Origin of the sequence: Rhizobium sp. PEPV16, assembly GCF_008919455.1 — a bacterium.
Taxonomy (GTDB): domain Bacteria; phylum Pseudomonadota; class Alphaproteobacteria; order Rhizobiales; family Rhizobiaceae; genus Rhizobium; species Rhizobium leguminosarum_Q.
Genome location: NZ_VSZV01000326.1, coordinates 1 through 51,458 on the forward strand (window position 1 = coordinate 1; position 51,458 = coordinate 51,458).

Sequence of the window (51,458 nt, forward strand, 5' to 3'; positions counted from 1 at the left end):
TGGATCGGCAACGACATCATCGTCGAGGCGGTCTCCGACCCCGAGGTCAAGGGCGTGACCTGCCACGTCACCTATTTCGACCGCAGCCTGATCGACCGGTTCAAGAACGGCAATTGGTTCGAGGATCCGTCCAACAATTCCATTGCCTGCCGGCAGACGGGGCCGATCGAGATCGGCAATGTCGACCTGTCCAAGGATGGCAGCGAGGTGTTCCGGCAAGGCATGTCGCTGATATGGAAGACGTTGGTCGTCAACCGTATCTACGACAAGACCAACGACACGCTGATCTATCTCGCCCATTCGCGCGAACTGACCGACGGTTCGGCGAAGATGTCGATCTCGACCATTCCGCTCTATGGGCAGAGCGTCGTCTGGAAGAATGGGAAGCCATGAAGGCCGGGATTCCGGGATCTCTCGCTATCGAGATTAAAGACCCCGCCCCAAACCCCTCCCCACAAGGGGGAGGGGCTTAACTTACCGCACCAGCTTTCCTAATTTTCGATGTTTCGGTAGGAGCGGGGCGGGGCCTCGGGTTAGTCCCTCCCCCTTGTGGGGAGGGGTTGGGGAGGGGTTTTACCCCAAGTCCGAAATCATGCCCGTTTTGCTCGCCACACCAAACAAAAAGGCCCGGACGAGCCGGGCCTTCGAATTCCAGATATGGAGTATACCTCAGGCGGCCTGTGTCAGCTCGTCGGCAATGACCGTGTCGAGGTTCAGGAAGCAGACCATGGTCTTTTCGAGCGCGACGATGCCGCGGCAGAAGGCGCGCTGGGCCTCCGGGATGATTTCCGGCGGCGGCTGCAGGTCTTCGCTCTTGATGGTCATCATGTCGGAAACCTGCTCGACCAGCAGGCCGACCAGCTTGCCGGCGATGTCGGTGACGATGATCGCCGAGCGCTCGGAGGGCTCGGTCATCTTCATGCCGAGGCGGCAGGCCATGTCGATAACGGGGATCACGGCACCGCGCAGGTTGATGAGACCCAAGACGTAGGGCGGGGTGTGCGGCATCGGCGTCACTGGCGCCCAGCCGCGGATTTCGCGGATGGCCATGATGTCGATGCAGAATTCCTGATCGCCCAGGTGGAACGAAACGATTTCGAGATAAGCGCCCGACTGCTTGATGGCGTTATTATTGTTCATGGTCAGAATTCTTCCCAGTTGTCCCCAGCGGGAGAGGCGATGTAGAACCGCCGTTAAATATAGATGTGACGGCTTAAGTCTTTCCTAACGATATGTATTTTCGGATTGCCAGTCGCTCTAGAGGTAAGCTTTTCAAACACATGCATTTTTGATCCGTGCAGATTCCTGGGGGAGGATTTCGTTGCCGTGGCAGTTTCTACCGGTGAGACAATTCAACACGGGTTCGAAAACATATTCTTGAATTGCGCGCCTCCGCTCGAGGCTATAATCACGCCAGCAGGGGCGGGCCGCGCGTCTCCGCCCGGATCGAGGATCATTCCAATGAAGACATTCCGCATCGCCGTCTGGGTCGGTGTCCTGATACTCGCCGGGTTTCTCGGAGCGATCACGCTCAACCTGACGAAGTCGAAGGATGTGGTGGCGGAACCTCCCTTCGGCGTGCCCTTCACCCTGGTCTCCCAGAATGGACAGCCAATCACCGAGGAGGCGCTGCGCGGCAAGCCGACGGCGCTGTTCTTCGGCTTCACCCATTGCCCGGAAGTCTGCCCGACGACGCTGTTCGAGCTGAACGGCTGGATGGAGAAGGTCGATCCGAAGGGCGATAAGCTGCAGGCCTATTTCGTGACCGTCGATCCGGAGCGCGACACGCCCGAGATCATGAACGAATACGTCTCCAATGTTTCCAAGCGCATCACCGGCATTTCAGGTGCGCCTGACAAGATCGCCGAGGTGGTCAAGGGATTCCGCGTCTACGCCAAGAAAGTGCCGGTCGACGAGAAGGATCCGAACGGCGACTATACGATGGATCACACCGCCTCGGTGTTCCTGCTCGATTCGGCCGGGCGGTTTGCCGGAACGATCGCCTATGGCGAAAACCCGGACACGGCGGTAAAGAAGCTGGAGAATCTCGTCAGCAAGGGGTGACAGCTTCAGCGTGATGGGGCGTTGGCTCGACCGGCGGCGGGCAACGGAAACGGGAAAGACCGCCTATCGTGAGTGAAATCCGCCTTTACGTGACGACGACCGAAGCCAAGGCCGAAGAGATCCTCGACCTTCTGAGCGCGGTCTTCGGTGAAGAAGACTTTGCCATCGGCACCACCGAGATCGATGAGAAGAAGGATATCTGGGAAGCCTCGATCTACATGATGGCCGAAGATGAGGCGGAGGTGCATTCCCGGGTCGAGGAGGCATTAAAAGCCTCTTTCCCCGATGCCCGGCTGGAGCGGGAAGTCATCCCCGAGATCGACTGGGTGGTGAAATCACTGGAAGGGCTGAAGCCCGTCAGGGCAGGGCGTTTCCTAGTACATGGCTCGCATGACCGCGATAAGATCCGCCCCGGCGATATTGGCATCGAGATCGATGCCGGCCAGGCTTTCGGCACCGGGCATCACGGCACGACGGCGGGCTGCCTGGAGGTGATCGATGCCGTGGTGCGCTCGCGCCCGGTCCGCAACGCGCTCGATCTCGGCACCGGCAGCGGCGTGCTGGCGATTGCGGTGCGCAAGCTCAGGAACATACCGGTGCTGGCGACCGACATCGATCCGGTCGCGACGAAGGTAGCGACCGAGAACGTGCGCCGCAACGGCATCGCCTCGGGCATCGTCGCCAGGACCGCGCCGGGCTTTCATTCGACGGCCTTTTCCGAGCATGGTCCCTTCGATCTCATCATCGCCAATATTCTCGCTCGGCCGCTGATCCGCATGGCGCCGAAGCTTGCGACGCATCTTGCGCCTGGCGGATCGGTCATTCTCTCCGGCATCCTTGCCGGGCAACGCTGGAAGGTGATCGCCGCCTATAGCGGCGCGAGGCTTCGCCATGTCAGAACCATCTGGCGCAACGGCTGGGTGACGATCCACTTCGATCGCCCCTGATGCGCGTCGCATAGAAGTTGATTCATCCGACGCGGTCAGGTCCTTGTTTTTATACAAGTCATCCCTAAATCGTTGCCCGGTTTTGGGCGGCATGCATCGGATACTAGAACGGCAAAGAAAAAGGCGGTGCCGATGGCACCGCCTTCGACCGGTCTATCCGGTCAATGCCCGCGAGCTCAAGGGGAGGAGCGCTCAAGCGGGCTCTACTGCATTCCAATAGGCCGGTCCGGGAGGGAGGAGACGGACTGGCTTTCAGGCTTAGAACGCGTAGCTGGGGACGCCCTTGTGGCGCGTGGCACGCTGGCCGGCGCCGAGCAGCTTGAGGCTGTCCTCGTTCTGCGGGCGGCGGGCGCCGATCACGTGACGCACGGTCTGGCGTTCGCCAGCCTGCACCGGGCTGCTATATGCGAAGCGCGAGAGAGAGGCGGTCATTTCAAGAATTCCTTTATTACAGGTTCATCGCGAACCGTTCGATGACGCCTATATAGCTATTCTGAAATGCGGAGGCAGAGGGTTTTGTTCATGGGAGCCATGCGGCCAATGCATAAAGCGTGCCAAATTAACTTTTGGCGTCACAGTTCTGTCAAAATGTTGAGCGGTCCCAGGGGTTTCGACTCGTATTGTCGCTTTTTCTCCCCATCGATTGAAATTTCGCTAACATGGCCGGCATCCCATTAACCGGATTCGTCTCAATCATTCGGGTTTCCAGCATGTTCCAGTCCTTCGACGTCACCTCCACGCCGCAATTCGGCAGGGATCGGGTTTCCGCACTGCGCGCCAGTTTCGATTCGCTTGGCATCGACGCCTTCCTCGTGCCGCGCGCCGACGAATTCAACGGTGAATATGTCCCCGCATGTTCGGAGCGCTTGGCATGGCTGACGGGCTTTACCGGCTCGGCCGGCATTGCGCTCATCCTACGCACGCAGGCGATCGTCTTCGTCGACGGACGTTATGTGACGCAGCTTGCCGAACAGGTCGACGGTTCGGTCTTTTCGGGTGGCGATCTCGTCAACGAGCCGCCGCATGTCTGGCTTGCCGCAAACGGAGCCAAGGGCCTGCGGCTCGGCATCGACCCATGGCTGCATGCAGGCGCCGAGGTGCGCCGTTTGGAAAGGGCGCTGTCGGAGATCGGCGGCACGCTGGTCTTCCTGCCGCACAATCCGCTCGACAGGCTTTGGGCCGACCGGCCGGCCGAGCCGCTCGGCGCGGTCAGCATCCAGAACGTCGCGCAGGCCGGCGTGCTGGCCAGAGAGAAGATCGCCACGATCGCCACGGATCTTTCGAAGAAGAACCTTGCGGCGGTGTTGATCGCCGATCCTTCTTCGGTCGCCTGGACCTTCAATATTCGCGGCGCCGATGTGCCGCACACGCCGCATCCGCTGGCGCGCGCCATCATCCATGCCGACGGCCGGGCGGAGATCTTCCTCGACAAGCGCAAGACCGGCATCGAGCCGGAGGCCTATCTCGCGCAGTTCTGCACGCAGCTGCCGCCATCGGCGCTAGAAGAAAAGCTCGCCGCCGTTTCCCGGGATGGCGGCCGCGTGCTGATCGACCCTGACATCGCCGCCTATGCGTTGGCCGAGATCATCCGCAAGGCGGGCGGCGAAGTGGTGGAGGGCGCCGATCCCGCCAAGCTGCCGCGCGCGGTGAAGAACGATGTCGAGATCAACGGCTCAGCCGCCGCGCATCTGCAGGACGGGGCGGCGATGGTGGAATTCCTTTATTGGCTGTCGCAGACGAAACCCGGCACGGTGAGCGAGATCGCTGCTGCCGAGCATCTCGAAGCGGCGCGCGCCCGCGTCGGCCAGAGCATGCAAAACCCGCTGAAGGACATTTCCTTCGATACGATTTCAGGCGCCGGCGAACATGCGGCGATCATGCATTACCGCGTGACGACCGAGACGAACCGGATGATCCAAGCCGGCGAACTCTTCCTGATCGATTCCGGCGCGCAATATATCAACGGGACGACCGACATCACCCGCACCGTTGGCATCGGCACTGTTTCGGAAGAGCATCGGCGCTTCTTCACACTGGTGTTGAAGGGGATGATCGGGATCAGCACGGCGCGTTTCCCGAAGGGCACGCGCGGCTGCGATCTCGATCCGCTGGCGCGCATCGCGCTGTGGCGGGCCGGCGCCGATTTTGCTCACGGCACAGGCCACGGTGTCGGCTCCTACCTCTCGGTGCATGAGGGGCCGCAGCGCATCTCCAGGCTTTCGACGCAGGAACTGCTACCGGGCATGATCCTTTCGAACGAGCCTGGCTATTACCGGCCCGGCAGCTTCGGCATCCGCATCGAGAACCTGATCTATGTGCGCGGCGCCGAAGAGATCGAGGGCGGCGATGCGCCGATGCTCGGATTCGAGACGCTGACCTTCTGCCCGATCGACCGCAGTCTCGTCATTCCCGAGCTTCTGACCCATGACGAGCTGCACTGGTTCAACGACTATCATCGCCGCACATGTGAGGCGCTGATGCCGCTCATCCACGATCACGATGTCAGGGCGTGGCTCGAAAACGCGACGCTGCCGCTGGAATATTGAGAAAGCGGCGTTACAGCCTTGGCCACGCGTAACACCTTGAATTTCTGCGCCGGCTTTCGGGCCGGTGCTCAGGCGCCGATCGAGTGGCGCCAGGTCATCACGACGATCCAGGCGGCGACCAGCATCCATGTATGGCTGAAGCGCAGGCCGATGAAGAGGGCGACGATCAGCGCCAGCTTCGATTCCCAGCCACCGATGAAGAAAGCGGGCGCGACCAGCGTCGTCAACACGGCGGCCGGCACGGCATTCAGCGCCGCCTCCATGCGCGGGGGAATGCTCTTCATTCGGGTGATGAGGATATAGCCGCCGATGCGGGTGGCGAAGGTGGCGGCTGCTGCGGCGAGGATGACGAGCGCCATGTGAAGATCGAATTCCATGGCTCAGACCTCGTGCACTTCGGATTGAATGGCGTCGGCTTCCAGATCCTGCGCTTGCGGCGGCAGCGGCAACAGGGCGGCGAGCACGATGCCAACGGCGGCACCGAGGCTGACATGCCAGGGCGAGCCGACATAGCGGTAGGCGAGCACGGAAGCCACTGCGCTGACGAGCGCCACGGGCAGGAAATTGTCTCGCTTGCGGAAGCCGAGGACGATGCCGAGGAAATAAGCCGGTAGCAGGATGTCGAGGCCGATGGCCTTGGGATCGCCGATGAAGCCGCCGAGCATGCCGCCGGCGATGCTGATCAGCACCCAGGGAATGTAGATGATGATGGCGAAGCCGAAATACCAGGCGAAGGTCAGTTGCCGGCCGGCCTCGGCGCGCTTGACGGCCTCGGCGAATTGCGGATCGACAAGCAGGAAAAAGGTGAAGAATTTCTGCACCGGCGTGAAATGGCCGATGTAACGCGCCAGCGCCGCCGAATAGAGCACGTGGCGGAAATTGACGGCGAGGATCGACAGCACGATCAGCCAGGCGTGAACATTATGACCGAAGAGTTCGATGCCGACCATCTGGCTGGCGCCGGCGTAGACGGTGGCACTCATGAAGGCGGCTTCGGAGAGCGACATGCCGTTTTCGATCGCAAGCGCTCCGAAGAGAGCGCCAAAGGGTGCCGATGCCAGCGCAACGGCGGAGCCGCCCCGCAAACCTTCAACAAAGTCGGCGCGATTCATGTGATCTTTCCTTTTGGAATTCAGGTTTCCCCTTATGGTCTACGGCCTGCGACGGCAATTGAATTTCATTGATTGACCAATCGATTTCGCTGAACCATCAAAGTCCCGATCGCATTCGGCAAAGAGGCAACCATGAAGAAGATCGAATTTTCGAAGGAAGAAAAGGCTGAGATCGTTTCGCGCATCCGCGCTTATTTCGATCGGGAGCTGGATCCCATCGGCGCTTTGCCGGCTGAATTCCTGCTCGACTTCTTCGTCGAGGAGATCGGCCCGTACGTCTACAATCGAGGGCTGAGAGATGCCCAAGCCGCCCTGTTGAAGCGAATGGAAGACATGGCCGAAGATATCCATCTGCTTGAGAGGGAGGAAAAAATTTTAGCGCCTTAGAATCAAACCAGAGCTTTCACTTAACACCAAATTATTTCTGCGCCGATATGGTCGTGACGCTTTCGTTCACCGGGTTGCGTGTTTTTTGGCCGTGATTGTTTCTGCTATCGATGAACCTCGCTCCGCCAAGCTCGGCAAGGCGTTGATCTTTATGGTCTGGCTTGCGCTGGCGTCTGCGCTTTGCTGGTCCGAAACAGTCTGGCGTGACGAGGTTCGTGCTTTGTCACTCGCCCTCCAGGGGGATAATTTCATCGATATGCTTCGCCAGATGCATGGCGAAGGTCATCCTGCTCTTTGGTATATTCTGCTGCGCGCCGCCTATGTCGTGGTCGGCTCACCTGTCGTCCTGAAGGTCGTCGCGCTGACGATTGCGGCGGCGGCGGCCTATCTTCTTGTTTTCAGGCTGAAATTGCCGCTTTCCATCATACTGCTTTCGCTGTTCAGCAGTTTTTCGATTTTCGACTACGCCGCGATGTCGCGAAATTACGGCATCAGCATGCTGGTGATTTTTCTTATCGTCCTGAATTGGGAGAAAGGAACACGAAACGGGCTATTGCTCGGCCTGTTGTTTGCCTTGCTGGCAAATACCAACGTCCATTCGGTCGTGCTCGTCGGCGGCTTCCTCGCCTATTGGTTTTTCGATCTGCTTCTGGCGCGACCACGGCGTCCTTTGACGGGATATCGGCCCTTTGCGACAGCTGCCGCCATTGCCGCGGTTGGAATTATTCTATGTTTCGTAACGGTCTATCCAACCTTCAATGATACGGGACAGAACGATCTCAGTGGCAAGAATTTCGTTTTGCTTGCCCTCGGTGCGCTTACCGTGCCCAGTTCTCATTTTATGGCATTCTATCCCAACCGGATCCTTGAATTGGTCTTGGCATATCCGTTGGCCTCCCATATTTTCGCAGCGTTGATGTCCGTGCTCATCTACGCCAGCCTGTTGGCGCTGGCGAACCGGCGGCCGGCGATGATCGCAGCCGGACTGGTTCTCTTAGGGCTTTCGCTGCTTTTTACGCTTGTCTATCCGGGCGGATACAGACATCAAGCGCTCTGGCTGGTTTTCATGATCGCGATCATCGCCTTGACCAGACATACTCAGCACGAGGGGGCGGGCGCTGCGGGCATCGAGGCTGCTGGCGGCATCGTAAGGTTCGGCCGCCTGTGCTTCCTGATATTGCTGGCGCTACAGGTCGTGTCCGGTATCGAAAAGGTCAATCAGGCCTTCATAGCCGAAGTACCCCTCAGCCGAAGCAAGGATTTCGGTGCGTTCATGCAATCGCGCCCTGATCTCAAGGACGCAGTCATCATGGCGGATCCCGACTATCTCGTGGAAGCCTTGCCCTATTACGTCTCCAATCGCACCTATCTCCTGCGGGAGGAGCGGTTCGGCGCCATCGTGCGATATACCCGGAACGCGCGGCTTTCGCTCAGCCTTGCCGATATCCTCCAATCAGGACGCCGATTGCAGCAGAGTGAGCGGGTGCCTGTCATCATTCTTCTCTCGCAGCGGCTCGATCGCATCACCGCTCCCGTCTCGTTGCGTGAAAGCTACGTATGGCGGCTGTCTCTGACGCCAGAGGAGATTTCGGCTTTCCAAAGCGCGACAGAGTTCGTCAAAAGCTTCGGTGCGGTTGCTGGAAGCGATGAGACCTACGACGCCTATGTCTTGAAATAAGAAGCCAGACAGCTGCCTGCCTAGCCTCCGCTCTTTCGCTCGCCCGCGCTTTCTCAGCTCTCGCGCTTCATCCGCTCCCGGCGTGCGAGTTCGGCCTGCGAGGGCTCGGCCATCGCGAAGCTGCCGGTTTCGACCTCGCCGGCGCGCTCGTAGACGCTCATGATGACGCCGGTCGTCGATACCGAGTTGGCCGTGAGCTTCAGTGCCTCCGGCCTGGCGCCCTTGCCGAACAAGCGCTTCCCGGAGCCAAGGATGAGCGGGAAGGTCAGGAGCCGGAGTTCATCGATCAGGTCGTGCGCCAGCAGGGTTTGCAGCAGGCCGCTGCTGCCCTGCGTCAGGAGGTCGGGACCGTCCTGCTGCTTCAGTCGGGCGATTTCGGCGGCGGCATCGCCGCGCAGCGCAACGGAATTTTCCCAGGTGAGCGGCTCGGCGGAAGTGGTCGCGACATATTTGGTCGCAGCATTGAAGGCTTTTCCGATGGGATCGTCTTTGCCGACGAAGGGCCAGTGCGCCGCAAAGATCTCGTAGGTCTTGCGGCCGAGCACCAGCGCGAAGGGGTCGGTAAAAATCCCGTCCATGAAACCGCCCATCGACTCGTCCCAGTAATTGACGGTCCAGCCGCCAAGGGTGAAGCCTCCGGTCGGATCCTCCTGCGGCGCGCCCGGCGCTTGCATGACGCCATCCAAGCTCACGAAGGCTGCGGTAACAAGCTTTCTCATCTCTCAACTCCCATGATTGGTGTGTTCAGAGCCAAGGACGAATGGACCTGTGCCGATCCGACATCCGCCACATTGCCTTTTGGCGCTGATCTCAATCAGCCGACCAAGACCTTGGCGCTGTCGATGATCGCGATGCCATGCGCCCGCATTTCCTCTATGGCGGCGGCGACGCCTTCGGGCGTGATGCCGCGGCTTGCATCCTCGATGAAGCGCACGCGGACACCGGGCATCATTTCCAGTGCGTCGAGCGCGGAGAACCTGACGCAATAGTCGGTCGCCAGCCCGCAGACGTCGAGGTCGGTGACGCCCTGATCCTCGAGGAAATCGGAAAGGCCGGTCGTGGCATCGCGGTCATTGTCGCGGAAGGCCGAATAACTATCGATATCAGGATCCTCGCCCTTCTGCTGGATCAGGTCGATCTCTTCGGATTTGAGCTCGGGGTGCAGTTCGGCATCGAGCGTACCCTGAATGCAGTGATCAGGCCACATCATCTGCGGCTTACCCGAAAGTTCTCCCATCTCGAAGGGGGCGGCACCGGGATGGGCGGAGGCGAAGCTGCCGTGGCCCGGCGGATGCCAGTCCTGCGAGGCGACGATCAGATCGTATTTGCCGCTGTCGATCAGTCTGTTTGCGACGGGAACAACCTTGTCGCCCTCCGGCACCGGTAGATTGCCGCCCGGACAGAAGCCGTTTTGAATGTCGACGAGCAGCAGCGCTTTCATCAAGGCCAATCCCTTCGCTTTATTGCAGTGTAAGACGCCAAGCACACCGAATGGATCAACTAGTGGATTTCCAGGCGCGGACGCGCAAGTGTTAATTCTGGCACTAGCGGTAGTAAGTCACCAAAACAGAGCGCTCTAATACGATCATTGCGAGAGTTGACGGGGCGATCGGTGTCTGAGCGCGATTAAATCCATGCCGGTGTTGACCCAAAATTGCCGTAACGCAGTGCGGACGAGCTATGGGCGGAGTGCCCGGGCTTGCGCGGCTGCGGCATTTCGTCTGCTTTCTGCGAGAGGTGACGTCAGGCCGACCTTGCTCCGGGTCATGATTTCTGCCTTTCTAACCCTTGGAAGCAAGCCGGAAGCAAAGCCATGTCAGAGCCGGATCCCGACGAAAAGATCGATGCGACGTTTCGCAACGGCTCGCTGACGGCGGCCGGGATCATCCTTGGCTTCTCGCTCAATTTCATCAGTGTCTGGGTTTCCAATCCCAATGACTGGAGCCGCATCGATATCCTGCCGATGCTGTTCCTGACCGTGGGCATCGCCATCCAGGTGAAGGTCTTTGCCGATTTGCTGGCGCGGGACTCCCTCTTCGCCGCGAAATATGATCGGTCGCGCCGGCTCTTTCTGATCGGGTTGGGAATCGTCGCCGCGGGCATGGGTGTTGCGCTTGTCAACGATATTCTCGGGCTTGGAAGGATGCGGATGCTTGGGTGAGCGCTGCTGACGCGAGGTCACACGCGCTCGACAAATCCGTCCAGCACCCGCTTCTGTCCCGCCCGGTCGAACTCGATCGTCAGCTTGTTGCCTTCGATGCCAGTGATGTTGCCGTTGCCGAATTTCAGGTGGAACACGCGATCGCCGAGGGTGAATCTCGACGGTTCCGACGAGGTCGATTTCGCCACCAGCTCGCCTTCGATGGTGCGCCCCTTCGGGCCGCTTTCGCCATAGCCGATGCGTTCGACGGCGTGGCCGGAGCGGGTGCCCCAATTGTCGCGTGTGGCGTCGGTCTTGTTGGCCTGGGCGCGTTTCCAGCCGGGAGTGGAATAGGAGTTGGCGAAGGGTTCGGCCTTGTCGAAGCGGGACTGGCCGTAGCCGCCGCGGCCATACCCGCCGTAGCTCTGCTCCATTTCGGCGACCTCGACATGGGTTTCCGGCAGTTCGTCGAGGAAACGTGAGGGCAGGGTCGATTGCCAGAGGCCATGGATGCGGCGGTTGGAGACGAACCAGATGTGGCAGCGGTGCTTGGCGCGGGTGATGCCGACATAGGCGAGGCGGCGTTCCTCCTCCAGGCCGGCGCGGCCGCTCTCATCCAGCGAGCGCTGGTGCGGGAAGAGGCCTTCCTCCCAGCCTGGCAGGAAGACGGTGTCGAATTCCAGGCCCTTGGCCGAGTGCAGCGTCATGATCGAGACGGCGTCGAGGTTCTCGTTGGTCTCGGCATCCATCACCAGGGAGACGTGTTCGAGGAAGCCGCGCATCGACTCGAAGCTTTCCATCGAGCGGATCAGTTCCTTGAGGTTTTCGAGGCGGCCGGGGGCTTCAGCGCTCTTGTCGTTCTTCCACATGTCGGTATAGCCGGACTCTTCGAGGATCTGCTCGGCAAGTTCGGTATGCGGCGTGTTTTCAAGCAGTTCCTGCCATCGGCGGAAAGATTGAATCACGTCGAAGAGGGCTTTTCGCGCCTTCGGCTTCAGCTCGTCCGTCTCGATGATGTCGACTGCTGCCGCAAGCATCGGGATATCCCGGGCACGGGCATAGTCGTGCAGCGCCCGCACCGTCGTGTCGCCGAGGCCGCGCTTCGGGGTGTTGATGATGCGTTCGAAAGCGAGGTCGTCAGAGGCTTGAGCAACCAGGCGGAAATAGGCCATGGCATCGCGGATTTCGAGGCGCTCATAGAAGCGCGGGCCGCCGATGACGCGATAGTTGAGGCCGAGGGTGACGAAGCGGTCTTCGAATTCGCGCATCTGGAAGGAGGCGCGCACGAGGATCGCCATGTCGTTCAAGAGATGCTTGCCGCGCTGGAGCTGCTCGATCTCCTCGCCGATGGCGCGGGCTTCCTCCTCCGAATCCCAGGAGGCATGGACCTGCACCTTGACGTCGTTCGGATCGGAGCGGTCGGTGAACAGCGTCTTGCCGAGGCGGCCCTCATTATGGGCGATCAGATGGGCGGCGGCCCCGAGGATATGTTCGGTCGAGCGGTAGTTGCGCTCGAGCTTGATCACCTTGGCGCCGGGGAAATCCTTTTCGAAGCGCAGGATATTGTCGACCTCCGCGCCGCGCCAGCCATAGATCGACTGATCGTCGTCGCCGACGCAGCAGACGTTCTGCGGCTCGCCCTTGGGGCGCTGGGCGAGAAGCCTGAGCCACATGTACTGGGCCGTGTTAGTATCCTGATACTCGTCGACGAGGATATAGCGGAAGCGGCCGTGATATTCCTTCAAGAGATCCGGGTTCTTGCGGAAGATCGCGATCGGATGCATCAGCAGGTCGCCGAAGTCGCAGGCGTTCAGCGTCGTCAAGCGCGCCTGATAGGCAAAATAGAGATCGCGGCCGCGGCCATTGGCAAAGGCGCGGGCGTCGCCTTCGGGGATATCGGCGGGGCCGAGGCCTTTGTTCTTCCAGGTGTCGATCATGCCGGCGAACTGCTTGGCCGGCCAGCGTTTATCGTCGAGGCCTTCGGCCTGGATGATCTGCTTGATCAGGCGGACGACGTCGTCAGTATCGAGAATGGTGAAATCGGAGCGCAGGCCGACAAGCTCGCCGTGGCGGCGCAGAAGTTTGACGCCGATCGAATGGAAGGTGCCGAGCCAGGGCATGCCTTCGACGGCGCCACCGACCAGCAACGCGATACGCTCCTTCATCTCGCGGGCCGCCTTGTTGGTGAAGGTGACGGCGAGGATCTGCGAGGGGAAGGCGCGGCCGGTATTGAGGATATGGGCGATGCGGGTCGTCAGTACACGGGTCTTGCCGGTGCCGGCGCCGGCGAGCACGAGGACCGGGCCTTCCAACGTTTCGACGGCTTCGGTCTGCTCGGGGTTCAGCCCGGCGAGATAATCCGGCCGCTTGCCGCCGTCGCGAGCCGCCATGGCGCGGGCGGCGATACCGCCACCGGCGGCGGGCGCCCTTTCGGCGGGCGTGGCAGGCGGCTGCGGCTTGCGCGCCATCTCGCCCGGCTCTTCGTCGAAGAAGGGCATATCGTCGAAACTATTGCTCATGGCGCGTAATGTAGTGATTCGGGAAGGAAAGACCAGAAAAGATGTTCTGCTTTCATTCCCGAGCCGGCGCTATTCCAAGCGGTATGTTGCGGGCGGCAATGCCGCGGCCGAGCCCGGCTGTGGTCGCCATGCGGGCGGGCGGAGCTAAAATTTCGATCGCGGCGTGTCGGAACTGGTGCCGGTGGGGCGTCCTTGGGTCATCGGACAGCAGTCCGGATCAACACCCATCAACAAGGAGGCCGTTTCATGCCGAAGGTCGTTTCAAATCTCTGGTTCGCCGAGGAAGCGCGCGAAGCCGTCGAATTCTACGTGTCTGTTATCCCGGACTCCAGGATCGGCCGCACCACCATATTGCCGGCGGAAACGCCGAGCGGGCCTCCCGGCAGCGTCGAGCTGATCGAGTTCACGCTCGCCGACCAGGCCTTCCTGGCCATGAAGGCCGGCCCGCTCGATAGTTTCAACCATTCCTTCTCGATTGCGATTCTCGTGGAAAACCAAGCCGAGATCGATCGGATATGGGAGGCATTCCTCGCCAATGGCGGCACGCCGGAGGCGTGCGGCTGGCTGAAGGACCGCTGGGGCCTTTCCTGGCAGATCGTGCCGCGCGTGCTTTCCGAGATGATCGCCGACAGCAATCGCGAGCGGGCCAAGCGCGTAACCGAAGTGATGCTCGGCATGGTCAAAATCGATGTCGCTGCGCTCCAGGATGCGTTCAACGGCTGAGAGGCCTGCGGAGACATGATAGCAATATCCGGCGCATGATCGTCATGCGCCCATTTCTCTAAGAATATCCCAAATTTTCGAGCGTCATATGGTCCGTCGCACATCGATATTCACCGATCGAAGCGGGCTCGCCGCCTGCCAATCGCTGATTTTCGAGATCGAATCACGGGCGACATTGCACACCTTTTTCATCTTTCTGTCACGTCGTGAAATGTGCTGATACCGCGATGGCGTTTTTCTCAACTATACTGACCGACAGTTTCGTACAGTAATTAAAGAACCGGTGGATGCACAATTTCGTGCATTGCTAGAAACGGCCGGTGAGCGTGGAATAACCGACGAAACTATTGATTCTCAGGAACGTCATGGCCATCTCGATGGTTATAAGGACACCTGAAGCCTGTGGCATTAACCTTGAATGGAGGGCCCATGCTGAGCGAATCCGTATTTGATGCGTTCACCCGCAGTTATGATGCGCGTCGCGAGACCGATATGTCGATCTCGGAGTATCTCGATCTTTGCAAAAAGGAACCGCTTGCCTATGCCAATGCGACCGAGCGCCTGCTCGCCGCGATAGGCGAGCCGCAGATGGTCGACACCGCCAGGGACACCCGCCTCGGCCGGATCTTCATGAACCGGACCATTCGGATCTATCCGGCCTTTGCCGGCTTCCACGGCATGGAAGAGACAATCGAACGCATCGTTTCCTTCTTCCGGCACGCGGCGCAGGGGCTCGAGGAGCGCAAGCAGATCCTCTATCTGCTCGGCCCGGTCGGCGGCGGCAAGTCATCGCTGGCGGAGCGGCTGAAGCTGCTGATGGAGGTTCATCCGATCTACGTGCTGAAGGCCGGTGACGAGGTCAGCCCCGTTTTCGAAAGTCCGCTCAACCTCTTCGACCCGGACACAATGGGATCGCTCCTGCAGGAGCAATACGGCATTCCCCTGCGGCGCCTGAGCGGACTGATGAGCCCGTGGTGCCTAAAGCGGCTCGACGACTTCGGAGGCGATATTTCCCGCTTCCGCGTCGTCAGAGTACAGCCTTCGCGGTTGCGCCAGATCGCCATCGCCAAGACCGAGCCTGGAGATGAGAACAATCAGGATATCTCGTCGCTGGTCGGCAAGGTCGACATCCGAAAGCTGGAGACCTATTCCCAGAACGATCCCGATGCCTACAGCTATTCGGGCGGCCTCAACCGCGCCAATCAGGGCGTGCTCGAATTCGTCGAAATGTTCAAGGCGCCGATCAAGATGCTGCATCCGCTGCTGACGGCGACGCAGGAGGGGAACTATATCGGCTCCGAGAATATTGGCGCCATACCCTTCTCCGGCATCGTCCTTGCGCATTCGAACGAGGCGGAATGGCAGACCTTCAAGGCCAACAAGAACAACGAAGCGTTCATCGACCGTATTTGCGTGATCAAGGTGCCCTACTGCCTGCGCGTGACGGAGGAGCAGAAGATTTACGAGAAGCTGATCGAGGGATCGGAACTCGCCGATGCGCCATGCGCCCCGGCAACGCTCGAAATGCTGGCCCGCTTCTCCGTGCTTTCACGCCTGCGCAAGCATGAGAATTCGACATACTTCTCGAAGATGCGCACCTATGACGGTGAAAGCCTGAAGGAGACGGATCCGCGGGCCCGCAGTGTCCAGGAATATCGGGACGCTGCCGGCATCGACGAGGGCATGGACGGCATATCGACCCGCTTCGCCTTCAAGGTGCTCGCCTCCACTTTCAATCACGACACCACGGATATCGGCGCCGATCCCGTTCATCTGATGTATGTGCTGGAGCAGTCGATCCGCCGCGAGCAGTTTTCCGACGATGTCGAGAAGCGATATCTGGAATTCATCAAGGCCGATCTTGCGCCGCGTTACGCAGAGTTCATTGGCAATGAGATTCAGAAGGCCTATCTTGAGTCCTATGCGGATTACGGACAGAATCTGTTCGACCGCTACGTGGACTATGCCGATGCCTGGATCGAAGACGTGGACTTCAAGGATCCCGATACCGGCCAGCTTCTCGACCGCGAGCTCCTCAACCAGGAACTGACGAAAATCGAAAAGCCGGCGGGGATCGCCAATCCGAAGGATTTCCGCAACGAAATCGTCAAGTTCTGCTTGAGATCGCGGGCAGCCAACGGCGGAAAGAATCCGTCATGGACGAGCTACGAGAAAATCCGGGAAGTCATCGAAAAGCGAATGTTCTCGCAGGTCGAAGATCTTTTGCCGGTCATTTCCTTCGGATCGAAGAAGGATTCCGAAACGGAAAAGAAGCACAGCGAATTCGTCTCGCGCATGGCCGCGCGGGGTTACACGGAGAGGCAGGTTCGGCGCCTCGTCGAATGGTACATGCGCGTCAAACAGGCAAGTTAATGTGGAGCCAATATGCACATTGTCGACCGTCGGCTAAATCCGCGCGGTAAAAGTCTGGAAAATCGGCAACGGTTTCTTCGGCGCATGAAAGGCGCCGTGCAGCAGGCGGTAAAGCGTTCTCTGCAAAACCGGAACATTCGCGATGTGCTCGACGGCGGGGAAATCAGCCTGCCGATCGATGGAATGGCCGAGCCGAACTTGAGAAAGGGCGACGGCGGCATCCGCGACCATATCCTGCCTGGAAACAGGGCCTTCGTCGAAGGCGACATTCTTCCGCGCCCGCCGGGGAGCAGGGGCGGAAAACCCAAGGATGCGGGTGAGGGCGACGGCGAGGACGGCTTCCGCTTCGTGCTGACGCGCGAGGAATTCCTCGATGTGTTCCTGGACGATCTGGAACTGCCCGACCTTGCCAAGCGGCGCCTGGCCGAAACCGAGGAGGAAACTCCGTTCCGTGCCGGTTATTCCGTGTCGGGATCGCCGTCCAACATTGCCGTCGGTCGCACGACCAGGCTCGCGATGATGCGCCGTGTCGCGCTTCACCGTCCGCGCCGCGAAGAAATCGAAGCCCTGCAGCGGCAGATCGAGGAATGCGAGGACGACGAGAGCCGGCTGGCGCTTGAGGCAAAACTCAAATCCTTGACGGAAAAAAGCCGGCGCATTCCCTACATCGATCCGCTCGACGTGCGGTATCGCCGCTTCGAAAACGAGCCGAAGCCTGTGGCGAAGGCGGTGATGTTCTGCTTGATGGACGTCTCCGGTTCCATGTCGGAACACATGAAGGATCTGGCGAAGCGGTTCTATCTGCTGCTCTACCTTTTCCTGTCGAAGCGCTACAAGAAAGTGGAGATCGTCTTCATCCGCCATACCGACAAGGCCGAGGAAGTCGACGAGGAAACCTTCTTCTATGGCCCGGCAACGGGCGGCACGCTGGTTTCCAGTGCGCTAGCGGCAATGCGGGCGATCATCGCGGCGCGTTTCGATCCGGCGGAATGGAATATCTATGGCGCCCAGGCTTCGGACGGCGACAACGCCCATTCGGACGGGAACCTGAGCGGACAGCTGCTGCGCGAGATTTTGCCGCTGTGCCAGTATTTCGCCTATATCGAAGTCGGCGAAGAAGGCGGTGACTCCTCGGTATCCCGCTCGCCGCTTTGGATGCTCTATGACGGGATCCGTTCTGAACTGCAGCCGCTTTCAATGCGCAAGGTCTGCCGGCGAAACGAAATATTCCCTGTTTTCCACGATCTCTTCCAGAAACGTGACGCACAGTCGAAGGTGACGCCATGACCATGACGATGAGGCCACCAGAGCGGCTATTGTTCGAGGGGGCCGACTGGGACTTTTCAACGCTCCAGCGCATTCACGACGCCTGCGAGGAGATCGCGCTCGGCGAACTCGGCCTCGACGTCTATCCGAACCAGATCGAAGTCATCACCTCGGAGCAGATGCTCGATGCCTATTCCTCGACCGGCATGCCGCTCTTCTACCGCCATTGGTCCTTCGGCAAACACTTTGCGCATCACGAAACCTTCTACCGCCGCGGGATGCGCGACCTCGCCTATGAGATCGTCATCAATAGCTCTCCCTGCATTTCCTACCTGATGGAGGAAAACACGGCGACGATGCAGACGCTCGTCACCGCGCATGCGGCCTTCGGCCACAACCACTTCTTCAAGAACAACTATCTCTTCAAGCTCTGGACCGATGCCGAGGGCATCCTCGATTACCTCGATTTCGCCAAGGGTTATATCACCCGCTGCGAGGAACGTTACGGCGAGGCGGCCGTCGAGCGCACGCTGGACGCAGCCCATGCGCTGATGTCGCACGGGGTGCATCGATACGCGGGCAAGACCACCATCGATCTTCGCCAGGAGGAGAAGCGGCAGCAGGAGCGCCGCGCCCACGAGGAGCAGATGTTCAACGACCTGTGGCGTACGGTTCCCGTCGGCAAGGCGCGGAAGGCGGGCGACAGCGGCCTGGAAAAGCGCCGCGCCGCCCTCGGGCTTCCTCAGGACAACATCCTATACTTTCTGGAAAAGTCGGCGCCGCGGCTGCAGCCGTGGCAGCGCGAGATCCTTCGCATCGTCCGCCATGTCGCGCAATATTTTCATCCCCAGCGGCAGACCAAGGTAATGAATGAGGGAACCGCCACCTTCGTCCACTACCAGATCATGAACCGGCTTCACGAGCGGGGGCAGATCAGCGACGGAAACTTCCTCGAATTCCTGAAGTCGCACGCCAACGTCGTGTTCCAGCCGAGCTATGACGACCGGCGGTTCTCGGGCTTCAATCCCTATGCGCTTGGCTTTGCGATGATGCAGGACATCGAGAGGATCGTCACGACGCCGACGGAAGAGGACCGCGCATGGTTTCCCGATATCGCCGGACGAGGCGATGCGATGGCGGTCCTGCGCGACATCTGGGCCAATTACCGGGACGAGAGCTTCATCAGCCAGTTTCTGAGCCCGAACCTGATCCGGCAGTTGCGACTGTTCCATCTCTACGACGATCCGGAACAGACCGAGGGTGTACTGGTTTCGGCGATTCATAATGAGCGCGGATATTTGCGCATCCGCCGCCAGCTCTCCCGCGAATATGATATCGGCTGGACCGATCCGGCAATCGATATCGTCGATGTCGACCTCGCCGGCGACCGTCGACTGTTGCTGCAGCACATCGTCATGAATGGCTGCTATCTTCAGGAAAATGACACGAAACTCGTCCTGCAGCATCTCGCCGATCTCTGGGGCTATGACGTGTTGCTTCAGGAAATCGACAGTTCTAGCACGGTGGCGAGAGAACACACGGCGAGCCCGCGCAAGATCGTTCAATAATCAGCCGTTGTGATGACGGGCGATGATGAACAATTGTCGGTGGCAACAAGCACAAAGGCTTAGTAGTTTGCCGCCGTTGCATCGCCCACTTGATCTCGACCAGTTTCGGCCTTTGTAGCGATCTTTCCCGGGGCGGATAGCGCGGAGACGAGAGACAATGAGTGAAACGCGGCGCAAGCTGACGACGATCTTCTGTGCTGACGTGCAGGACTATACGCGGCTGATGGGGGCTGATGAGGAGGGGACTCTTGCGAGCCTGAAGCGCTGCCGGGAAGCGATGGGGCGCCTGATCGAAAGCCATAGCGGCCGCGTCGTCAATACCTGGGGCGACGGGCTGATCGCCGATTTCCCGAGCGTGGTTGAGGCCGTGCGGGCGGCCGTTGACACACAGAACGAACTCGCCGGCTTCAATGCCGACCGCCCGACCGACGGTCGCATGCTCTTCCGCATCGGCATCAATCTCGGCGACGTGATCGTCGAGGGCGACGACATCTATGGTGACGGTGTCAACATCGCCGCGCGGCTGCAGGCGTCGGCTGCGGCCGGCGGCATCGTTATATCAAGTACCGTTTACGATCAGGTCCGCAACAAGGTAGCTGTTGGTTTCGAGTTTCTCGGGCCGCTGATGGTGAAGAACGTCGATGAGGGCGTGCCGAGCTACGCGGTAAAGATCGGCGATACCAGGGACGAGACGCCCTCTGCAGAACGATCCGGCTCCGCGCCGCCGCAGCCGGCGCCGGTTATGGCGGCCGCTAAGGCCGAGACAACCCCAGCACCGGGCGGACGCAGGCTGTATGGCGTGCTCGGCGTCATCGCCGCCGCCCTGATCGGTATCAATCTGCTGTCGTGGCAGGGCGTCTTCTGGGCGCGTTTTCCGGTGCTCGCGCTTGCCGTCGTCGCGGCGCTCGCCTGGAACCGCGACCAGACACGGTTCAATCGCAAGATCACCCTGCTGGCGATTCTGGCGCTCGGCCTAGCCGGCATCAACCTCTTCACCTGGACGGGGCAGTTCTGGGCGATTTGGCCGATACTGGGCATTGCGGCCGTGATGGGCCTGCGGTGGTCGATGCGCCGATAGTCATCCAACCCGCATCCTCAGGGATTTTGTACGGTATCTTGCCCGACAATTGGCGGGAACAAAGACACGGGCGAGTGTTCATTCAAGCAAAAGTGAGCGGCCGGGTTATTTCCATTCTTTGTTGATATTACAAATCGGTAATGCCGGCTGCTTATGCTTGCCGGTAAGCTGCAAACGCGCGATATTGTCGCATCAGACGGGAATCTCGATCCCGCAGCGCCTCTTTCGACCGACCCTGGTCCAACCTCGAGTCCCTCCGGAGACGTGAATGGCCTTTTGGAAGCAGTTTGTACTTTCGCTCATCGTCATTATTGCCGGCTTTGCCGCGTGGGTTTTCTTCGTGCCCGGCGCTGGCGATACGATGCGCGATGCAGGCATTCCAGACGGCATCGTTTCCAAGATCGCCCCGAAGGCCGAGGAGACGGCCGATGCCGACGCTCTGGTCCGGGCGCAAGGGCAGCAGCGTGGTGAGGGGCAGGGACAGGGGAACCGCCGCAATGGCGGCGGGCGCAACAACACCATTCTCGTCGCGACGCAGGCGGTCGTCCAGGGTATCGTCAACGACCGGCTGAACGCCATCGGCACGGGTGATGCGATCCGTTCGGTCGCGGTCACGCCGCAGGCATCGGGCACGATCCGCGAAATCCTCATCAAGTCGGGCGACAGGGTGAAGGCCGGCCAGGTGCTCGCCAAGCTCGACAGCGAGGAGCAGGTGATCGCCCGCGGCCAGGCTGATGTGGCGGTCAAGGCCGCCGTCGAGAAGTCCAATCTCTATCACAACATCAAGTCCAGCGTGTCGCGCATGGACGTGTTCGATTCGGAGATCGCCGAGCAGGGCGCGCGGCTGCAGCTGCAGGCCGCCGAGCTCAATCTCGCCCGACGCAACATCACCGCGCCGATCGACGGCATCGTCGGCATCGTGCCGGTCAATATCGGCGACAACGTCACGACGAGCATCCCGATCGTCACGCTCGACGACCGTTCGGAAATCCTAGTCGACTTTTGGGTACCTGAGAGGTTCGCCAATACGGTTGAGGTCGGCCAGCCTGTCGAGGCGATGTCGGTCGCAAGGCCCGGGCAGGTGTTCTCTGGGGTGATTGAGGCGGTCGACAATCGCATTGATGCGGCGAGCCGTACGTTGCGCCTGCGCGCCAAGATTGACAACTCATCGGACGAGCTGCGTGCGGGCATGTCCTTCAGCGTCAGCATGAAATTCCCCGGAGACAAATATCCGGCGGTCGATCCGCAGTCCGTACAGTGGGATTCGCAAGGGTCCTTCGTCTGGCAGGTTACGAACGACAAGTCGCATAAGGTGCGGGTCAGCATCGTGCAGCGTAACCCGGATTTCGTGCTCGTCAAAGCCGATCTCAAGGATGGCGACGTGATCGTCACACAGGGACTGCAGCGCGTGCGTGAGGGTGGGGCGGTGCGTGTGAGCGCCGATGTCGCCGCGACTGCGGAGGTCGCCACGCAATGAACGTGACCGAGATTCATCAGGACAGGGCGTCGGGCAAGCAGAGCTTCACTGCACTTTTCGTTCGCCGGCCGATCCTGGCGCTGGTGTTCAACACGCTGATGGTCGTTGCCGGCCTTGCCGCCTATGTCGGCGTCGAGGTGCGCGAACTGCCCGATGTCGACCGTCCCGTCGTCACCGTGCGCACCACCTTCGACGGCGCATCGCCGCAGACGATCGACCAGGAACTGACCAAGGTGATCGAGGGGGCGGTCGCGCGCGTCAGCGGCCTGAAATCGATTTCGTCGACCTCGTCCTTCGGTCAGAGCCGGGTGACGCTGGAATTCTCGGATGCGATCGATCTCTCGGTCGCCGCCAACGACGTGCGCGACGCGATCGGCCGCATTACCCAGAACCTGCCCGACGAAGCGGATGCGCCGCAGATCGTCAAGGCGGATTCGGATTCCTCGGCGATCATGCGCCTTGCCGTCACCTCCACCAATCTCAACATGGACGATCTGACCCAGCTCGTCGAAAACGAGGTGATCGATCGCCTCGCCTCCGTCGACGGGGTTGCCGACGTCGAGGAATATGGCGACCAGGAGAAGGTCTTCCGCGTCGATGTCGACCAGGGGGCTCTTGCCAGCCGCGGGCTGACCATCGGTGACCTGACGAAGGCACTCGACAATGCCGCACTCGACGTGCCGGCCGGCTCGCTGAAGAGCAATACGCAGGATATCGTGGTGCGTGCGACTGCCAACCTGCAGACCCCGGCCGATTTTTCCAACGTCATCCTGCAGGACCGCGTCAGGCTCGGCGACGTCGCGACAGTGATGCTTGGACCACGCGACGGCGAAACGGCGCTGCGCTCCAACGGCAAGCCGGGCATCGGTCTCGGCATCATCCGCCAGGCACAGTCGAATACGCTGAACATATCGACCGGCATCAAGGCGGCCGTCGACCAATTGTCGAAGACGCTGCCCGAGGGCACGACGATCGCCATCACCAGCGACGACGCCGTCTTCATCCAGGGTGCGATCCACGAAGTGGTGCTGGCGCTGGTGCTCGCCGCCGTCATCGTCACCGCCGTCATCTACCTCTTCCTGCGCGACTGGCGGGCGACACTGATCCCGGCGGTCAGCATGCCGGTGGCGCTGATCGGCACGCTGGCGGCGATCTACATGGTCGGCTTCTCGATCAACATCCTGACGCTGCTCGCGATCGTGCTGGCGACCGGCCTCGTCGTCGACGATGCGATCGTGGTGCTCGAAAATATCGTACGCCGGCGCTCCGAAGGCATGGGGCCGCGCGCTGCCGCCGTGCTCGGAACGCGCGAGGTGTTCTTCGCCGTCATCGCCACGACGGCGACGCTGGCGGCGGTGTTCATTCCGCTCTCATTCTTGCCGGGACAGGTCGGTGGCCTCTTCCGCGAATTCGGCTTCGTGCTCGCCTTCTCGGTCGGACTGTCGTCGATCGTGGCGCTGACGCTGTGTCCGATGCTCGCCTCGCGCATGCTGACCAAGCCGATGATCGAGGATCACGGCGCGCTCGGCCGCTTCGGCGGGGCGCTTGCCGATCTCTACAAATGGGCGCTGCACGGCTGTCTCAACGCGCCCTTCGTCGTCATCCTGTTCTCGGTGATCTTTGCCGGCGCGGCGCTCGTCGCTTTCTCGACGGTGAAGAGCGAGCTGACGCCAGAAGAGGACCGGTCGCTGGTGATGATGCGGCTGACGACGCCGCAGGGATCGAGCCTCGAATATACCCGCGACAAGATGCAGCTCGTCGAGGAATATCTGCAGCCGCTGGTCGACAGCGGCAACATCCGCAATATCTTCTCGATCTCCGGCCAGGGCGGTTCGCTGAACAGCGGCTTCATGGTGCTGACGCTCGCCCCCTGGGGAGAGCGTGACAGGACGCAGACGGAGATCGTCGGCGATATCAACCAGGCAGCCTCCAGGGTGCCGGCCCTGCGCGGCAATGCTATTTCCTCGAACAGCCTTCGCATCCGCGGCGCCGGCAGTGGTCTGCAGATGGCGCTGATCGGCAATGATCACGAGGCGCTGACGGCGGCGGCCGCCAAGCTGGTTCAGTCGCTCGAGGCCACCGGCCAGTATGATACGCCGCGCCTGACCAACGAGCCCAGCCAGGCGCAGGTATCGGTGGCGATCGATCGCGAGCGCGCCTCGGATCTCGGCATCGACATAACCGGGCTTTCGACGGCAATCCAATCGCTGCTCGAAGGGCGCTCGGTGGTCGACGTCTTCGTCGACGGCGAATCCTATCCCGTGCTTCTGACCTCGACGACGCGGCCGATCGACGATCCGACCGACCTCGAGAACGTGTTCCTGAAAACCGGCGACGGCAAGATCGTGCCGATGTCGGTCATCGCCACGATGAAGGAAGGTTCGGTCGCGCCGCAGCTCAACCGTGAGCAGCAGCTCGCCTCCGTCGCGATCACCGCCGGCCTCAGGAACGGCATGTCGCTCGGCGATGCCGTCAGCCAAGTGACTGATCTCGCCGAGCCGCTGCTGCCGCCAGGCTCCCGCCTGCTGCCACTGGCCGAGGCGGCGACGCTCGAAGAGAATTCGAGCGGCATGGCGCTGACCTTCGGTTTCGCCATCGTCATCATTTTCCTGGTGCTGGCCGCGCAGTTCGAAAGCGTGCTGTCCTCGCTGATCATCATGTCGACGGTGCCGCTTGGTCTTGCCTGCGCCGTCTTCGCACTTGTTATCACCGGCTCCAGCCTCAACATCTACAGCCAGATCGGCCTGGTGCTGCTCGTCGGCGTCATGGCGAAGAACGGTATCCTGATCGTCGAATTCGCCAATCAGCTGCGTGACCGGGGCGAGGATGTGCGGTCCTCTATCGAGAAGGCCTGCGCGCTGCGCCTTCGTCCCGTGATGATGACGATGATCGCCACCATCCTCGGCGGTGTACCGCTGGTGTTTGCGCATGGCGCCGGTGCGGAAGCGCGCATCGCGCTCGGCTGGGTGATCGTCGGCGGTCTCGGTTTCGCGACGCTGGTGACGCTGTTCATCACGCCGGTCGCCTATCTGCTGCTTGCCCGCTTCGCCAAGCCGCACGCCCACGAGGAAGCGCGCCTGCACGAAGAGATGTCGGTCGCCACACGGCCGCGCGCCGCACCCGACGACGAGCAGCTGCAGGCTGCCGAATAAGGTTTTTTCCGATTACGAAACGCCGCCGGTCAACCTCGTCCGGCTGCGTTTCTTATGGTGTCTGAAACCTTGCCAAATTAGCTAAATTACTTCTGAAGTTTAGTCGTTTGTTAAGCATAAACGGCAATGATTGTGACCAGTAACCGACCGGTCTTCTTCGTTTCTTGAAGGCTGCGATGCGCTGGAGTTTCAGCGACCCCGGACATGAATGTCCGTGCGGCACGGTTCATTTTTAGTTCAGTTTGCGTCTGTTGTGTTTTGGAGTTTAGTACCGTGAGTATTTATCAGCGCGTCTCCGTGGATGCGGCGCTTTATGTGCTGCGCGATATCAATCGGAATATGACGGTCACGCAAAACCACATCACGACGGGTATGCGTGTCGAAAAAGCCAGCGACAACGCCGTCTACTGGTCGATCGCCACCACCGCGCGGACCGACAACAAAGCGGTTTCGGCGATCCAGGATGCGCTTGGCATGGCCGCAGCGACGATGGGAACGGCCTATACCGGCGTTCAGAGCGTCATCGACGTCGTCTCCGAAATCAAGGCAAAGCTGGTTGCCGCAACCGAAGACGGCATCGACAAGAACAAGGTCAACGAAGAGATCAAACAGCTGCAGGAGCAACTGCGCAGCGTTTCGGAATCGGCTACCTTCAACAGCGACAACTGGGTGGTCCTCACCAACGATGCGACGCCGACGCAGCCGCGCCAGATCCCGGCCTCGTTCATCCGCAACGCCGACGGCACGATCTCGATCGGCATGCTGAGCTACCATATCGACAATACGCCCGTCGGAGCGACGACCTCCAAGGACGCGCGCTACCTGATCGACGACCGTGCCACCGGTTCCGGCGAATATGGGGTGCTGACATCGGCCTATTTCGCCACCGAACTCGGTGCTGCTCAAAATTACGTGCTGATGACGAGCAAGAACGGCACCACCACCGGGCAGGTGGTGATCTCGGTGACATCAAGCACGACACAGGGCCAGATCGGCCAGATGATCAGCGTCGTAGATGCCGCGCTGACGCAGCTGACGACGGTCGGTTCGGCCTTCGGCGCGCTGGAAAAGCGCATCAACCTGCAGAACGACTTCGCCACGAAACTGCACGACAACATCACCGCCGGCATCGGCCGGCTTGTCGATGCCGACATGGAGGAGGAGTCGAGCAGGCTGCGGGCGCTGCAGACACAGCAGCAGCTCGGCCTGCAGTCGCTGAACATCGCCAACGCCACTTACGACACCATGCGGCAGCTCTTCCAGAACTTCTAAAGGTACGATCCTCCGGCCAACCGCCCTCGTGGTTTGATACGGCCCTTCGTTCGTCACTGCAATCGATTCACTGGATCGATTGCTCCGCTCCTCACCCGCATCATGAGGGCTGATCGCTGTGCCTTGCCGCCGCGCAGGGGCGGCCGTCCGCTAAAACTGGTGATATCAGCGCATTCCCGCAACATGGCTGTGTTTCGGCGCCCGAATTTGCCCTATCAGGAGAACATCTTCATTTTCTTGCCGCAATCCTTGCCATTTGCTCGCATCAGTCGAACGGAGACCGTCCTGTCCATGATCAAAAAATTCATACTTCTCGCTATTGCCGCAAGCTATCTCAGCGCCTGCACGACCACCGATCCCTATACCGGTGAACAGAAGGTTTCCAATACGGCCGGCGGCGCGGCGCTTGGCGCGCTCGGCGGCGCTCTCGTCGGCGTGGCTGTCGGCGGCGGCGGCCACGGCAAGCGCAATGCGGCGTTGATCGGCGCAGGCGTCGGCGCTCTCGCTGGCGGCGCGATCGGCAATTACATGGACCAGCAGGAATCCGAGCTTCGCGCCCAGCTCGAAGGCACCGGCATTTCGGTGACCCGCAACGGCGACAACATCATCCTCAACATGCCCTCGAACATCACCTTCGACGTCGACCAGGACGCAGTGAAGCCGGGCTTCTATCCGACGCTGAATTCGGTGGCGATCGTACTGCGCAAGTTCAACCGCACGCTGATCGACGTCAACGGCCATACGGATTCGACCGGCAGCCTGCAGCACAATCAGGACCTGTCGCAGCGCCGCGCACTTTCGGTTGCCGATTATCTCGGCGGCCAGGGCATCGACCAGCGCCGCGTCTCCGCCGTCGGCTTCGGCCCGTCGCAGCCCGTTGCCTCCAACGCGAGCGAGGCCGGCCGCGCGCAGAACCGCCGAGTCGAGATCCAGATCGCGCCGATCACGCAGGGCTGAACCGAATTTACTGCCTTTGAAACGGCCGGGCTAAGCCCGGCCGTTTCTGTTAGTGCTGCATCGTTGCGCCCTTGGTGATCTTGTCGACGATCTTCTTTTCGGCGCGCAGCGCGATGCCGACCACCTTGGCGTCTTCGGGCGCAAATTCTGCGAAGACGGCGCGGTTCGCCGCGTCGTGGCCGGTCGCAAACATCTCCTCGATGAACAGCGAGCTGGTGATATCGCGCTCCAGCGCGCGGCGGTGGACGGCTGATATGGTCGCCTCGTCGGCGGAGAGCACGATGATCGGCTGGATCGATAGGGGATTGTAGAGATTGCCGGCGCGGTCCCTGTAGGCTTCACCGATGATCTCGGGATGCCGGCCGGCGATGCCCGTCATCAGGAAGGCGGTGACGTTCAGCTTCTGCCAGCCGGCAAGATTGTTTCGCAGGACGACGGCAATTTTGGTATCAAACATCGGACGGTCTTTCACCTATCTACGGATTTATGGAGTATCGGGCGCGTTGAACCAGGACTTACATCCGCAGGTCTTCGAAGGTCTTGAACGTTTGTGCGCCGGACCATCCGGCAACGCCATCCTGGCTGCGCCGGCCTTTCCCGGCATCGAGCGCATCGAGGCGCAGTTCTCAGGCAATGCTTTCGAGCCGCATCGGCACGACACCTATGCACTCGGCGTGACTCTGAAGGGGGTTCAGACCTTCCGCTATCGCGGCGAGCGGCGCTTCAGCCTGCCGGGGCAGGTGATCGTGCTGCACCCCGACGAAGAGCATGACGGCGGGGCGGGGACGGAGGATGGGCTGCAATACCGCATGCTTTATCTGGAACCATCGCTGCTTCTTGAATGCTTGAAGGCGGATGGCGTCGGCCTGCCTTTTGTCGATGAACCTGTTATCGGCGATCCGGCGCTAGCAGGCGTGCTGCTGGCAGCACTTAGCGAACTCGACCGCGAACTGGATGAGCTTTTCGTCGACGATTTCGTATCGCGGGTGACAGGCGGGCTGTCACGGCATGCGCGCATGCCGCGCCGGCCGCTCGGCTTCGTCGCCTGGCGGCAGGCGCGGGCGGCACGGGATTATCTCGAGGCGCATGCGACCCGGGCAGTGAATTCCGGCGAGCTTGAGGCGGTGACGGGTCTCGATCGTTTCGCGCTGGCGCGGCATTTCCGGGCGGCCTTCGCCACCAGCCCGCATCGCTACCTCCTGATGCGACGGCTGCAGCGGGCCCGGGCGATGATCGGCGGGGGCGAGGGGATTTCCGAGGTGGCGGCGGCGACCGGCTTTGCCGACCAGAGCCATCTCAACCGCCATTTCAAGAAGGCCTACGGCGTGACGCCCGGCCAATGGGCTGCACTCGCGCGCAACCCCAAGCAGGGCACTAGACGGGATTTTCCACAAGGCCGGAACGGCGGGCAATGAAGCGGGCAAGCATCGGGCCGATCATCAGGATCACCAGGAAGCGGCCGGTCTGCATCGCCATCACGAAGGGCACGTCGACATCGCTGGAGGCGGCGATGATGGCGACGGAATCGGCGCCGCCAGGGCTGGTGGCGAGATAAGCGGTCAGCGGATCGATGCCGGCGAAGACGTGAAGTGCTACCGCCATGCAACCGCAGAGTGCCATCAGCAGCACGATGCAGGCCGACACCCTCGGCAGGGCGCGCGCCACGTGCTTGAGGATCGAGCGGGTGAACCGCAGGCCGATGCTCCAGCCGACCAGCGCATAGGCGAGGGCGAGCAGCCACATCGGTAATTCAATTTTCAGGAGGCCCACGCCCTGCAGCAAGGCGCCGAGGAAGAGCGGCACGATGATCGTGCCGCCCTGGAGGCGCAGGCGCCGGACGCCATAAGCACAAAAGGCGGCAAAAGCCATCGTCGCTGCAAAGGCCGGCCAGTCGATCTCGGGAAAGAGGACGAGCGGCGGCGGCTCGGCGCCGTCGGCTGCCACCCACAGGCGCGAGACCACAGAGGCGCCGACGGCGACGAAGACAACGCGCAGATACTGCATGAAGGCGACGAGACGGGCATCGGCGCCATAGGCTTCCGACATGACGACCATGGCGGAGGCGCCGCCCGGCGAGGAACCCCAGACCGCGGTCGTCCCCGGCAGCACCTGCCAGCGCGTCAAAAGCCAGCCGAGGCCGGTGGCGATGGCGATGACCGAGAAGATGAACAGCAGAAAGAGCGGTGCGTCCTTCGCCATCGTGCCGAGAATGTCCGGGGTGACGGTGCGCGCCATCATCAGGCCGACCAGGACCTGGCCGAACTGCAGCGGCCAGAAGGGCACGCGAAGCTTTCCCTTGCCGACGGTCAACGCCAGTGCGATTGCCGCGACCATCGGTCCGATCAGCAGCGAGGCCGGCAGGGCGAAGAGTTCGAGGAAGACGACGAGAGCGGTCGAAAGTGCCAGCAGCAGCGCCCATTTCGGCAGGCCGGCATCCCGCAGCAGGCGGCTTGCGTCGCTGAATGACATAATCCCCGTGTCTTTCCTGGCCGGCGCCAAGCCCTGAGGCTGAAGATGGGAGGGGCTCCGGCATGACGAAGAAAGGCCGGCTACAAGAGCCGGCTGGCGCGGGTCCGGTATAGGCGGGCGCGAGGCGGGCGGTCAATTGCGAAATCTGGCTTCTGGGCCCTGGAATGCGAAACTGAATCATGCGACCGCTTCAAGTCGTTGTTTTTATGCATGTCAGCTTTCCAAGCCGCTGAACGGTTTCGGGCTGGGTGCTCAGAAACGTACATGGCCGACGAGAAAGTCGAGCAGTGCGCGTACGCGCGCCGGCAGCGGGCCGCCCTGGCCCATATAGACGGCGTGGAACTCCTCGATATCGCTAGGATTGGCCTCTTGGAGCACCGGCACCAAGCGGCCGGCATCGATATCGTCGCGCACGGTGAAGGCGGCGAGCCGGGCAAGGCCGGCGCCTGATAAAGCGAGGTGACGCATGGCTTCGCCGTCTCCCACCTGCAGGCCCGGGGTGATCGGGATCATCACCGTTTCGCCACCTTCGCGCAGCGGCCAGCCCTCGATGGCGCGGGCGTAGGAAAAGCCGATGCGGCAATGGTGGCGGAGATCGGCGATCGTGCGTGGTTTGCCATGACGCGAGAGATAGTCCGGCGATGCGACAATGATCTTGCCGGTGACGCCAAGCTTGCGGGCGATCAGGCTGGAATTCTTCAAGGGGCCGGCGCGGATTGCGACATCGGCGCGCTCCTCCATCAGGTCGACTATCCTGTCGGTATGGGAAATATCCAGCGTCACGGCCGGATGAAGCGCCATGAAGGCCGGCACGAGCGGCGCCAGCACATGGTTGCCGAAAGAGCCGCTGGTGTTGATGCGGATGCGGCCTGAGGCCTGTTCACCTGTCGATGCTTGACGTTCGGCCTCGGCAATATCGGCAAGGATGGTAATGCAGCGCTCATAGAAGGCACAGCCTTCCGGCGTCAATTGCAGCCTGCGGGTGGAGCGGTTGACGAGGCGGGCGCCGAGGCGTGTCTCCAGCCGGGCGACGAGTTTGCTGACAGCCGACGGCGTCATGCGCCGGGCCGCGGCGGCCGCGGAAAAGCCACCGCGCTCGACGACGCTGACGAAGACTTCCATTTCGCCGGAGCGATTGATGTCTTGACGGCTCATGATGAATTCAAGTCACAGATGATTTGCTTGTAGGCAATCTATATCATCGGGCGACCAAGGTCTATCTCATAGGAAATACAGGAGACAGATCCATGGACTACAGAAATCTCGGCGCTTCCGGCCTCAGAGTACCGGTTTTGAGCTTCGGTGCGGGCACATTCGGCGGCAGCGGCCCACTGTTCGGCGCCTGGGGCAATACCGGTGCCGAGGAAGCGCGGCGGCTCGTCGACATCTGCCTCGAAGCCGGCGTCAATCTCTTCGACACGGCCGACGTCTATTCGGCCGGCGCGTCCGAGGAGGTGCTCGGCCAGGCGATCCGTGGCCGGCGCGACGCTGTGCTGATCTCGACGAAGACGGCGCTGCCGATGGGCGAGGGGCCGCAGGACTGGGGAACGTCGCGGGCGCGGCTGATCCGCGCGACCGAGGATGCGCTGCGCCGGCTCGGGACCGACTATATCGACCTGCTGCAGCTTCACGCCTTCGATGCCTCAACGCCGGTCGAGGAGGTGCTGTCGACGCTCGACGGGCTCGTTGCGGCAGGCAAGATCCGCTATGTCGGCGTTTCCAATTTTGCCGGCTGGGAACTGATGAAGTCGCTCGCCTCCGCCAATCGCCACGGCCATCCGCGTTATGTCGCCCATCAGGTCTATTATTCGCTGGCAGGGCGCGATTACGAATGGGAGTTGATGCCGCTTGGCGCCGACCAGGGTGTGGGAGCTCTCGTCTGGAGCCCGCTTGCCTGGGGACGGCTGACCGGCAAGATCCGCCGTGGCCAGCCGCTGCCCAAGGCAAGCCGGCTGCACGAGACGGCACAATACGGCCCGCCCGTCGACGACGAGAAGCTGTTCGACATCGTTGAGGTCCTGGACGCCATCGCGGGCGAGACCGGCCGGACGGTGCCGCAGATCGCCATCAACTGGCTGCTTAACCGGCCGACAGTATCGAGCGTCATCATCGGCGCCCGCAACGAGGAGCAGCTCAGGCAGAATCTCGGCGCGGTCGGCTGGAGCCTGTCGAAGGAGCAGATCGAAAGGCTCGACGCCATCAGCGCGGTGACAGCGCCCTATCCCTATTTCCCCTATCGGCGGCAGGAGGGTTTTGCCCGGCTCAATCCACCGATCGTATGAGGCGCCGGGGACAGCGGATTTGTCTATAGCGGCCGGCCTATAACAAAGTGGAAATGAAATCTTCTGCCAATCTTAACTGGACAGCCGCTTTGACTTGCCGCATACCCAGCCTGACCTGCGGAACACGATGTGGTTTCTGCGGAATGGCAGGGAGATCAACGGGATGGCGCTGAAGGACGCGAAGGCGGGCACACGCAACGAGGCGGGAATTGCCGCGGTGCTCGGCATTCTCAAACAGAGCTTCGGCGAGCGTTTCCAGACCGGCCAGTCCTTCCGCGAACAGCATGCCCATACGACCACCTATATCCCGCCGCAACTGCCCGACGGCGTGCTTTTCGCCGAGAGCGCCGACGATGTGAAGGCGGCGGTCAGAGCCTGTGCGACCCACAAGGTGCCGGTGATCGGTTTCGGCGTCGGCACCTCGCTCGAGGGTCAGGTCAATGCCGCCAATGGCGGTATTTCGATCGATTTCAGCCGCATGAACCGGGTGATCGAGGTCAATCCCGAAGATCTCGACTGCACCGTCGAACCGGGTGTGACACGCGAGGCGCTGAACATCCACCTGCGCGATACCGGCCTGTTCTTCCCGATCGATCCCGGCGCCAACGCCTCGATCGGTGGCATGGCCTCGACGCGGGCCTCCGGCACCAATGCCGTGCGCTATGGAACGATGAAGGACAATGTCCTTGCCGTAACCGCCGTCACTGCCAATGGCGAGGAGATCCGCACGGCCCGGCGCGCCCGCAAATCTTCGGCGGGCTACGATCTGACGCGGCTCTTCGTCGGCGCCGAGGGCACACTTGGCATCCTGACCTCGGTGACGCTGCGTCTGCAGGCGATCCCTCAGAAGATTGCCGGAGGGGCCTGCGCCTTTCCGAGCATCAAGGCCGCATGCGATGCCGTCATCATGACGATCCAGATGGGCATTCCGGTGGCGCGTATCGAGTTGCTCGACACGGTACAGATGCGGGCCTGCAACGCCTATTCCAAGCTTTCCTATGCCGAAAGCCCGACGCTGTTCCTCGAATTCCACGGCACCGACGAGACGGTGCCGCTGCAATCGGCAGCCTTTGCCGAGATCGCGGCGGAATGCGGCGGCGGCGAATTCCTATGGACCGCCAATGCCGAGGAGCGGACGAAGCTCTGGAAAGCGCGCCACGACGCCTATTGGGCTGCAAGGGCGCTGGCGCCCGGGCTTGCCGCACTTTCGACCGATGTTTGTGTTCCGATATCGAGGCTTGCCGATTGTGTTTCCGAAACGCAGGCGGATATCGAGGAGCATGGGCTGCTGGGGCCGATCGTCGGCCATGCCGGCGACGGGAACTTCCATGTGCTGCTGTTGTTTGATGACAAGAGCACCGAAGGCGTCGCCGTGGCCGAGAGCTTCGTGCAGCGACTCAACCAGCGGGCGCTCGAAATGGACGGGACTTGCACCGGTGAACACGGGATCGGGCAAGGCAAGATGGCGTTTCTGGAACAGGAGCTCGGCGGCGCGGTGGATCTGATGCGACAGGTGAAACAGGCGCTCGATCCGGACGATATCTTCAATCCCGGCAAGATTTTCCACCATGGCTGAAAACGGAACATTCTCATGAAGTTGGGCCTTGCCCCCGGCATGAATAGCGCTAGAACAAGATGATGTTAGGCCGGCTCGCCCTGAAATCTGAATCCTGTTCTCAAATAAAGAGTTAGAGCATGATGTCGTCCGAAAACCGCTCACACTTTGCGGCATCATGCTCTGGTGTCGGCAACAGAATCCCGAATGGAGACGCTTTGCATTGGTAGGCCGGTTCCTCGTCTTTCTGGGGGGAGTGATCGTCGTAGTGCTGTTTGTGGCGCTGCTTGCGCCGCTGTTCATCGACTGGACGGATTTCCGCAAGAATTTCGAGGATCAGGCAAGCCGCATCATCGGCAAGAAGGTCACCGTCTACGGCACGGTGGATGCACGCCTGCTGCCGTTCCCGTCGGTGACGCTGCATGACGTGCGCGTCGGCCAGGAAGCGGACGGCACGCCGATCGTCAAGGTCGAGCAGTTCTCCATGGATGCGGAGCTTGCACCTTTCCTGTCGGGCGAAGCGCTGATCTTCGACATGCGCGTCGTCAATCCGAAGGTGCGCTTGAGATTGCTCAAGGACGGCACGCTCGACTGGATGCGCGGCAGCCGCGCGGAAATACCGGCAAGGACGGTCGTTCTCGAAAACGTGCATGTCAGCGGTGGCGAGGTCGAATTCATCGACGATCAGTCGGGTCGCTCGCGTCGCATCACCGGCCTCAACGCGGAAATGTCGGCAAAGTCGCTGGCTGGTCCGTGGCGCATCGAGGGCGACGCAGCGCTCGACGGCGAGCACGGCGGCTTCTCGATCTCGAGCAGTCAGCCGGACGAGAAGGGCGTGCTGCGCATGCGCACGAGGCTTTCGCCGGACAAACACCCTGTCAGCGTCGATCTCGATGGCGAACTGAAGCTCGTCGACAGCAAGCCGAACTATCAGGGCCAGCTTTCGGCTGCGATCGAAATCCGCAACAGCGCCAAGCCCGCCAACAAGAAAGAGCAGCCGCCGCGCGTCAAGGGCCGCTTCGAGCTCACCAATGAACGCATCCGCATTCCCGAATACCGGATGGAGATCGGCCCGACGGACGATCCCTATGTCATAACCGGCGAGGCGACGCTCGATACCGGCAATGCGCCGGAATTCCTGCTGACCGCCGTCGGGCAGCAGATCGACGTCAACCGCATCGGCAATCAGGGGTCAGCCGGCAAGACGACGCGGGATCCAGCTGTTTCGGCGCGCCAGCGGCTGAATTCGCTGATCGATATCGTCGCGCAGGTGCCGATCCCGCAGGTGCCGGGCAAGGCGAGCGTCAAGCTGCCGGCGATCGTCGCCGGCGATACGACGCTGCGCGACGTGCAACTGGAGCTCGAACCGGCCGGCACCGGCTGGATGATCGACAGCGCCACCGGCACGCTGCCGGGGCGCACGCAGGTGGAAGGCAAGGGCAAGCTCCTGCTTCAGGGCGAACCTTCGTTCAACGGCCAGATCGTGGTGGCCTCCAGCCAGCCGACGGGGCTTGCCTCCTGGCTTGCCGGCTCGGTCGATCCGGCCATCCGGCAATTGCGGCAGGCGGGCTTTTCCGCCAATGTCAGCCTGACGCATGAATTGCAGCGTTTTGAAAACCTTGAGATTGCCATCGGACCGGCGACGCTGAAGGGTCGGCTTGAGCGCCAGGCAATCTCCGGCCAGACGCCGACGCTGTCGGTAGCGCTGAACGGCGATACGCTCGATCTCGACGCGCTGCAGGCGCTGAGCGGGCTGATGACCGGCCAGGATGCCGGCGATAACGTGCTCGACCACAAGATCGCCGCCCAACTCAAGGCCGACAAGTTCACCGCCTTCGGTGTCGACGCCGAGAATGTCGAGACCACGTTTACGATCGCCGACGGCGCGCTTGCCGTCGACCGGCTGTCGATCAAGAATATCGCCGGCGCCGAGCTGACGGCAACGGGCAGGGCAGAAGGTTCGCTGCTCGATTACAAGGGTGCGGGCGAGATCACCTTCAAATCGGCCGATCCCGGCGGCTTTTTCACCATGTTGCGCGAGCACCTGCCGCATCACCCGGTGCTCGACCGGCTGGTGCGCAATGCCGGCTGGTACGGCAATACGGCATTGCGCGGCGCACTGACGCTCGGCGGCGACGAGGGCGACGCATTGACGGTGACGCTTGCCGGTGTGGCGAACGGCAGCCGCGTCAATCTCGATTACCGCATGTCCGACCTCCTGGCGCTGACCGGTAACGGCACGACGAGCCTCGAGGCGACGCTCGAAAACGCCGTGCCATCAGTCCTGTTCGGCCAGGCCGGGCTCGACCCGCTGCCGGTCGATGTCGGCGCCAATGGCCGACTGACGCTGAAGGTGAAGGCATCGGGCAACGATCCCGCCGATGCGGCGCTGACCTTTGCGACCGACCGGACCTCGTTCATGGCCAACGGCAAGGTCGACGTCCGGCCGGAGACCTTCATGAACGGCCAGATCGCGCTTTCGCTCGACAGCGCCGATATAGACCCCTATCTCATCATGAACGGCATCGCCCTGCCGCAGACCGGAACCGGGCTGCCGTTCGGCCTGCAGGTCAATGCCGCCGTCGACGGCGACAAGATCGTCTTTTCCGATCTCAAGGGGCATGCGGCCGACAACGAATTTTCCGGTGCGCTGACCTTCGACCGGAAGGCTGCGAGGACGACCGCGAGCGGCGGGCTGACACTCTCCAAGGCCGATGCCGGCTGGCTCGGCGAGGCGGTGTTCGGCCAGCTCGTCGATCCCGCCAACGGTCAGCTGACGACGGCGCCGCTGGGGCTGCCCATCTTCAAGGATCTCGACGTCAACGTGAAGCTGGCGGCCAAGGAGTTCTGGCCCGGCCTGCCGGAAACGGCGGTGTCGGACTTCACCAGCAATGTTGCCTACAAGGGCGACGAGCTGCAGCTCAACGACATGGCCGGGAACTGGGACGGCGGAAAGCTCTCCGGCAATCTGCTGTTCACCAATGCCAGCGGAACAGGTTTCCTGCAGACGAAGCTTGCGCTTGCCGATTCCGATCTTTCCGCCGTCGTCTGGCTGCGCGACGGCGCGCCGATCGCCAACGGCAAGTTCGGATTGTCGCTGTCGATGGAGGCCTCGGGCAAGACGATCGGCGAGATCGCCAGCTCGCTCAATGGTTCGGGCGAACTGAGGCTCGGCGATACCAGCATACGCGGGTTGAACCTTGCCATCTTGCCGCCGCTGCTTGCCGCGACCGATACGATGCAGGAGCAGATCAATGCCGGCAAGGTGCATCCGATCATCGAGACGCTGCTCAGCAACGGCGAGGCGAAGCTGCCGCCGCTCGGCATCCCCTTCAACATCGCCGACGGGACGCTGAGGGTGCAGAATGTCACCGTCGCCAACGATCTCGCCCGCATCACCGCCGATGCGCAGATCGCGCTGCCGGAAGAGCGGATCAGCGCGACACTGGGTGTCGGGTTCAATCCTGGCACGGAAGCGCTTTCCGGCGCCGAGCCGGCGCTTCGGCTGAATTTTTCCGGCATGCTGCCGTCGCCCGGCAAGACGATGGATGTGACCGATATCACCAGCTATCTGTCGCTGCGCGCCTTCGAACGCGAGCGCCGGCGTGTCGAGCGGCTGCAGGCAGTCGTGCTCGAAAAACAGCGGCTGCGCCGCGAGGTGGCGCTTTACCGGTTCAACGACGCCGAGCGCATCAAGGCGGCCGAGATCGAGCGGCAACGGCAGGCAGAGGAAGAGCGGCTGCGCGCGCTGGCGCAGAAAGCCGCCGCTGAGAAGGCTGCTGCCGAGGCGGAGGCCGCACGCGCAGCGGAAGCCAAGGCGAAGGCGGATGCGGAGGCGAGGGCCGCCGCCGAGGCGGAAGCAGCACGGCGCAGCGGGCAAGCGCAGCCCGGTCCGCTCAATTTCGATCAGTTGCCGGGCGTTCAGGCGCAGTGAAAGCGCATAGAATTTGATTCATGCAAGACGCTTCAGGCCTTTGTTTTCATTGATGTCTTCCAATATCGCTACGCGATTTTGAGCGACATGCATCAAGCCTGGTGGCCGGCGGCGGCCTTCAGCCAGGAAAGCACATGCAAGCGCAGCGCCGAGGACAGGTTGCTGTCCGGTGGGCGGTGGTCGTCGATTTCGGAGATCAGGGCGGCGAGCGGTATCGAACGGGCTGCGGCAATCGTCTTCAGCTCGGCCCAGAACTCGTCCTCCAGCGAGAAACTGGTGCGATGGCCGTGCAATGTCGCCGAATGCTTGCGAATCATGGAGCCTTCACATCCCGGATAGAGCACAGCGCGTCCGAGACGACGCGCTCAAGACTCTCCATCAAATTAAGGGTGGGTTGGCAGATCGCTTCAAGGAAAGTGCGCAAGTGGCTGATCGCAGAATCCATTCCGGCTTTCACGCGTTGCGTGAAACCGTCACGCGCCGTCGTCATCCGTCTCGATCCGGCCGTCGCGATGGGCTTTGTCGGCCTTGTCGTTCAGGCTGCGGGTCAGCTGTTTCTCGGCCTTGGTGCGGCCGAAGGTGACGCGGTTCTGTTCGGCCTGCGTCTCCTTTTCGGAGCGAGCCTGCTTCTTGCGGAACTGGCGCAGATTGACGATTTCGGCGCTCATGCGGTTGCCTGGACCCTCACGAAAAAGGGAGGCTTGGCCTCCCTTCAAATCACTGCTTCTTGCGGAAGGAGTCGAGCGAGACGACGGAGCCCGGTTTCTTCTCCTCGCCGTCGGCGGGTTTTGCGCCTGCGGCGTCATCGGGCTTTCCGGCCGCATCCACCGGATAGGCGGTGATTTCGCCGGACGGCAATTCCTCGCCATCGGCGAGCGGCACGTCGAATTCGAGCTCGAAGTTGACGGAGGGATCATAGAAGCCGCGGATCGCATTGAATGGAATGACCAGCTTTTCCGGAACGTCCGAGAAGGAAAGACCGATCTCGAAATGCGTCTCGGTGATCTTCATGTCCCAGAACTGGTGCTGGATGACGATGGTCATCTGCTCGGGGTATTTCGACTTCAGGTGCTGGGAGATGCGCACGCCGGTGGCGCCCGTGAGGAAGGTGATGAAGAAGTGATGATCACCGGGCAGACGGCCCGTCGCTGCGACTTCCGCCAAAACCTTGCGGATGACGCCGCGAAGTGCATCCTGTGCCAGAATGTCGTAGCGGATATGATCCTGCCCCATGCTTTTCCTGTCTTTCGTCGGTTCGGAAGTCTTTTCACAAGGTTATATGCCACGTCCGGGCGCCTTGGGAAAGACCGGAGCCGAGTCACGTTTTTAAGCAGCATACATGATTTCGGCGGCAGGGAGAAGGTGAAGGCTTCTGTTGCCAGGTGCCTTCGGACCCCGCCTAGAGGTGCGAACCACTAGGACTTTGATTGAAGTGTCACACCGCGATTAAGCAGCGAGACGAGCTTCCGCATAGTTGTCGTTTGCAACTACAATTTTAGCCCGATAACGGCGGTACAATGCCGAGCAAAAAGACGATCTTTACACCCTTGTCGATCCTGTTTCGCCCCCATCAAAAGCCGGCCTCTAAGGCCGCCGGTTTTTGGTGGAGGCGCCGGGTACCGCCCCCGGGTCCAATAGGTTTATTACACCGCTCATTTATCGCCATAGCCGACCCGAAAGCCGGCAAGGCTGATATAGTGGTTTCCTCAGCCCAAGGAAAGGGCAAACGTCATAAAAGCGTTATGCGACCCATCAGAAACATTGGGAAAATGCCCGCCGGTGATTGGTTTCCCGGTTCCGAAGGCTTAAATTGGCCGAAACGGAATCAGCGCGACATGAAGCAATATCTCGATCTCTTGAATCATGTGATGGAAAAGGGCTCCGACCGGGGCGACCGCACCGGCACCGGCACGCGCTCGGTCTTCGGCTACCAGATGCGCTTCGACCTCGAAGAAGGCTTTCCCGTCCTTACCACGAAGAAGCTGCATCTGCGCTCGATCATCCACGAGCTTCTCTGGTTCCTGAAGGGCGAGACGAACATCCGCTATCTCAAGGAGAATGGCGTTTCGATCTGGGACGAATGGGCCGATGAAAACGGCGATCTCGGGCCGGTCTACGGCGCCCAATGGCGCTCCTGGCCAGCGCCCGACGGCGGCCATATCGACCAGATCGCCAATCTGGTCAAAGGCATCGTCAACAACCCGAATTCGCGCCGCCACATCGTCTCGGCCTGGAATCCGGCCGAAGTGGACGAAATGGCGCTGCCGCCCTGCCATTGCCTGTTCCAGTTCTATGTGGCTGATGGCAAGCTTTCCTGCCAGCTCTACCAGCGCTCGGCCGATATCTTCCTCGGCGTGCCGTTCAACATCGCCTCCTATGCGCTGCTGACGATGATGGTGGCTCAGGTGACCGGGCTGAAGCCCGGCGATTTCGTCCACACACTCGGCGACGCCCATCTCTATCACAACCATTTCGACCAGGCGAAGCTGCAGCTGGCGCGCCGGCCGAAGCCGCTGCCCTTCATGCGCATCAATCCTGATGTGAAGGACATTTTCGGCTTCACCTTCGACGATTTCGAGCTGATCGGCTACGAGGCCGATGCCAGCATCAAGGCGCCGATCGCCGTCTGATCCGGGATATTTCATGGCCGACATTCGCAGGACCATTATCGCCGCGGTTGCCCGCAACGGCATTATCGGCCGCGACGGCGATATGCCGTGGCGGCTTTCGAGCGATCTGAAGCGCTTCAAGGCGCTGACATTGGGAAAGCCTGTCGTGATGGGCCGCAAGACTTACGATTCGATCGGCAAGCCACTGCCGGGACGGCCGAACGTCGTCGTTTCGCGGCAAGCGGCGATAGACCATCCCGATGTCTCCATGGCCCATTCGCTGTCCGAGGCGATGACGGTGGCCGACAGGCTGGCGCTCGAAACCGGCGTCGACGAGATCTGCATTATCGGCGGCGGGCAGGTCTACGCGCAGGCGATCGGTCTTGCCGACCGGATGTGCATCACGCATGTCGAGGCCGATCTCGACGGAGACGCGTCGTTTCCCGCGATCGATCCCGACATCTGGCAGGCGGGGGAGGTGATCGCGGTTCCGGCCGGCGAAAAGGACAGTTATCCCACACGTTTCATCGTCTACGAACGCCGTTACGCCTGAAAATGAACTATTTTCCAATTAAATTGACCAAGTTTCTCACGCTGCGTTGAAAGCCGATGCGCTGATACCTATAACGGTCACCAACGCGTCCGCCGGCCAGCCCCCACGGTTTCGGATGCGTGGAGACTTAACGAACAACGAGGTTTTGATGCCCTGGAGCAATCAGAATGGCGGCGGCGGCCCTTGGGGCGGCGGCGGCGGTAATAATCAGGGACCATGGGGACAGGGGCCGAACCGGCCGCGCGGTGGCGGCGGCAAGGGCGGACCGCCTGATCTGGAAGATATCATCCGGCGCGGCCAGGACCAGCTGCGCAACATCATTCCCGGCGGCTTCAACGGCGGCGTGGCAGTGATCGTTGTGGCGATCGTCGCGGTCTTCTGGCTGATCCAGTGCATTTATGTCGTGCAGCCGGACGAACGCGGCGTCGAGCTGCGGTTCGGCACGCCGAAGGACGAGATTTCCATGCCGGGCCTGCATTTCCACTTTTGGCCGATGGAAACAGTGGAGACGGTCAAGGTGACCGTACAGCAGCTGAACATCGGGGCGACTTCGGCATCGTCTTCGAACGGCCTGATGCTGTCCAGCGACAAAAGCGTGATCAACGTGCAGTTCGCGGTCTTTTACACCGTCAGCGATCCCAAAGCCTATCTCTTCAACGTCGAAAATCCGGCGGAGACGCTGCAGCAGGTATCCGACAGTGCCATGCGTGAGATCGTCGGCCGACGTCCGGCGCAGGACGCCTTCCGCAGCAATCGTCAGCCGATCGAAGTGGACGTGCTTAACATCCTGCAGGACACGATGAACCGCTATGGCGCGGGCGTGACCGTGACCGGCGTGACGATCCAGAATGTGGCGCCGCCGCGGGAAGTCGCCGATGCTTTCGAAGAAGTGCAGCGTGCCGGCCGTGACCGCGACAGCACGATCGAAGAGGCCAATCGCTACACGAACCAGAAGCTCGGCCAGGCGCGAGGCGATGCGGCCAGAATCCGTGAAGATGCCGCCGCCTACAAGGACCGTGTCGTGAAGGAGGCGGAAGGTGAAGCGCAGCGGTTCACGGCGATCAACGACGAATATTCCAAGGCGCCCGACGTGACCCGCAAGCGGTTGTATCTCGAAACGATGGAGCAGGTGCTGAAGAATTCCCGGAAGGTCATTATCGACGAGAAGCAGGGCGTCCTGCCCTATCTGCCGCTCAATGAGCTCGGCAAGCCGGCGCAGCAGGGAGGTTGAGTCATGACATCGAACAGACTTCCCATCATTCTCATCATCCTCGCCATCGTGCTGGTCGGGCTTTATTCGTCCATCTTCGTGGTAAATGCACGCGAGCAGGCCATCGTCGTCCGTTTCGGCCAGATCCAGTCGGTCAAGACCGAGCCTGGCATTTATTTCAAGCTGCCCTTCGGCTTCATGGATGCCGACCGCGTTCAGCTGGTCGAAAAGCAGGCGCTGAGGCTCGATCTCGACAATATTCGCGTTCAGGTCCAGGATGGCCAGACCTTCGACGTCGATGCCTTCGTGATCTATAACATCTCGGATGTTCGCCGCTTCCGCGAAACGGTCTCGGGCGATCGCGAAGCCGCGGAAGCGCGGTTGAGAGCGCAGCTCGATTCATCGCTTCGTCGTGTCTACGGTCTGCGTGACTACAATGCCGCTCTCTCGGAAGAGCGTGTCGCGATGATGCTGGAGATTCGCGACGACCTGCGCACGGATGCCGAAAATCTCGGCCTGCATATAGACGACGTTCGCATCCGCCGCACCGACCTTTCGCCGGAGGTTGCACCCAACACCTATAACGCCATGCGTTCGGAACGCCTTGCCGAGGCCGAGCGCATCCGTGCCGAGGGCAATGAGGAAGGCCAGCGGCGGCGCGCCATCGCCGACCGTCAGGTTGTCGAGTTCACCGCGGGCGCCCAGCGCGATGCGGAAATCCTTCGAGGCCAGGGCGATGCGGAACGAAATCGCGTCTTTGCCGAAGTCTTCAGCAAGGATCCAGCCTTCTTCGAGTTCTATCGCTCGATGGCGGCCTATTCCTCCGCTCTCTCGTCGCAGGACACGACGCTGGTGCTGTCGCCGAATTCGGAATTCTTCCGCTATTTCGACAATGCCGCCGGCACCCTGCAGCCGACAAATCCGGCCGCGCCAGTTCCGGCAGTTCCGGGCGCAACTACTCCCGCAGCACCGGTCCCGGCGAACTGACAGCCAGCGAAACGACCACCGACAATTTCGGAAGGGCCGGCCCGAGCGCCGGCCCTTTTTTCGTGGAATGATTGAGACGATCCGGCTTTTGCGAGGCCACGTCACATTGCACGGGGATTTCGCGAAAAGGTGATTTCACCCTCCATCATTCCGCCTTATGCTGATGCTCAATGTGCGCATGCACCCTTATGAGGAAGCTTGATGGCCCCCACGATTCGCTCGCCCTTCAGACGAACGCTAGCGCTTATGGCCAGCGCCGCAATCCTGGCGCAAGCCGGCGTGAGCGGGATTGCCTATGCGCAAACCGCGCCTGAGACGACCGCACCCGGGGTTATTGCACCCGCTCCAGCTACTCCGGAAACGACTGCTCCCGCTCCTACGCCTCCCGCAGCCGTCGCACCGCAGCAGACCGCTCCGATCCAGGCCGCCGTGCCCAACACCGGCCCGGCTTCCGTCGCCGATCTCGCCGAGGGGCTGCTCGACGCCGTGGTCAACATCTCGACCTCGCAGAAGGTGAAGGACGATGAGGGCGCGGGTCCGGCGCCGCGCGCCCCCGACGGCTCGCCTTTCCAGGAATTCTTCAACGACTTCTTCAACAAGCAGCAGGGCAACAAGGGCGGCAACCACAATGTCAGCTCGCTTGGCTCCGGCTTCGTCATCGATCCGACCGGCTATATCGTCACCAACAACCACGTGATCGAGGGCGCCGACGATATCGAGATCAATTTCGCCAATGGTTCGAAGCTCAAGGCGAAGCTGATCGGCACCGATACGAAGACCGATCTTTCGGTGCTGAAGGTCGAGCCGAAGACGCCGCTGAAATCCGTGAAATTCGGCGATTCCAGCACGATGCGCATCGGTGATTGGGTAATGGCGATCGGCAATCCGTTCGGCTTCGGCGGTTCGGTGACGGTGGGCATCATTTCCGGGCGTGGCCGCAACATCAATGCCGGCCCCTACGACAATTTCATCCAGACGGATGCGGCGATCAACAAGGGCAATTCCGGTGGCCCGCTCTTCAACATGAAGGGTGAGGTGATCGGCATCAACACGGCGATCATTTCGCCGAGCGGCGGCTCGATCGGTATCGGCTTCTCGGTGCCGTCGGAGCTTGCTTCCGGCGTCGTTGATCAGCTGCGCGAATATGGCGAGACGCGGCGCGGCTGGCTCGGCGTGCGCATTCAGCCGGTGACCGACGATATCGCCGACAGCCTCGGGCTCGACAACGCAAAGGGCGCGCTGGTCGCCGGCGTCATCAAGGGCGGCCCCGTCGACGACGGCTCGATCAAGGCGGGCGACGTCATTTTGAAATTCGACGGCAAGACCGTCAGCGAGATGCGCGACCTGCCGCGCGTCGTGGCGGAAAGCACGGTCGGCAAGGAAGTCGACGTCGTGGTGCTGCGCGACGGCAAGGAGCAGACCGTCAAGGTGAAGCTCGGCCGGCTCGAGGACAGCGACCAGGCAGCTGCATCCGACGACGCGGCGCCCGATGGTTCGCAGGATGACGGCGTCATCACCCCGGATCCCGGTGAGAACAACGACATGGACCAGCCTGACACCGGTGATCAAGTCCAGCCCGTACCCAGCACGCCCGACCAGCATAAGGGCCAGGTGTCGCCGGACGCGGCCACGCCGAAGAACGTGCTCGGGCTGTCGCTGTCGCTGTTGAGCGCTGAGACGCGCAAGGCCTTCGGCATCGCCGAGAGCGTCGATGGTGTCGTCGTGACGGAAGTGACACCCGGCTCCGCCTCGGCTGAAAAGGGGCTGAAGCCCGGCGACGTCATCGTCGAGGTGGCGCAGGAGTTCATGAAGTCGCCGGATGCGGTCGCCGCCAAGGTGCAGGCGCTGAAACAGGAAGGCCGCCGCAATGCCCAGCTGATGATCGCAGGGGCGAATGGCGATCTGCGGTTCGTGGCGGTGCCGATGGAATAGGCCGCCGGGCAGAGGCTGGTAAAGTGACGAGCGACGGCGCATGGGTCAGTCGCGGCTTGCTCCCTCTTCTCCCCAGCGGGGAGAAGGTGGCCCGAAGGGTCGGATGAGGGGGCCGCCCGGCACGCCTTTCATTGCTGCTCTATTGCTCTTCGCTTGCGCTCAGCGCATTCGCGGCTTTGCCGCTCACCCCCTCAACCGCCTGCCGGCACCGACCGGGGTCGAGCCGCGGGTCTCGACCCGTCCTTCGGACCCCCGCTGGGGAGAAGAGACATGTAGCAGCGCCGTGCCGTCTCTCCTCGTTTGCCTATATGTCTCCTTCTGGCGCGATATCGCCTTCAAGAGGTCACGAAATCCGTCTTGCGGTAACCCTGGATATAAAGCAGGGCGGTCAGGTCGCCGTGGTTGATTTGAATCCGCGCTTGAGCAGCGACGGTGGGCTTGGCGTGGAGGGCGACGCCGGAGCCGGCTAGCTGCAGCATGCCAAGATCGTTGGCGCCGTCGCCGACGGCGATCGCTTCTTCCGGCGAAATGCTGAGGCTTGCCGCAATCTCGTTTAGCGCATCGACTTTCGCCTGCTTGCCGAGGATCGGTTCGGCGACGAAACCCGAGAGAATGCCTCCGTCTTCGAGCAGCATGTTGGCACGGTTCTCGTCGAAGCCGAGGGTGGCGGCGATGCGGCTGGTGAAAACCGTGAAACCGCCGGAGACAAGCGCGGTGTAATGGCCTTTCGACTTCATGGTGGCGATCAGTTCCAGGCCGCCCGGGGTGAGCGTGATGCGCTTGGCGATGACCTCGTCGACGACCGATATCGGCAGCCCCTTCAGCAGGGCGACACGCTCACGCAGGGCGGGCTCGAAAGCGATCTCGCCGTTCATGGCGCGAGCAGTGATGGTGGCCACCTTCTCCTTCAGGCCGACTTCAGCGGCGAGTTCATCGATGCATTCCTGGGCGATCATCGTCGAATCCATATCGGCGATCAGCAGCTTCTTGCGGCGGGTCTCCTGCTCCTGGATAACGAGGTCGATGGGCGCGCTTGATATGACGGCAAGGATATTGGCCTCGGCCGCTTGCCTATCGGTGCCGTCGCGCAGCGCGATGTCGCAGGCAACGCCATCGGCCAGCCAGTAGAGACCGGAAGCGTTCACGGCCTCGGCCGCCCGTTCGGCGATTTCCGGGGTCAGCACGGGATTTGACGGATTGGCAACAAGCGTGGCAACGAGGGCCATGATGGAAAACCTTCTGAGCACAGTGAACGCGATCCTGATAACCGGGCCGACCGCCAGCGGCAAGTCCGCGCTCGCCGTCGAATTGGCCAAACGCCATGACGGCGCGGTTGTCAACGCCGACAGCATGCAGGTCTATGACACGCTGCGGGTGCTGACGGCACGACCGTCGAAGGAGGAGATGCAGGGCGTGCCGCATCATCTCTACGGTCATGTGCCGGCGGCTGCGGCCTATTCGACCGGCGCCTGGCTGCGGGATGTCTCGGGACTATTACCGGGGCTCAGGGACGCAGGACGGCTGCCGGTCTTCGTCGGCGGCACGGGACTTTATTTCAAGGCGCTGACCGGCGGTCTCTCCGATATGCCCGAGATACCGGAGGTGTTGCGGGAGAAACTCAGGACGCGGCTGCTGGAGGAGGGACCGGACGGGCTCTATATCGAACTCGCCGAGGCCGACCCCGCCATGGCGGCAAGCCTGAACCGCCAGGACGGACAGCGTATCGTCCGGGCGCTGGAGGTGGTAAAGGCGACGGGGCGGTCGATCGCCGATTTCCAGGGCCGGTCGGGACCGATGGTCATCGACGCCGCCCAGGCCCGCAAGATCGTCGTGCTGCCGGACAGAGCAGTGCTGCACCAGCGCATCAACGGGCGTTTCGAAAAGATGCTGCAGCAAGGCGCGGAAGACGAGGTGAGGGCGCTGCTTGCGCTCGACCTGCCGGCCGAGGCACCTGTGATGAAGGCAATCGGCGTGTCGCAGATTACGGCGATGGTCAGGGGCGAGATGACGCGCGACGAGGTGCTGGAGAAGGGTGCTGCGGCGACGCGGCAATATGCCAAGCGGCAAATGACATGGTTCCGCAACCAGATGGACGACAGCTGGGAACGGCTGACGGTTTAGGCTTCAGCTTGTTGCGGGCCTCCCGCTTGAGACATCTGCTGGCTCAGCAGTTTGACGAGTTCACCGACCGCCGCCTGCAGCTGGTCCGGCAGAAATCCGCCGAAGCCCAGCATCAGGCCGGCGCGGGCCGGCTGGGCGGCATACATCGGGGAGATCGCACGCACGGCGAGGCCGGCCGACAGGGCACGGGCGGCGAGCTGTACGTCGTCGACCTCTTCGGGCAGCCATAGAAGAATATGCATGCCCTGGTCGCTCTCCTGGACGCGGCATCCCACTGGCAAGGCCCGTTCGAGCGCCGAGAGCAGAACAGCGCGGCGTTCGGCATAGAGGCCGCGGATGCGCCGGATATGCGCTTCGAAATAACCTTCCCGCATATAGGCCGCCAGAACGTGCTGTTCGGCGATCGGCGAATGCCGGTCGAGAATGGCGCGGGCGCCGGCAAAGGCTTCTGCGAGCGGAGGAGGGGCGATGACGTAGCCGAGGCGCAGGGAAGGAAAGAGCACCTTGCTGAACGTGCCGAGATAGATGACACGTGACGGCCGCAACCCCTGCATTGAGGGAAACGGGTGCCCGGCATAACGCAGCTCGCTGTCGTAATCGTCCTCGACGATCCAGGCGCGATTTTGGTCGGCCCAGGCGATCAAGGAATTGCGCCGGGCCATGCTGAGCGGCATCCCGATCGGATATTGGTGCGAAGGGGTGACGAATGCGGCGCGCGCCTGCGGACATAGCTCGAGGCCGCGTTCCACGTTCATTCCCTGTGCATCGACCGGCAGGCGGTGCGTCCGGACGCCGAGATCGTCGAGCACCGCCGTCAGGCCTGGATAGGCCGGGTCCTCAGCCCATACCGGATCGTCACGCGAGAGAAGCACTCGGCCCGCCATATAGAGGCCTTGCTGGGTGCCTGATGTGACGATGACCTGTTCCGGCTCGCAATGGACGGCCCGCGCGCGGCGGACATGGCCGGCAATGGCAAGCCTGAGTTCGAGCAAGCCCATGGGGTCGTGGTAACCCGAAGGTGCTGCCTGTCGCGACGCGCGCACGCGGTTGCCGAGACGGCGCCAGTTGTCGTCGGGCGCAATGCCACAAGCCGGGACGGCGATGGCGAAGGGAACGGGCGGGTGCGGGGTGAGCGCCCGGGCGATGGCAATCAGCCGGGCAGCCTGGGAAGGCAGATCGGTACCATCCGCGGTAGTTGCCGCTGCCGGCGCAGGCGGGGGCGCGGGCGTGGTGTCCATCAGATCGGCGGCAACACGGGTTCCTGCTCCGACCCGCGCTTCGAGATAGCCTTCGGCGGTCAACTGATCGAACACCTCGACGACAGTGCCGCGTGCGATCTTCAGCGAAGCCGCAAGGCTACGCGTAGAAGGAAGGCGTTCCCCCGACCTCAGCTCACCGCGGGCGATTGCGTTCCGCAGGGACTGCGCAAGCTGGCGACCGACACTGGCCGTTCGATTGATCGCGTTGAGCGATGGGATTTCGATGGTGCTGCGCCGTTTGGACATCGCGAAATGGTCCATAGAGATTGTTCGAAAATGGCGCTTCATGGTGAACCAATTTTCGAGGAAAAGGAAGTGGATCGGCGGCTCCTTAATGACGCATTCTCGTCTTGGGGGTCGTCGCGGCGCGCACGGGCGCAAACTTCTGGAAGCAGGTAAATGCAGGATCTTCTCGTCGTCTACACCGCCTATGCAATCGCTGCAGGCAGTCCCGGACCAAGCAATATGGCGATCATGAACGTGGCGATGCGGCAGGGGCGACGACCGGCGCTCTCCCTTGCCGCTGGGGTCATAACGATGTCGACATGTTGGGGGCTGATCGCGGTCACCGGCATCTCGACAATCCTGGTCCGCTATGCCCATGCGCTGCTATTGCTCAAGATCGCAGGCGGGCTGTACCTTCTCTGGCTCGCCTGGAGGGCGGCCCGCTCGGCCGCCGCCCCGGACAGGCCGGCAACCGAGGCCGTGCGGCCTGCCGCGCAACTCGGCGTGCTCTATCGTCGCGGCGTTCTGATGCATCTCGGCAATCCGAAGTCGGTTCTGGCCTGGGTGGCGATCATGTCGCTCGGCCTCAAGCCGGGCGCTTCGCCGCAGATGGCCGTCACCGCCTTCGGCGGCTGCGTGCTCTTGGGGATCTCGATATTTGCCGGCTATGCCGTGCTCTTCTCCACGGCACCGATGGCGCGCGGCTACGCCCGTGCGCGGCGGTGGATCGAGGGCAGTCTTGCCGTCTTCTTCGCGGGCGCCGGATCGCGCCTTCTGTTCTCACATTGACCGGATTTTCAGGATCGCATCATGTCTATCGCTTCTCCATTTCATGGTCTTTCGGCCTTTCCGCCCACGCCCGCCGATAGGGATGGCCGGGTCGACACGGAAGCCCTCGGCCGCCTGCTGGAACGCCTGTGTGATGCAGACGTGGCTTCGATAGGCCTTCTCGGCGGCACCGGGATCTATGCCTTTCTCACACGCGAGGAGCGACGGCGAGCCGTCGAGGCTGCGGTCGAGTGCGTTCGTGGTCGTATTCCCCTCGTCGTCGGTGTCGGTGCTCTGAGGACAGACCATGCCGGGAGCATGGCGAGGGATGCCGAGGCCGCCGGTGCAGACGCTCTTTTGCTTGCGCCGGTGTCCTACACGCCGTTGACCCAGGACGAAGCCTACGAGCATTTCCTGGCGGTCGCCGAGGCGGCGAAGCTGCCGCTTTGTATCTACAACAATCCCGGCACGACCCACTTCACCTTCAGCCCGGATCTTCTGCAGCGCCTATCCGATATCGAGACGATCAGGGCCGTGAAGATGCCTCTGCCTGTTGACGGTGATTTCGCAGGCGAGCTGGCGGCATTGCGAGAGAAGACCAACCTCGCAGTCGGCTACAGCGGCGACTGGGGTGCAGCCGAAGCGATGCTTTCAGGTGCCGACGCCTGGTATAGCGTCATCGGCGGCTTGCTTCCGAACGTCGCCCTTGCCCTGAGCAAGGCGGCGATTGCAGGCGAGGGCGGCGAGGCGCATCGGCTCGATGGTCTCCTCCAGCCGCTCTGGAAAACGTTCAAAGAGTTCGGAAGCCTTCGCGTGGTCTATACGCTGCTCGACCTTCTCTCACTCGCCAGGGCAGAGCTCCCACGCCCTCTCTTGCCGCTCCGGCCGATGGATCGGCAGCGTGTGCTCGAGGCCGTCGAGCCTCTGATCGCCCTGGAGAGCGAGCTGAAGCCTCAATCCTTGTTGTAGAGGCTGCTCAGCGGTTTCTTGAGGATGCTTTCACGCAGCGACGTGCCGGGTTCGCGGCGGGAGACCGCGGGCTGGTCCGCCGGCGGTATCGGCCGGGGAAAGACCGGCTCGTCGCGGCGCATCTCGCGGCGGAGCGCGTCCAGCCGGGGATCGATCGCCGGCGGCGCGGCCGGGTCCAGCCGCGGCGTCTGCGGCAGCAGTTCGCGGCGGTAGGATTCAAGCGGCGCGGAGGCGGGCGGCGCGGCGGAAGAGGCGGGCGGCGTGTATGGCTTCGTGTCAAGATCCTCGTCGACTGCGTCTGTCTCGTCGAAACCTGCCACGGACGCGGCATAATTCTGCTGGAAATTCGAAATGTCGGGTCCGACGGTCACCGCCCGCATGCGGGTGACGATCTTGCGCAAATCGACCGTATCCGGATCTTCCTCGCTCTGCTTGCTGTTGGCGCTGCTCGCCTTCGGCAGGAGGTTTTCGTCGACGCGGGAAAAACGCATACGCATCGGCACGCTGATCGCCTCGCCAAAGGCGATTGCCTCGCCGTTGCCGATCGAGGAGATGAAGCTGGTCGTCGAGATCGACGAGTTCGGGATGGCCGAGCGGATGATTTCCTGGTCGCGGTCGTTGGCGAGGCGCATGGCAAAGAGCGTCGAGCACTGCGACAGGATCGTCTGGTCGAGCTCGCCCGGCCGCTGGGTGATGATGCCGAGCGAGACGCCGTATTTGCGGCCTTCCTTGGCGATGCGGGCGATCGCTTGGCGCGTCGGCACGAAGCCGAGGCTCGGATCGGAGGGGATATAGCGGTGGGCTTCCTCGCAGACGACGAGCATGTGGATGGCGCCGTCGCTCCACAGCGCCACCTCGAAGGCCATGCGGCAGAGTACGGAGGCGACCGAATTGACGACCTCCGAGGGGATGCCGGCAAGCTGGAAGGTGCAGATCGGCCGGTTCTCGCCGGGGATGCGGAAGATCTGCGCGATGGTTTCGGTGATCGTGTCGCTGATCGTGTTGTTGGAGAACATGAAGTGATAGCGCGGATCGTTGATCGCAGCGATGAGGCGCATCTTCAGCGACCGCAGGAAGGGCTTTTCCGAGCGGCCTTCCAGGCGGCCGATGCGCTCGTCGATCAGCGCCAGCAGATCGGCCATGCGGTAGGGAACCGGCGTATCGGCGGTGATCGAGCTCTTTTCCGTCGTGCGGCGGACCAGCGAATTGTCGCTGCCGCGGAAGGCGCGCTTGGCTTCCGGCAGGATATCGCGCAGCATGTCGAGCTCTTCGGGCACCGGCGGGCGGCCGCGAAAGACGACTTCGGCGAATTCCTCCAGTCGCATC

At 61.9% G+C, this 51,458-nt stretch carries 44 protein-coding genes and 1 other RNA gene; 28 read left to right on the plus strand and 17 right to left on the minus strand.

Annotated features, from left to right (window positions below; all coding sequences use genetic code 11):
- Positions 1-393 (plus strand): CreA family protein (locus FY112_RS21780; protein ID WP_151519268.1); only part of this gene is annotated, 393 nt, incomplete at its 5' end.
- A 276-nt stretch (positions 394-669) separates the two neighbouring features.
- Here FY112_RS21780 and FY112_RS21785 read toward each other — a convergent pair.
- Entirely contained in the window at positions 670-1,140 is a 471-nt protein-coding gene (locus FY112_RS21785; RefSeq protein ID WP_003541378.1) for a chemotaxis protein CheW, read from the minus strand.
- A gap of 321 nt (positions 1,141-1,461) precedes the next feature.
- Between FY112_RS21785 and FY112_RS21790 the strand changes: the two genes are divergently transcribed.
- Both FY112_RS21790 and FY112_RS21795 read left to right on the plus strand, forming a co-directional pair.
- Entirely contained in the window at positions 1,462-2,064 is a 603-nt protein-coding gene (locus FY112_RS21790) for an SCO family protein (protein ID WP_026158768.1), read from the plus strand.
- A 68-nt stretch (positions 2,065-2,132) separates the two neighbouring features.
- A complete protein-coding gene (locus FY112_RS21795) occupies positions 2,133-3,011 on the plus strand; it encodes a 50S ribosomal protein L11 methyltransferase (RefSeq protein ID WP_017961280.1) in 879 nt (292 codons plus the stop codon).
- Positions 3,012-3,269: 258 nt separating this feature from the next.
- Here FY112_RS21795 and FY112_RS36880 read toward each other — a convergent pair whose 3' ends face one another.
- Positions 3,270-3,443 carry a hypothetical protein gene (locus tag FY112_RS36880; RefSeq protein ID WP_165504192.1) on the minus strand — a complete coding sequence of 58 codons (174 nt, stop codon included), beginning with the start codon at positions 3,441-3,443 and terminating at the stop codon, positions 3,270-3,272.
- 278 nt (positions 3,444-3,721) lie between these two features.
- Between FY112_RS36880 and FY112_RS21800 the strand changes: the two genes are divergently transcribed.
- The gene (locus FY112_RS21800; RefSeq protein WP_043294738.1) at positions 3,722-5,557 is read left to right on the plus strand and encodes an aminopeptidase P family protein; all 1,836 of its coding nucleotides are present in this window, start codon (positions 3,722-3,724) and stop codon (positions 5,555-5,557) included.
- Positions 5,558-5,625: 68 nt separating this feature from the next.
- Here the strand turns inward: FY112_RS21800 and FY112_RS21805 are convergent, their stop codons facing one another.
- Together FY112_RS21805 and FY112_RS21810 are read right to left on the minus strand one after the other, a co-directional pair.
- Positions 5,626-5,934 carry an AzlD family protein gene (locus FY112_RS21805; RefSeq protein WP_017961278.1) on the minus strand — a complete coding sequence of 103 codons (309 nt, stop codon included), beginning with the start codon at positions 5,932-5,934 and terminating at the stop codon, positions 5,626-5,628.
- Positions 5,935-5,937: 3 nt separating this feature from the next.
- On the minus strand, positions 5,938-6,669 hold the full coding sequence (locus FY112_RS21810) for an AzlC family ABC transporter permease (RefSeq protein WP_017961277.1): 732 nt from the start codon (positions 6,667-6,669) through the stop codon (positions 5,938-5,940).
- 132 nt (positions 6,670-6,801) lie between these two features.
- Between FY112_RS21810 and FY112_RS21815 the strand changes: the two genes are divergently transcribed.
- Positions 6,802-7,056, plus strand: coding sequence for a DUF2164 domain-containing protein (locus FY112_RS21815; protein ID WP_017961276.1), 255 nt, complete (start codon positions 6,802-6,804; stop codon positions 7,054-7,056).
- A gap of 85 nt (positions 7,057-7,141) precedes the next feature.
- On the plus strand, positions 7,142-8,734 hold the full coding sequence (locus FY112_RS21820; RefSeq protein WP_131628493.1) for a hypothetical protein: 1,593 nt from the start codon (positions 7,142-7,144) through the stop codon (positions 8,732-8,734).
- A 53-nt stretch (positions 8,735-8,787) separates the two neighbouring features.
- On the opposite strand, the gene FY112_RS21825 is transcribed toward FY112_RS21820, so the two are convergent.
- Positions 8,788-9,453, minus strand: coding sequence for a dihydrofolate reductase family protein (locus FY112_RS21825; protein WP_131628492.1), 666 nt, complete (start codon positions 9,451-9,453; stop codon positions 8,788-8,790).
- A gap of 95 nt (positions 9,454-9,548) precedes the next feature.
- Positions 9,549-10,175 carry a bifunctional nicotinamidase/pyrazinamidase gene (gene pncA / locus FY112_RS21830; protein ID WP_131628491.1) on the minus strand — a complete coding sequence of 209 codons (627 nt, stop codon included), beginning with the start codon at positions 10,173-10,175 and terminating at the stop codon, positions 9,549-9,551.
- A 372-nt stretch (positions 10,176-10,547) separates the two neighbouring features.
- On the opposite strand from pncA, the gene FY112_RS21835 reads away from it, so the two are divergent.
- Positions 10,548-10,895, plus strand: coding sequence for a hypothetical protein (locus tag FY112_RS21835; RefSeq protein ID WP_027664282.1), 348 nt, complete (start codon positions 10,548-10,550; stop codon positions 10,893-10,895).
- Between the two features lie 17 nt (positions 10,896-10,912).
- Here the strand turns inward: FY112_RS21835 and FY112_RS21840 are convergent, their stop codons facing one another.
- Positions 10,913-13,393: a UvrD-helicase domain-containing protein gene (locus FY112_RS21840; protein ID WP_131628490.1), complete on the minus strand. Its 2,481-nt coding sequence runs from the start codon at positions 13,391-13,393 to the stop codon at positions 10,913-10,915.
- A gap of 246 nt (positions 13,394-13,639) precedes the next feature.
- Between FY112_RS21840 and FY112_RS21845 the strand changes: the two genes are divergently transcribed.
- The 9 genes from FY112_RS21845 to FY112_RS21885 all read left to right on the plus strand — a co-directional run bounded on the left by FY112_RS21845 (position 13,640) and on the right by FY112_RS21885 (position 27,259).
- Positions 13,640-14,116, plus strand: coding sequence for a VOC family protein (locus FY112_RS21845; RefSeq protein WP_131628489.1), 477 nt, complete (start codon positions 13,640-13,642; stop codon positions 14,114-14,116).
- A gap of 429 nt (positions 14,117-14,545) precedes the next feature.
- Positions 14,546-16,489 carry a PrkA family serine protein kinase gene (locus tag FY112_RS21850; protein WP_017961269.1) on the plus strand — a complete coding sequence of 648 codons (1,944 nt, stop codon included), beginning with the start codon at positions 14,546-14,548 and terminating at the stop codon, positions 16,487-16,489.
- A gap of 12 nt (positions 16,490-16,501) precedes the next feature.
- Positions 16,502-17,776: a YeaH/YhbH family protein gene (locus FY112_RS21855; RefSeq protein ID WP_017961268.1), complete on the plus strand. Its 1,275-nt coding sequence runs from the start codon at positions 16,502-16,504 to the stop codon at positions 17,774-17,776.
- The gene (locus tag FY112_RS21860; RefSeq protein ID WP_131628488.1) at positions 17,773-19,323 is read left to right on the plus strand and encodes a SpoVR family protein; all 1,551 of its coding nucleotides are present in this window, start codon (positions 17,773-17,775) and stop codon (positions 19,321-19,323) included. Before FY112_RS21855 ends, FY112_RS21860 begins: the two co-directional genes overlap by 4 nt.
- A 157-nt stretch (positions 19,324-19,480) precedes the next feature.
- Positions 19,481-20,401: an adenylate/guanylate cyclase domain-containing protein gene (locus FY112_RS21865; RefSeq protein WP_131628487.1), complete on the plus strand. Its 921-nt coding sequence runs from the start codon at positions 19,481-19,483 to the stop codon at positions 20,399-20,401.
- A gap of 268 nt (positions 20,402-20,669) precedes the next feature.
- Positions 20,670-21,878 carry an efflux RND transporter periplasmic adaptor subunit gene (locus FY112_RS21870; protein ID WP_017961265.1) on the plus strand — a complete coding sequence of 403 codons (1,209 nt, stop codon included), beginning with the start codon at positions 20,670-20,672 and terminating at the stop codon, positions 21,876-21,878.
- Complete coding sequence (locus FY112_RS21875; RefSeq protein ID WP_151519269.1) at positions 21,875-25,030, plus strand: efflux RND transporter permease subunit; 3,156 nt, start codon at positions 21,875-21,877, stop codon at positions 25,028-25,030. The genes FY112_RS21870 and FY112_RS21875 overlap by 4 nt, the downstream gene beginning before the upstream one ends.
- 273 nt (positions 25,031-25,303) lie before the next feature.
- Positions 25,304-26,302 carry a flagellin gene (locus FY112_RS21880; protein ID WP_026158766.1) on the plus strand — a complete coding sequence of 333 codons (999 nt, stop codon included), beginning with the start codon at positions 25,304-25,306 and terminating at the stop codon, positions 26,300-26,302.
- 291 nt (positions 26,303-26,593) lie between these two features.
- The gene (locus FY112_RS21885) at positions 26,594-27,259 is read left to right on the plus strand and encodes an OmpA family lipoprotein (protein WP_003541337.1); all 666 of its coding nucleotides are present in this window, start codon (positions 26,594-26,596) and stop codon (positions 27,257-27,259) included.
- 49 nt (positions 27,260-27,308) lie between these two features.
- On the opposite strand, the gene FY112_RS21890 is transcribed toward FY112_RS21885, so the two are convergent.
- Positions 27,309-27,716: a DUF2000 family protein gene (locus FY112_RS21890; RefSeq protein ID WP_003560946.1), complete on the minus strand. Its 408-nt coding sequence runs from the start codon at positions 27,714-27,716 to the stop codon at positions 27,309-27,311.
- Between the two features lie 46 nt (positions 27,717-27,762).
- On the opposite strand from FY112_RS21890, the gene FY112_RS21895 reads away from it, so the two are divergent.
- The gene (locus tag FY112_RS21895) at positions 27,763-28,674 is read left to right on the plus strand and encodes an AraC family transcriptional regulator (protein ID WP_151519270.1); all 912 of its coding nucleotides are present in this window, start codon (positions 27,763-27,765) and stop codon (positions 28,672-28,674) included.
- Here the strand turns inward: FY112_RS21895 and FY112_RS21900 are convergent.
- A complete protein-coding gene (locus tag FY112_RS21900; RefSeq protein WP_017961260.1) occupies positions 28,634-29,728 on the minus strand; it encodes an AbrB family transcriptional regulator in 1,095 nt (364 codons plus the stop codon). The genes FY112_RS21895 and FY112_RS21900 overlap by 41 nt on opposite strands.
- Positions 29,729-29,980: 252 nt before the next feature.
- Positions 29,981-30,883 carry a LysR family transcriptional regulator gene (locus tag FY112_RS21905; RefSeq protein ID WP_094085588.1) on the minus strand — a complete coding sequence of 301 codons (903 nt, stop codon included), beginning with the start codon at positions 30,881-30,883 and terminating at the stop codon, positions 29,981-29,983.
- A 92-nt stretch (positions 30,884-30,975) separates the two neighbouring features.
- Between FY112_RS21905 and FY112_RS21910 the strand changes: the two genes are divergently transcribed.
- From FY112_RS21910 to FY112_RS21920, 3 genes are all read left to right on the plus strand, one after another.
- On the plus strand, positions 30,976-32,010 hold the full coding sequence (locus FY112_RS21910; RefSeq protein ID WP_151519271.1) for an aldo/keto reductase: 1,035 nt from the start codon (positions 30,976-30,978) through the stop codon (positions 32,008-32,010).
- A gap of 163 nt (positions 32,011-32,173) precedes the next feature.
- A complete protein-coding gene (locus FY112_RS21915) occupies positions 32,174-33,586 on the plus strand; it encodes an FAD-linked oxidase C-terminal domain-containing protein (RefSeq protein WP_131710098.1) in 1,413 nt (470 codons plus the stop codon).
- 202 nt (positions 33,587-33,788) lie between these two features.
- On the plus strand, positions 33,789-37,499 hold the full coding sequence (locus FY112_RS21920) for an AsmA-like C-terminal region-containing protein (protein ID WP_151519272.1): 3,711 nt from the start codon (positions 33,789-33,791) through the stop codon (positions 37,497-37,499).
- Positions 37,500-37,591: 92 nt separating this feature from the next.
- Here FY112_RS21920 and FY112_RS21925 read toward each other — a convergent pair whose 3' ends face one another.
- The 4 genes from FY112_RS21925 to ssrA form a co-directional block, all read right to left on the minus strand.
- Positions 37,592-37,816 (minus strand): ribbon-helix-helix domain-containing protein, encoded by a 225-nt coding sequence (locus tag FY112_RS21925; protein ID WP_025395272.1) that lies wholly within the window; start codon positions 37,814-37,816, stop codon positions 37,592-37,594.
- A gap of 156 nt (positions 37,817-37,972) precedes the next feature.
- Positions 37,973-38,167 (minus strand): DUF4169 family protein, encoded by a 195-nt coding sequence (locus FY112_RS21930; protein WP_017961253.1) that lies wholly within the window; start codon positions 38,165-38,167, stop codon positions 37,973-37,975.
- A 49-nt stretch (positions 38,168-38,216) separates the two neighbouring features.
- Positions 38,217-38,732, minus strand: a complete 516-nt coding sequence (locus FY112_RS21935) for an SspB family protein (protein WP_003541317.1) — start codon at positions 38,730-38,732, stop codon at positions 38,217-38,219.
- 128 nt (positions 38,733-38,860) lie between these two features.
- Positions 38,861-39,223: a transfer-messenger RNA gene (gene ssrA / locus FY112_RS21940) on the minus strand.
- Between the two features lie 111 nt (positions 39,224-39,334).
- Here ssrA and FY112_RS21945 point away from each other — a divergent pair.
- The 5 genes from FY112_RS21945 to FY112_RS21965 all read left to right on the plus strand — a co-directional run bounded on the left by FY112_RS21945 (position 39,335) and on the right by FY112_RS21965 (position 44,790).
- Positions 39,335-40,129: a thymidylate synthase gene (locus FY112_RS21945; RefSeq protein WP_026158765.1), complete on the plus strand. Its 795-nt coding sequence runs from the start codon at positions 39,335-39,337 to the stop codon at positions 40,127-40,129.
- Between the two features lie 13 nt (positions 40,130-40,142).
- Positions 40,143-40,661, plus strand: coding sequence for a dihydrofolate reductase (locus FY112_RS21950; protein WP_017961251.1), 519 nt, complete (start codon positions 40,143-40,145; stop codon positions 40,659-40,661).
- 148 nt (positions 40,662-40,809) lie between these two features.
- On the plus strand, positions 40,810-41,892 hold the full coding sequence (hflK, locus tag FY112_RS21955) for an FtsH protease activity modulator HflK (RefSeq protein WP_017961250.1): 1,083 nt from the start codon (positions 40,810-40,812) through the stop codon (positions 41,890-41,892).
- Between the two features lie 3 nt (positions 41,893-41,895).
- Positions 41,896-42,858 (plus strand): protease modulator HflC, encoded by a 963-nt coding sequence (locus tag FY112_RS21960; RefSeq protein WP_017961249.1) that lies wholly within the window; start codon positions 41,896-41,898, stop codon positions 42,856-42,858.
- Between the two features lie 201 nt (positions 42,859-43,059).
- A complete protein-coding gene (locus FY112_RS21965) occupies positions 43,060-44,790 on the plus strand; it encodes a Do family serine endopeptidase (RefSeq protein WP_017961248.1) in 1,731 nt (576 codons plus the stop codon).
- A 335-nt stretch (positions 44,791-45,125) separates the two neighbouring features.
- Here the strand turns inward: FY112_RS21965 and serB are convergent, their stop codons facing one another.
- The gene (gene serB, locus FY112_RS21970) at positions 45,126-46,016 is read right to left on the minus strand and encodes a phosphoserine phosphatase SerB (protein WP_131719134.1); all 891 of its coding nucleotides are present in this window, start codon (positions 46,014-46,016) and stop codon (positions 45,126-45,128) included.
- On the opposite strand from serB, the gene miaA reads away from it, so the two are divergent.
- Positions 46,015-46,911 (plus strand): tRNA (adenosine(37)-N6)-dimethylallyltransferase MiaA, encoded by an 897-nt coding sequence (gene miaA / locus FY112_RS21975; RefSeq protein WP_131719133.1) that lies wholly within the window; start codon positions 46,015-46,017, stop codon positions 46,909-46,911. The genes serB and miaA overlap by 2 nt on opposite strands.
- On the opposite strand, the gene FY112_RS21980 is transcribed toward miaA, so the two are convergent.
- A complete protein-coding gene (locus FY112_RS21980; protein ID WP_179040008.1) occupies positions 46,908-48,416 on the minus strand; it encodes a PLP-dependent aminotransferase family protein in 1,509 nt (502 codons plus the stop codon). The genes miaA and FY112_RS21980 overlap by 4 nt on opposite strands.
- Positions 48,417-48,569: 153 nt before the next feature.
- Here FY112_RS21980 and FY112_RS21985 point away from each other — a divergent pair, with 153 nt between their 5' ends.
- Both FY112_RS21985 and FY112_RS21990 read left to right on the plus strand, forming a co-directional pair.
- Complete coding sequence (locus tag FY112_RS21985; protein ID WP_151519273.1) at positions 48,570-49,184, plus strand: LysE family translocator; 615 nt, start codon at positions 48,570-48,572, stop codon at positions 49,182-49,184.
- Between the two features lie 21 nt (positions 49,185-49,205).
- A complete protein-coding gene (locus FY112_RS21990) occupies positions 49,206-50,132 on the plus strand; it encodes a dihydrodipicolinate synthase family protein (RefSeq protein ID WP_151519274.1) in 927 nt (308 codons plus the stop codon).
- Here FY112_RS21990 and FY112_RS21995 read toward each other — a convergent pair.
- Positions 50,117-51,458, minus strand: a 1,342-nt coding sequence (locus FY112_RS21995) for an ATP-binding protein (RefSeq protein WP_151519275.1), incomplete at its 5' end; no start/stop codon positions are given. The genes FY112_RS21990 and FY112_RS21995 overlap by 16 nt on opposite strands.

What these genes read in the sequence shown, in the direction of transcription:
- FY112_RS21785 (WP_003541378.1), bottom strand. Translation starts at nt 1,140, where the DNA reads ATGAACAATAATAACGCCATCAAGCAGTCGGGCGCTTATCTCGAAATC.
- FY112_RS21790 (WP_026158768.1), top strand. Translation starts at nt 1,462, where the DNA reads ATGAAGACATTCCGCATCGCCGTCTGGGTCGGTGTCCTGATACTCGCC.
- FY112_RS36880 (WP_165504192.1), bottom strand. Translation starts at nt 3,443, where the DNA reads ATGACCGCCTCTCTCTCGCGCTTCGCATATAGCAGCCCGGTGCAGGCT.
- FY112_RS21800 (WP_043294738.1), top strand. Translation starts at nt 3,722, where the DNA reads ATGTTCCAGTCCTTCGACGTCACCTCCACGCCGCAATTCGGCAGGGAT.
- FY112_RS21805 (WP_017961278.1), bottom strand. Translation starts at nt 5,934, where the DNA reads ATGGAATTCGATCTTCACATGGCGCTCGTCATCCTCGCCGCAGCAGCC.
- FY112_RS21810 (WP_017961277.1), bottom strand. Translation starts at nt 6,669, where the DNA reads ATGAATCGCGCCGACTTTGTTGAAGGTTTGCGGGGCGGCTCCGCCGTT.
- FY112_RS21815 (WP_017961276.1), top strand. Translation starts at nt 6,802, where the DNA reads ATGAAGAAGATCGAATTTTCGAAGGAAGAAAAGGCTGAGATCGTTTCG.
- FY112_RS21825 (WP_131628492.1), bottom strand. Translation starts at nt 9,453, where the DNA reads ATGAGAAAGCTTGTTACCGCAGCCTTCGTGAGCTTGGATGGCGTCATG.
- pncA (WP_131628491.1), bottom strand. Translation starts at nt 10,175, where the DNA reads ATGAAAGCGCTGCTGCTCGTCGACATTCAAAACGGCTTCTGTCCGGGC.
- FY112_RS21835 (WP_027664282.1), top strand. Translation starts at nt 10,548, where the DNA reads ATGTCAGAGCCGGATCCCGACGAAAAGATCGATGCGACGTTTCGCAAC.
- FY112_RS21840 (WP_131628490.1), bottom strand. Translation starts at nt 13,393, where the DNA reads ATGAGCAATAGTTTCGACGATATGCCCTTCTTCGACGAAGAGCCGGGC.
- FY112_RS21845 (WP_131628489.1), top strand. Translation starts at nt 13,640, where the DNA reads ATGCCGAAGGTCGTTTCAAATCTCTGGTTCGCCGAGGAAGCGCGCGAA.
- FY112_RS21850 (WP_017961269.1), top strand. Translation starts at nt 14,546, where the DNA reads ATGCTGAGCGAATCCGTATTTGATGCGTTCACCCGCAGTTATGATGCG.
- FY112_RS21855 (WP_017961268.1), top strand. Translation starts at nt 16,502, where the DNA reads ATGCACATTGTCGACCGTCGGCTAAATCCGCGCGGTAAAAGTCTGGAA.
- FY112_RS21860 (WP_131628488.1), top strand. Translation starts at nt 17,773, where the DNA reads ATGACCATGACGATGAGGCCACCAGAGCGGCTATTGTTCGAGGGGGCC.
- FY112_RS21865 (WP_131628487.1), top strand. Translation starts at nt 19,481, where the DNA reads ATGAGTGAAACGCGGCGCAAGCTGACGACGATCTTCTGTGCTGACGTG.
- FY112_RS21870 (WP_017961265.1), top strand. Translation starts at nt 20,670, where the DNA reads ATGGCCTTTTGGAAGCAGTTTGTACTTTCGCTCATCGTCATTATTGCC.
- FY112_RS21875 (WP_151519269.1), top strand. Translation starts at nt 21,875, where the DNA reads ATGAACGTGACCGAGATTCATCAGGACAGGGCGTCGGGCAAGCAGAGC.
- FY112_RS21885 (WP_003541337.1), top strand. Translation starts at nt 26,594, where the DNA reads ATGATCAAAAAATTCATACTTCTCGCTATTGCCGCAAGCTATCTCAGC.
- FY112_RS21890 (WP_003560946.1), bottom strand. Translation starts at nt 27,716, where the DNA reads ATGTTTGATACCAAAATTGCCGTCGTCCTGCGAAACAATCTTGCCGGC.
- FY112_RS21900 (WP_017961260.1), bottom strand. Translation starts at nt 29,728, where the DNA reads ATGTCATTCAGCGACGCAAGCCGCCTGCTGCGGGATGCCGGCCTGCCG.
- FY112_RS21905 (WP_094085588.1), bottom strand. Translation starts at nt 30,883, where the DNA reads ATGAGCCGTCAAGACATCAATCGCTCCGGCGAAATGGAAGTCTTCGTC.
- FY112_RS21910 (WP_151519271.1), top strand. Translation starts at nt 30,976, where the DNA reads ATGGACTACAGAAATCTCGGCGCTTCCGGCCTCAGAGTACCGGTTTTG.
- FY112_RS21915 (WP_131710098.1), top strand. Translation starts at nt 32,174, where the DNA reads ATGGCGCTGAAGGACGCGAAGGCGGGCACACGCAACGAGGCGGGAATT.
- FY112_RS21925 (WP_025395272.1), bottom strand. Translation starts at nt 37,816, where the DNA reads ATGATTCGCAAGCATTCGGCGACATTGCACGGCCATCGCACCAGTTTC.
- FY112_RS21930 (WP_017961253.1), bottom strand. Translation starts at nt 38,167, where the DNA reads ATGAGCGCCGAAATCGTCAATCTGCGCCAGTTCCGCAAGAAGCAGGCT.
- FY112_RS21935 (WP_003541317.1), bottom strand. Translation starts at nt 38,732, where the DNA reads ATGGGGCAGGATCATATCCGCTACGACATTCTGGCACAGGATGCACTT.
- FY112_RS21945 (WP_026158765.1), top strand. Translation starts at nt 39,335, where the DNA reads ATGAAGCAATATCTCGATCTCTTGAATCATGTGATGGAAAAGGGCTCC.
- FY112_RS21950 (WP_017961251.1), top strand. Translation starts at nt 40,143, where the DNA reads ATGGCCGACATTCGCAGGACCATTATCGCCGCGGTTGCCCGCAACGGC.
- hflK (WP_017961250.1), top strand. Translation starts at nt 40,810, where the DNA reads ATGCCCTGGAGCAATCAGAATGGCGGCGGCGGCCCTTGGGGCGGCGGC.
- FY112_RS21960 (WP_017961249.1), top strand. Translation starts at nt 41,896, where the DNA reads ATGACATCGAACAGACTTCCCATCATTCTCATCATCCTCGCCATCGTG.
- FY112_RS21965 (WP_017961248.1), top strand. Translation starts at nt 43,060, where the DNA reads ATGGCCCCCACGATTCGCTCGCCCTTCAGACGAACGCTAGCGCTTATG.
- miaA (WP_131719133.1), top strand. Translation starts at nt 46,015, where the DNA reads ATGATGGAAAACCTTCTGAGCACAGTGAACGCGATCCTGATAACCGGG.
- serB (WP_131719134.1), bottom strand. Translation starts at nt 46,016, where the DNA reads ATGGCCCTCGTTGCCACGCTTGTTGCCAATCCGTCAAATCCCGTGCTG.
- FY112_RS21980 (WP_179040008.1), bottom strand. Translation starts at nt 48,416, where the DNA reads ATGTCCAAACGGCGCAGCACCATCGAAATCCCATCGCTCAACGCGATC.
- FY112_RS21985 (WP_151519273.1), top strand. Translation starts at nt 48,570, where the DNA reads ATGCAGGATCTTCTCGTCGTCTACACCGCCTATGCAATCGCTGCAGGC.
- FY112_RS21990 (WP_151519274.1), top strand. Translation starts at nt 49,206, where the DNA reads ATGTCTATCGCTTCTCCATTTCATGGTCTTTCGGCCTTTCCGCCCACG.